Origin of the sequence: Octadecabacter sp. SW4 (assembly GCF_008065155.1) — a bacterium.
Lineage (GTDB): Bacteria > Pseudomonadota > Alphaproteobacteria > Rhodobacterales > Rhodobacteraceae > SW4.
The window spans coordinates 1587240-1642284 of record NZ_CP042819.1 but is presented as its reverse complement, the minus strand read 5'-3'; the positions used below and the strand labels follow the sequence as shown (position 1 = coordinate 1642284).

Here is a 55045-nt window from a genome sequence, read left to right as displayed (position 1 = left end):
GATTGCCACATCCGCCAAGGCGTGGCGCAACATCGCTTCGTGGCGGGGCGATCCGACATTATTGAGGATCACGCCAGCCACCGTGACGCCCGGATCATGCGCCACAAACCCGGCGACCAGGGGCGCAACTGATCCGGCCATGCGCGCGCAATCCACAACAAGCACCACGGGCAGGGCCAGGTGGCGCGCCAGATCCGCCGTTGCCCCGCGCCCCGCAGGTGGCGCACCGTCAAACAGGCCCATCGCGCCCTCGATGATCAGATCGCCACTGCCTTCGGCAAGCGCGCGCAGGCGGTCGGGCGTCATCGCCCATGCGTCAAGGTTCACACATTCCCGTCCCGTGGCGGCGGCGTGAAACCGCGGATCGATATAGTCGGGGCCGGATTTGGCAGAGCGGATATCTGCGCCCATGCGGGTGGCAGCCCGCAAAAACCCCAGCGTCACAGTGGTTTTGCCCGATCCCGAGGAGGGCGCCGCAAAGATCAATCCGCCCATCTAGGCGCTCTCGGCGGGGCGTCCACGACCCAAGGGGTCAAGGTTGCGCGGGGCTTGTCCGGCAGCCTGACCCTGCCAGTCAAGCACTTGCCGCATCAACACCGATCGGCCCACGCAGATGATCGCAGGCGGCTCGAGACCCGCCGCCGCGATGTCATCGACGATGGTGCCAAGGGTGGTTTCCAGCACTTGTTGCTGGGCGGTTGTGGCGGTGGTCACTACGGCGACCGGTTCTTCCAACGGGCGGCCAGCGGCCAGCAATTCCGCTGTGATCCGCGCGATATGCTTCATGCCCATATAGATCACGATGACCTGCGATCCGGCCGCAATCGCCTTCCAGTCCAATGACGATGTCACATCGCCTGACTGATCATGCCCTGTGACGAAGGTCACCGACTGGTTCACATCGCGGTGGGTGACGGGAATGCCCGCATAGGCCAGCCCGCCGATGCCTGCCGAAATGCCCGGGATAATGCGCACGGGGATATCGTGCTGCACAAGGGTCTGGGCCTCTTCGCCGCCGCGCCCGAACACGAAAGGATCACCCCCCTTGAGGCGCAGCACCTTTTTGCCCGCGCGCGCCAGATCGATCAGATGCAGCGATATATCGCGCTGTTTGGCCGATGGTTTGCCGCCGCGTTTGCCCGCATAGACATGGTCGGCCTGCGGTGCCCAGTCCAGAATGGCCTCTTGGACGAGCGCGTCGTAGATCACCACATCGGCCTGGCGCAGCGCGTTCAGCGCATGCAGTGTCAGCAACCCCGGATCGCCGGGCCCGGCACCGCACAGCCAGACCCAGCCGGGCTGCATTTGCGGCCAGTCATGGGCGGGAAGGGCGAGCGAGTCGGTCATCCGCTGTTTATGGCCCGTCACGCTGGGTTGCGAAAGGTGGCAAACGACACCGGATTGCGGATTGGCGGCATCGCAACGCGCGGTTAAGGTCGCAGAAATGACACGCAAGCCAACAGGGGAATTGCGCCGTGGCTGGACCACAGGCGCTTGTGCGACCGCCGCCACCAAGGCGGCGTTGATACGTCTGTGGGGCGGGCAGTTTCCCGAATCCGTGCAGATCACACTGCCCAAGGGCGAAACACCCGCCTTTGCGGTTGAACACATGGATGCAGGCGCGGATTGGGCCGAAGCAGGCATCATCAAGGACGCGGGCGACGATCCAGACGTCACGCATGGCGCGCTGATCATCGCACGGGTGACCCCGTCAGACGGTGGCGTGCGGTTTTTCGCGGGCGAAGGTGTCGGCACCGTGACCAAGGCGGGTCTGCCCATCGGTGTTGGTGAACCGGCGATCAACCCGGTGCCGCGCGCCATGATGGATGAAATTGTGGCAGAGATGGCGGGCCACTACGGCCAATCGCCCGACATCGCCATCACGATTTCCATCCCGAACGGGGCCGAGATTGCGCAGCGCACCTGGAACCCGCGTTTGGGGATCACAGGCGGGCTGTCGGTGTTGGGGACCACCGGCATCGTGCGGCCTTTTTCCTGCGCGGCCTGGATCGCGTCGATCCATCGGGGGGTCGATGTGGCGCGCGCCAATGGCACGACGCATGTGGCGGGTTGCACCGGCAATATGTCGGAAAAAACTGTGCAGGCGCTATACGGGCTGCCCGATCACGCGATGCTGGATATGGGCGATTTCGCGGGCGGAATGCTGAAATATCTGGCGCGCCATCCGGTTGAACGGGTCACCATCGGCGGCGGGATCGGCAAGATCACCAAACTGGCGCAGGGGGCGGTTGATCTGCATTCGGGGCGATCAACGGTTGATTTCGCGGCTTTGGCCGCCCTGATGGATGATCCGCGCCTTGCGCAGGCCAATACCGCGCTCGAGGCTTATGAAATTGCCGGGCCGCCATTGGCGCAGGCGGTGGCCGATCTTGCGTTGTCGCGGCTGCAAACGGAATATGTCGGGATGATGTTTGACGTGGTGATCATTGATCGCGCAGGCCAGATCATCGGGCGCGCGGGGCCATGAAGGTCCTGCTACTGGCTGGCACGCGTGAGGCCAAGAAAATCGCCTGGGGGCTTGTCGGGCAGGGGGTAAGCGCGATTGCCACGCTGGCGGGTGCGACGCGCGACCCCGAACCTTTGCCGCTGCCGACCCGCGTGGGTGGCTTTGGCGGGGCCGAAGGGTTCACCGCCTTTGTGCAAGAGGTGGGGATCACGGCCGTCATTGATGCCACCCATCCCTTTGCCTCACGGATCACCGACCGCACGGCGGCGATCTGCGCGGCGCGCGGGTTGCCATATTTGCAGGTGCTGCGTCCGGCGTGGCAGGCGGGCAAGGGTGATCATTGGACGGACATCCCGAACCCGCAGGCTGCGGCCGATATCATTCCGGCGACGGCCACGGTGTTTCTGGCGACGGGTCGCCAGACTTTGGCGCAATTTGCGGGCCTTGAGGGGCGGCGTGTGATCTGCCGCCAGATTGATCCGCCCACTGCGCCCTTTCCGTTCGAAGGCGGTGAATTCGTGATCAGCCGCCCGCCGTTTTCCGTGGCACGCGAGGAGGCGTTGTTTCTTGCGCTTGGCGTGGATTGGCTTGTGGTCAAGAACGCGGGCGGCGCGGCCAGCGCGACGAAACTGACCGCCGCGCGCAATCTGGGCATTCCCGTGGCGATGATCGCACGCCCGCCGATGCCGGATGCGCCGCGGGTTCAGACACCGGCTGAAGCTTTGGCATGGGTCGTGGCACTGTGACGGGTCGCATTATTCGCACGGATGCTTGCGTGGCCGAAGGGGCGGCCTGGCTTGCGGCGCGCGATCCGCGCTTCGCGCAGGCGCTGGCCCGCACCGGCCCGCTGCCCCTGCGCCTGCGACCCGAAGGATTCGCCGAGCTGCTGAGCGCGATCATGTCCCAGCAGGTCAGCGTGGCCTCGGCCCGGGCAATCTGGGCGCGGTTGGCGGCGGCGGGGCTGGATGATGCGGCGCGCGTTGCCGCAGCCCATGAAGACGATCTGCGCGCCTGCGGATTGTCGCGCCAAAAGATCAAATATGCCCATGCGCTTGCGGCGGCCGGCATTGATTTCGACGCCCTGCGCGGCCAGCCCGATGGCGCGGTCATCAAGACCTTGACCACCGTGCCGGGCATTGGCCCCTGGACGGCCGAGATTTACGCGATGTTTTCGCTGGGGCGCGCGGATGTCTTTGCCCACGGTGATCTGGCCCTGCAAGAGGGCGCGCGGATGCTGTTTGACCTGCCCGCACGCCCCGGCGAAAAGGAGATGCGGGCGATGGCGCTGGACTGGTCGCCCTGGCGATCGGTTGCGGCGCGTCTTTTGTGGGCTTACTACAAGCTGGAAAAGGACAGGGAAGGGATAACATGACACGCGCATTGACGGCCGGACGCCGCGAGCCTTTGTCGAGCGAGACCCGTTCGGCGGTGATCTTCTTGCACGGCTATGGTGCCAATGGGGCCGATCTTCTGGGTCTGGCCGATCCTTTGGGTGAACACCTGCCCGACACGCTGTTTCTGTCGCCCGATGCGCCCGAAGACTGCGCCGGATCGCCAATGGGGTTCCAGTGGTTTCCGATCCCGTGGATCGACGGATCAAGCGAGGAGGAATCAATGGAAGGCATGGCCCGCGCCGTGGCTGATCTTGACGCCTTTCTGGACGGGGTGATGGTGGATGAAGACCTGCTGCCCGAACAGGTCATGGTATTCGGCTTTTCCCAGGGGACGATGATGGCGCTGCATGTGCTGCCGCGCCGCGAAGACCCTGTCGCGGGGATATGCGCCTTTTCGGGGCGTCTGGTGCAGCCCGAAGTGTTGCAAGACGAGCTGCTGTGCCGCCCGCCGGTGTTGTTGGTGCATGGCGACAGCGATGATGTGGTGCCGCCCGAAAGCCTGCCGCAAGCCGCCGAGGCCCTGCAGGGCGCGGGGTGGAAGGAAGTCTATGCCCATGTGATGAAAGGCACCGGCCACGGCATTGCGATGGACGGGCTGGAAGTGGCGCTGGCGTTCATGCGGCAACGTCTGGGCTATGCCTGAGCCGGGGTTTGCGCCGCCCTTCGGGCGTCGCGATTCGAGTATTTTTGAACAGAAGAAGCCGGGGGTGGGTTTGTCCTTGCCAATGTGGCACATCTGGGGCTTGTCAGATCGTGTGCCCTATATATAGTCGGGGTATGTGCAGCGGGGGCGACCCTTGCCGTGAAGCGGGCAGAACGTGATGGATGGTGATTTTAGAACAGATTTTGTGCGGGCCTCGGGCAAGCTGAAACAGCATCCCGCTTTGGTGCTGAACGCCGATTACCGACCGCTTTCCTATTATCCGCTGTCGCTTTGGCCCTGGCAGGAAGCGGTCAAGGCGGCCTGGCTGGACCGGGTGGATATCGTCGCGCAGTATGACGAATATGTGCACAGCCCCTCGACGGTGATCAGGATTCCATCGGTTGTGGTGCTGAAAGACTATGTAAAACCTCAAAAGCGCGTGGCCTTCACGCGCTTTAATTTATTTCTGCGGGACGAATTCTGCTGCCAGTATTGCGGTGCGCGCGGTGATCTGACCTTTGACCACGTGATCCCGCGGGCGGCGGGCGGTGTCACCTCGTGGCAGAATGTCGTTGCCGCCTGCGCCAAGTGCAATCTGCGCAAGGGCAGCAAAAGCCTGCGCCAGTCGGGGATGTCACTGCGCAAGCCGCCGCGCCCACCCGGTGCCGAAGAACTGCGCAATACCGGGCGCAAGTTTCCGCCCAATCACCTGCATGACTCCTGGGTTGATTTTCTTTACTGGGATGCGGAGCTGGAGGCCTAGGGGCGGCCCGCGGACTGGCTTGCAAGCTGCAATTCTGATCAGATGCTGAACCGCGCGGGCGAGGGTTGGCGCGTCGCTTGGCCCGATGGCGTTGTTCGCGTAAACAGTTGAAACCGTCACAATAGGGGCTTGGGTGCACGGGCGCAGTTGACCTGCACGCGGCCCCTGCGTATTGGGGTGACGTTAGCGCTAACGAATTAGGAGCGGGCGAATGGTCTCACGCGTTATTCCGACGGATGATTTCGATCTGGTGATTTTTGGCGGAACCGGCGATCTGGCGCGCCGCAAGATCCTGCCCGGTCTGTTTCGCCGCTTTCTGGCCGGGCAAATGCCTGAAACCTCGCGGGTGATCGGTGCGGCGCGGTCGGATATGGACAGCGCAGGGTATCGCGACATGATCCGCGCGGCGATTGCCGAATTTGGCGGGCCCGAAAAGCGCCAGAAAAAGGCGATCGAGGCTTTCGTGGCCCAGCTTGAATATGTCACCGTCGATGCGATGGGCGATGGCGGCTGGAAGCCTTTGGCCAAGCTGATGCGCAAGGATGTCGTGCGCGCGTTCTATTTTTCGGTCGGGCCATCGCTGTTTGGCGCCCTGGCCGAGCGTCTCTATGGCCACAAGATTGCCGATGAAACCAGCCGGATTGTCGTGGAAAAACCCTTTGGCCGCGATCTGGGCAGTGCGCGCGAATTGAACGCGACACTGGCTGCGCATTTCAACGAGGATCAGATTTACCGGATTGATCATTATCTGGGCAAGGAAACCGTCCAGAACCTGATGGCCGTGCGCTTTGGCAATATGCTGTTCGAGCCGCTGTGGAACAATCACTACGTCGATCATATCCAGATCACCGTGGCGGAAACGGTCGGTGTGGGCGGGCGCGGCGGCTATTATGATAAATCCGGCGCGATGCGCGATATGGTGCAGAATCACCTGATGCAGCTGTTGTGCCTGATCGCGATGGAGGCGCCGCATCAGTTTGACGCGGACGCTGTGCGGGACGAAAAGCTCAAGGTGATCCGCGCCTTGCAGCCGCTTGATCCACACCATCTGGTGCGCGGCCAGTATGACGCGACCTCCAAGACCCCCAGCTACCGCGACGACGCGGAAAACCCGCGCAGCCACACCGAAAGCTTTATCGCCATGAAGGCGCATATCGCCAACTGGCGGTGGGCGGGTGTGCCGTTTTATCTGCGCACGGGCAAGCGGCTCAAGGCGCGCACATCGGAAATTGTCGTTGTGTTCAAAGATCTGGGGCATTCGATTTTCGAAGGTGATGAAAAACGCCACCGCAATATCCTGACGATCCAGTTGCAGCCCAACGAAGGGATGAACCTGCAAGTAACAATCAAGGAACCGGGGCCGGGGGGCATGCGCCTGATTGACGTGCCGCTGGATATGACCTTTGCCGATGCCCTGGGCCCGGACGCCGACGATGTGCCTGATGCCTATGAACGGCTGATCATGGATGTGATCCGTGGCAACCAGACCCTGTTCATGCGCGGTGACGAGGTCGAGGCGGCCTGGGCCTGGACAGATCCGATCATTGAGGGCTGGCAGGCGCGCAACGATGTGCCCAAGCATTACGACACAGGCTCGGCTGGCCCCGAGGACGCGATGATGCTGATGCATCGTGACGGGCGCAAATGGCGTGAAATCAGGTAAGGTGGGTCAAGACCCACATGACCGATCTGAAAGGAACCCCGATGGACCTGAAAGAATATGCCGACGCGGAAATGATGATGATGGATCTGGCCAACGTCATCGCCGGTGAATTGAAAGCGGCCTTGCTGCACGATGATCACGCGTCATTGGCCGTGCCCGGGGGACCACGCCGGGGCCGATCTTTGACAGTCTTTGCGCCACCAATCTGGACTGGGCGCGCGTGCGGGTGATGCTCACCGATGAACGCTGGGTGCCCGAAACGTCCGAGCGGTCCAACACGCGACTTTTGCGCCAGCGTCTTTTGGTGGATCGGGCCGCGGCGGCGACCTATGTGCCGCTTTACGCCGATGCGCCCAACCCTGAAGACCGGCTTGATGAATTGCAGGCCACTGTTGCGGATCACCTGCCGCTTTCGGTCTGTCTGTTGGGCATGGGGGCGGATATGCACACCGCCTCGATCTTCCCCGGGGCCGATCAGTTGGATAATGCCTTGCATGGCGATGACCTGCTGGTGGCGATGCGCGCACCCGGCGCGCCCGAACCGCGCATTACATTGTCGGCGCATGTGCTGAAGGGCGCGATGAAGCGCCATATCGTCATCATCGGCCGCGAAAAACGCGAAGCCCTTGAACGCGCACGCAATCTAACCCCGAAGAAGCACCCGTCGCGGCCGTCTTGCGTGGCGCAACGGTGCATTGGGCAGAAAGGTAACTGATATGTGGGACGCATTGCGCGCACACCATGCCGGGGTAAAAAACCGCCGCTTTGAAACACTGGTCGATCAGGCCCGCGCCGCCGATTTTTCCGTGCAGGCGGGCGATATGCTGCTGGATTACGCCAAGACCAACATCGATTCTGACGGGCGCAAGCTGCTGATTGATCTGCTGGATCGGGCGGGCGTTGCCGCCAAACGCGATGCGATGTTCAGCGGCGCGGCGATCAACGAAACCGAAGGGCGCGCGGTCTTGCACACCGCCCTGCGCAATCTCGATGGCGCGCCGGTCATGGTGGACGGTGTCGATGTCATGGACGGCGTGTTGCAGACCCTGTCGCGGATGGCACGTTTCGCCGCCGATGTGCGCGGGGGCGTGTTTCAGGGGCAGGGTGGCGCGATCACCGATGTGGTCAATATCGGCATCGGCGGGTCCGACCTTGGGCCAAAGATGGCGGCGATTGCACTGGCGCCCTATCATGACGGGCCGCGCTGCCATTTCGTCTCAAACGTTGATCCGGCCGATATCGCGCAGGTCTTGCGCGGTTGCGACCCGGCGACGACGCTGGTGATCGTAGCCTCGAAAACATTTACCACGATTGAAACCATGACCAACGCCCAGACCGCCAAGGCCTGGATGGGTGAAACGGTGTCCGATCCCGCCGCGCAATTTGCCGCGCTGTCCACATCGGGTGACAAAACGGCGGCCTTTGGCATTGATCCGTCGCGCGTGTTCGGGTTTGAAGACTGGGTCGGCGGGCGTTATTCCATGTGGGGCCCGATTGGCCTGTCGCTGATGATTGCCATCGGCGCCAAGGCTTTTCGCGCCTTTCTGCGCGGCGCGCAGGCGATGGACACCCATTTCCGCAGTGCCGAGTGGTCGCAGAACATGCCCGCATTGTTGGCAATGGTGGGCATCTGGCACAACCAGATCTGTGGTCATGCGACCCGCGCGGTGCTGCCCTATGACAACAATCTCGCGCGCCTGCCGGCCTATCTGCAACAGCTCGAGATGGAGAGCAACGGCAAGGGCGTCAGCATGGATGGCGCTGACCTGAGCGTCAATTCCGGCCCCGTGGTCTGGGGCGAACCGGGCACTAACGGGCAGCACGCCTTTTATCAGTTGATCCATCAGGGCACGCGCGTTGTCCCTTGCGAATTTCTGGTCGCCGCCCGTGGCCACGAAGACGACTTACATCACCAACACCAACTGCTTGTCGCCAATTGTCTGGCTCAATCCGAAGCCCTGATGAAGGGCCGCGATCTGGCTGAGGCGCGCAGCAAGGTTGCCGATAAATTCGAGGGCGCAGAGCTGGAGCGCCAGGCCCGCCACCGCGTGTTTCCGGGCAATCGCCCGTCGGTGACGATTGCCTATCCGCAGCTTGATCCCTTCACCTTGGGCCAGATCGTCGCGCTTTATGAACACCGCGTGTTTGTCGAAGGGGTGGTGCTCGGCATCAACTCCTATGACCAATGGGGCGTGGAACTGGGCAAAGAACTGGCCACCGCATTGCAGCCCGTTGTTGAAGGCGCGCAGGGGACCGATGACAAGGACGGATCAACGGCGGCGCTGGTCGGCTTCTTGCGCCAGAACGGGGTGTAACCGTTACCCCTGCACCGCGCCGTCTGTTGCAATGAAGTGCCGCCGCAGGGCGTCCGTCAGCGGACGTTTTGAATTATCGGCGTTCAGCACCACGACGACAGCGGTGCCGGTGGTGGTGAGGGTCCCATCCACGAATGTCGCATAGTCCATGCTGAAGCTGCTGTTGCGCATCGCCACCGTGCGCGCCACGTTGATATAGGCGGCCCCGCGCATCACCTCGGCGTGGTAATCCAGACCGACAGTCTTGACGACAAATTTCGAGTCCGGCCCCGCGAGGTCATAAAGCCCGTAAGATTCCAGATAGACCACCCGCAGGGTTTCATACCAGCGCAGATAGACCACGTTATTGACGTGGTTCAGCGCATCAAGTTCACCAAAACGCACGCGGTCCGCCATCCCAAAGCCCCACGGGGCGGGGATACCGGCGGCGCGCAACGCGGGCGCGTCAAGCGGGGTCAGAAACGGGGGCATCTTACTGTGCTGCGACGACGATGATTTCCACGCGGTAGCCGGGCGTGGCCAGCCTGGCCTCTCCGGCATAGCGTGCGGGGCAGTCGCCTTGCGGCACCCATGCATCCCACACGGCGTTCATTTCCGCGAAATCCGCCATATCCGCCAGCCAGATCTGCGCCGTGAGGATACGGGTCTTGTCGATGCCCGCTTCGGCCAGCAGGGTGTCGATCTGATCAAGGCACCCTTGGGTCTGCGCGGCCACGCTTTGCCCCTCGGCCGCCACCTGGCCGGCAAGGTGGACGATCCCGTTGTGGATGACGGCCTGACTCATCCGGGGGCCGGTGTGCAGGCGGGTAATCGGGGAGAGGGGAATATCGGACATATGGGCGTTCCTTGTTGGCCAACCGCGTTACGCGCGGGACATAAGTTCAAGTCCTCAGGTAGCGAAGCGGTAGGGCATGAATCAAGTCCTCAAATAGCGAAGCGGTAGGACATAAACCAGTGGAGCGGGTAACGGGAATCGAACCCGTAACTGAAGCTTGGGAAGCTTTCGTGATACCTTTTCACCATACCCGCGCGCCCCTGAGATAGCCGCGCCACCAAGGGGCGTCAATGGCTACCGTGCGTGCGATCATAGGCATTTGGTGCGGGCGGCTTATGGGCGGCGCGGGCGGCTTTGCCGGGGTCATGGATTTCGATCAGCAAGGGAAAACAGGGTGCCGTATCAGAGGTATGTTCCGCCGAACAATCGCCACCCGGACAGGCGGACAGGCCCAGCGTGAGGTCAATTTCCGCATAAAATTCAAGGTAGTCACCGGGGCGCACCGGGCTGGCCTTCATGAAATACTGCCCCGTGTCGCGGGTAAATCCGGTGCACATGAACACGTTGAGAACATCGTGGATATGGACCTCGGCGTCGTGCAGGGGCAGATCGCGGTGTGCGGCCAAAGCGCGCGTCAGGTTGGAATGGCAGCAATGGTGATAGGGCGCGCCCTTCAGCAACGCCCCCGTGTAGGGATCACAACGTGTGCCGATTACATCGTGGACCGATCCGCCAAACTCATCGAACCCATACCAGTCCAGTGTGTCGTCGGTGATCGTCGCCATCGGTCGCAGCGTCGGAAAAGACGACCACATCCGATCGCCCGTCGACAGATGGGTGCCATGCAGCGCGCGGGTCTTGCCGGAATAGAAGCGCTCACTCAGATCGGCAGTGTTCCAGAGGTTCAGATCACCGACCTGCGCGCCGCCGACCGATACGATCCGAAAGAAACAGCCCGCAGGCACGTCAATGCAGGCAGCGTCGCGGGGTGGCACGGTGATCTGCGCCGATTTGGTCGCGGTCTGGCGCAGCGCTGCCAGCGCGGGCAAGTCCGGCGCGGGGAGCGTGTCGGGCGGATAGCAGATGACGGGTTGCACGGCGCGGCGGGCGTCGGCGTCATCTGGCGGGGCAAAGTGAGGCACTTCGGGCTTCATCGGCGGGGCTTTCTTTGACCGTTTGGAACGGCGTGGGCGGCCAGTTTCGGCGGGCGAACCGCGATCGTCAAGCCGTCACGCGGTGGCGGACGCTAGAACAGCAGCGTCAGTCGCAGGCTCCCCCAAAGGATGTGCCAGAACAGGTAAAAGGCGATACGCAACCCGAACATGGCTGCAAAACCATAGCGCTGGAAAAGCCAAAGCTGCACAGCGCTGATCAGCGTCACATTGCCCAGCACCAGCAGGGCCTGCAACGTCGGCCCTGACAGATAGGCAACCTGAAACAACGGTTCCACCAATATGACGGGCGCGATGATCCACCAAACCGGAACCCAGCGCGGCACGATCAGCGCAAGAAGCGCAAGCGGGATAAGGTGAAACTGCACCTCGGCGACAACGGCGATCGCAGGATAGAAAAACAAAGCGTCCGGCAGCGGCAGGTTCAAGTCGCGCGGGAACCGCAGCGCCAGATCAATTGCGACGGGCGGCAGCGCCAGCAATGCGCCCAGCCCCGCAAGAACAAATAGCCCCCTTGGCGCTGTCCAGAGGTGGGACTGCGGCAGTCGTTCGCGGTAATCCAGCAACACAAGCGCGCCCAGCCCAAGACCCGCGCTGACAATGACCGACGGCAGCAGCGGCAAACGCCCCAGAACGGGAAGGGACGATCCAGTTCCGGACATCAGCAGCAGGGTTGCCGCCACAACGGCAATCGCCGCGATGGTCAGATACGCCCGATGGCGGCTGACAGGATGATCCAGTGGCCCCATGAAACCAAACTAGGCCATCAAACACAGCTTTGCATTGATGCAGTTCAAACGGACCGGCGCAGCGCGGGCAGCGTATCGGGCGGATAGCAGATGACGGGCGGCACGGCCCTGCACGCATCGGCGTCCCTGGGGCGGGGGTGTCGTGGGGTTTTCAGTTTCATGTCTGCCAATCCTCGCGATCCAGCCGATAGACTTTCCACGGCGCGGGCACTGGCCCCAGTGCCAGGTCCGCATCATAACCATGGCGCGCGCCCAGCTTCATCGTCGCTTTTTGCGAGCGGATGTTGGTTGGGTCGATATGGAACCAGACCGCATCGAAATCGGCAAAGGCATGGGCCAGCATCAGCGCCTTCATGGCGCGGTTGACGGTGCCACCCCAATAGCGACACTCCAGAAACGTGAACCCGATTGAAATCGTGCCCGGCCTGTCGGGGGCGGTGTAGTAGCGTGAACAGCCGATGATGTCGCCGGACCCATTGTCGATCACGACCAGCGTGGCGCGGCTGGCCAGCAGCATGTCGAAATAGGGGCGGAACACCTCGGGCTTGTGCCGATCATGGGCCGGGTGACCGGCCCATGTTTCGGGATTTGATGCGGCCCGATACAGCCCGTCATAGTCATCAGGTGCAAGCGGGCGCAGGGTCAGGGTTGCGCCCTTCAGGATGGGTTGCGCATCAAATCCCATCAGCGCCGCCTGCGCCGTCCGCCGCCCTCGCCGCCGCCGGTGTTGAAGGTCGCGGTGGGGAGGGTGACGATGGAATTGAGAATCGGGAAGGGTTCCACGGCATTGGGGATCGCCGATGCGTTGACAAAGTGTTCCTGAAAGCGCGGCTCGATTGCCGTTTCAACCTTGTGGATCTCGCGCACGGTCGCTTCGATTTCCGCGCGCGCGGCACGGTTCAGAAGGGCGATACGCGCGCCTGTGCCCGCAGCGTTGCCCGCGGATGTGACCTTGTCCAGCGGCGCGTCCGGGATCATGCCCAAAACCATCGCGTGTTTCGTGCTGATATGTGCGCCAAAGGCGCCCGCCAGCACGATCCGGTCCACCTTGTCGACACCGAATTTATCCATCAGCAGGCGCGCACCGGAATAGAGCGCGGCCTTGGCCATCTGGATTTCGCGGATATCGCGGTTGGTGACGGTAATGGTGGGGCCGCCATCGGCACTGCCATCGTGGATCAGGTAGGAATGCGTGCGCCCGTCCAGGAAAATCCGGTCGCTGCCGGTCTGTTCAGGCGATCCGATCAGGCCGGGCGCATCCAATAGCCCCGCCATGCGCATCTCGGCGACGATTTCGATGATGCCCGACCCACAAATGCCAGTGACACCGGTGGTGGCGATCGCCTCGCTGAAGCCGTCCTCGGTTGACCACAGATCGCTTCCGATCACTTTGAAGCGGGGGGCCTTGGTCACCGGATCAATCTCGCAGCGTTCAATCGCGCCGGGGGCGGCGCGCTGGCCCGAACTGATCTGCGCGCCCTCGAAGGCGGGGCCGGTCGGGGATGAACAGGCCAGCACCTTGTCGCGGTTACCCAGCAGGATTTCCGCGTTGGTGCCGACGTCGACGATCAGCACCAGATCGTCAGATTTGTCGGGGGCCTCGGACAGGGCCACCGCCGCCGCATCGGCCCCCACATGTCCCGCGATGCAGGGCAGCAGGTAGGCGCGGGCTGCGGGATGAATTTCAAGGTCCAGATCGCGCGCATTCAGGCGGATCGCGTCGGACGTCGCGAGGGCAAATGGCGCCTGACCCAATTCAAACGGGTCAATCCCAAGGAACAGGTGGTGCATCACCGGATTGCAAACAAACACCGCGTCCATGATCAGGGTCTTGTCGATCCTGCCCTCCTCGGCGATCTGATCAAACAACTGGTTCATGCCCGCGCGCACGGCCTCGGTCATTTCAGCGGCTCCGGTGGCGTTCATCATGGAATAGCTGACGCGGCTCATCAGGTCTTCGCCAAAGCGGATCTGCGGGTTCATGATACCCGACGAGGCGATGACCTCGCCCGAGCGCAGATCGCACAGATGCGCGGCGATGGTGGTCGATCCCAGGTCAACCGCCAACCCGTAAACCGTGCCCTCATAAAACCCTGGCCAAAGGTGCATGATCCGCGGCGGATCATCGGCGCGGCCCTGATGCAGGGCGACAGTGACCTTCCATTCACCCTTGCGCAGGATCGGCTGCATGACACCCAGAATATGCAGATCAGCCGTCACATCATCAATGTCCCACTGATCCTTGAGCGCCATCGCCAAGCGCTCCAGATCGCCGCTGGGGTCATGCATATCGGGTTCGTTCACGACCACGTAATAAAGGCTGACCGTCGGGTCGAGGATGATCTCGCGCGCCTCGGCCCGCTTGCGCACGACCTGTTTGTGGACCTGACTTTCCGGGGGCACATCAATCACCACATCACCCTGCACCGTGGCCTGACAGCCCAGACGCCGGCCCTTTTTCAGCCCGCGCTTTTCGTCATAGCGGGCCTCCACGGCGTTCCAGGGCGACAGGGCATCGTCGCGCACGGTGACACCGTGTTTGGAAAACTCGCCATAAGACGGGGTGATCTGGCATTTGCTGCAAATCCCGCGCCCGCCGCAGACGCTGTCAAGGTCAACGCCCAACTGGCGCGCCGCCGTGAGGATCGGGGTGCCCACGGGGAAATGCCCGCGCTTGCCCGAAGGTGTAAAGATAACAAGGGGATCGTTGGTCATGCCTGTTGGCCCTTTTGCAGGTGTCGTGGCCACGATAGTGCAACCTGCGGCAGGGGAAAGGGCGATCCCGTCATTTCGTCGCCTTATCGCGGCATTGCCCTTTCGTTCAGGGGGTATCCATGCGATAGGCACGTGCCAAAGCCATCCATAGGAGCACTGATATGGAGATTCGCGAGGCCCTTACCTTTGATGATGTATTGCTTGTGCCCGGCGCGTCTGCCGTTTTGCCCAGCACCGCCGATACCCGCACCCGCGTCACCCGCGCGATTGCGATGAATATCCCGCTGCTCAGTTCCGCGATGGACACCGTGACCGAGGCGCGCATGGCCATCGCAATGGCGCAGGCCGGCGGCATCGGCGTGGTGCACAAGAACCTGGGCGTCGAGGAACAGGCGCGCGAGGTGCGCCGCGTCAAACGGTTCGAGTCCGGGATTGTCTATAACCCCGTGACCCTGCGCCCCGATCAGACCTTGGCCGAGGCGCGCGCACTTGTTGACCGCTACAATTTCACGGGCTTTCCGGTGGTGGATGACAAGGGTCGCGTCATGGGGATTGTCACCAATCGCGACATGCGCTTTGCCACATCGGATGATCAGCCGGTCTCGACGATGATGACCAGCAGCGATCTGGCCGTGCTGCGCGAACCTGCCGACCGGGACGAGGCGATTTCCCTGATGAAGGCGAAACGTATCGAAAAACTGCTGGTGACCGATGAAAAGGGCGTCTTGACGGGGCTTTTGACCCTGAAAGACACCGAACAGGCGGTGTTGAACCCGACCGCCTGCAAGGACGAGTTGGGGCGCTTGCGTGTGGCGGCGGCCACCTCTGTGGGCGATTCAGGCTTTGAACGCACCGAAGCGCTGATTGATGCGGGCGTTGATATCGTCGTGATCGATACCGCGCATGGCCACTCCGAAGGGGTGTTGGCAGCCGTGTCGCGCGTCAAGGCGCTGTCGAACAATGTGCAGATCATCGCCGGAAACGTGGCCACCGGTGACGCGACCCGCGCGCTGATCGATGCAGGTGCGGATGCGGTCAAGGTCGGCATCGGCCCCGGGTCAATCTGCACCACGCGGATGGTTGCCGGTGTGGGCGTGCCGCAACTGACGGCGATCATGGATTGCGCGGCGGCCGCCGGTGACGTGCCTGTGATTGCCGATGGAGGCATCAAGTTTTCGGGCGATTTCGCCAAGGCGATCGCAGCGGGCGCGTCCTGCGCGATGGTTGGCTCGATGATTGCAGGCACCGATGAAAGCCCGGGGGAAATTATCTTGTATCAAGGACGTAGCTTCAAGTCTTATCGCGGGATGGGCAGCCTTGGGGCGATGGCGCGCGGCTCGGCTGATCGGTATTTCCAAAAGGATGCGGCCAGTGACAAACTGGTGCCCGAAGGGATCGAAGGACAAGTGCCCTATAAGGGATCGGCGGGGGCTGTCGTGCATCAACTGGTTGGCGGATTGCGCGCCGCGATGGGCTATACGGGCTGCGCCACGGTTGCCGCGATGCGCAAGGATTGCACCTTCGTCAAGATCACCGGCGCGGGTCTCAAGGAAAGCCATGTGCATGATGTGCAGATTACGCGCGAATCACCGAATTATCGGATTGGATAGGGTTTTCAGATTGTTGCGCGGCAAAGTTAAGGTCGCATCATGACGCCCGCTGCCCGTGTGTCAGCCGCGATTGAAATCCTCGATCGGATCATATCCGGTGATGCTGCCGAACGCGCCTTGACCACGTGGGCACGTGGCAGTCGTTTTGCCGGGTCCAAGGACCGCGCAGCGGTGCGCGATCACGTCTTTGGGGCGCTACGCTGTTGGCGGTCGTTTGCTTGGCTTGGGGGTGGCGCATCGGGACGCGCCCTGATGTTAGGTGCGTTGCGCGATGCAAACATCTCTCCCAAAACGATTTTTACCGGTGAAGGCCATGCACCTGCACGCCTTGGCCCCGACGATAGCGCGGGGCAATCGCTTGAGGCCGCACCTTTGGCGGTGCGCTGCGATATGCCCGATTGGCTGATGGATCAGATTGTCGCTGATCTTGGTGATCGGGCTGAAACTGTTTGCGCTGTGCTACGCCATCGCGCCGCGGTGCATCTGCGCGTCAACCTGTCACGCACGACGCGCGATGATGCAGCACGCATGTTGGCGGACGAGGGGATCACGACGCGACCCCTTTGTAACGTAAAGACCGGCTTGCAAGTCACTGAAAATGAACGGCGTGTTGTGCAATCAGCAGCCTATCTTGAGGGCATGGTCGAGCTTCAGGACAGCGCCTCGCAGCAGGCGATCGCGCGCTGTCACATCACGCCAGATATGCGAGTCCTTGATTTCTGCGCCGGGGGTGGTGGCAAGGCCCTCGCGTTGGCGGACCGGAGCGCCGAGGTCTTTGCCCATGATGTCGACCCAAATCGCATGCGCGACATCCCGCAGCGAGCGCAACGGGCGGGTGTTGATATTGCCCGGTTGGATACATCAACTTTGGCAGGTAATACGCCGTTTGATATGGTTTTTTGTGACAGCCCCTGTTCAGGAAGCGGCACATGGCGGCGCGCGCCCGATGCGAAATGGCGGCTGACGCCTGATCGCCTGAATGATCTGAACGCGATGCAGGATTCGGTGCTTGATCAGGCCGCTGATCTGGTCGCGCCACAGGGGCAGTTGATTTATGCGACCTGTTCGTTTCTGACCCGGGAAAATCGCGCCCGGGTCGACGCATTTTTGGCGCGGACATCGGGCTGGCACGTGGTCGACGAACTGCGGCTTTTGCCCGCATCAGATCAGGATGGTTTCTACCTTGCAGTGATCGCGCGCGGGTAATTCGCAACCAAGGGTTGCAAAGCGTGCGCTATTCCATAGTCTTGGCCTATCTTAAGCGACGCTTAACACTTCTGAGGTGTGATGAAGGCGACGCGATTCGAGGCGGGACCACGTGACGCAAACCGACATGACCCTGGCGGATGACCCAAAACCTGAACGCGGCGCTGATATGCAGCGCTGGCGTGTGACGGCGCTCGCGCTGATCGGCATCGCGGGCTTTGGCGCGGCGTTTCTGTCACCTGATCCGTTGATCGGGCTGGCCGCGCAGGTCGGTGGGGCGACGCTCACCGCGCTGGCGGGATTTCTCGCGCTCAAGGGCGCGCGGCTGAAATCACGTCACACCGTGATGCTGCAAACCGTTGCGGGTTTCGTCGAAAATGATACGACGCCCAGTTTCGTGACCGACAGCGACGGCGAAATCGGCTATCGTAATCCCGCGGCTCGCGAACGGTTCCATGACCATGCGGTTGATACGCTGGGCTTTGCCTTTGGCGATCTGTTTGCCAATCCCGGCGCGGTGCTGTTTCGTTTGCAAAGCAAGGCGCATGCCCTTGGCTCCGCGCGCGAGGATATCGTCACGCGGCGCGGACATGTGCGGCTGTCGGTGCATCAGATCGATGCCGCGGCCTATCTTTGGCGGCTCGAAGACCTGACCGACAAGGCGGGGGGCGGACGGGCGGCGGATTCGCTTAGCCTGCCCATGCTGACGGCGGGGCCTTCGGGCACAGTGTTGTTCATGAACGAGGCCTTTCGCCGACTCTTGGGCGGGCGCGCGAAATCGCTCGACAAGATATTCCCGCAATTGCCGCTGGTATCGGGGCAGGTGCACCGCGTCGATGCCGCCGAAGGCCCGGTCGAAAGCCTTGTGGCCGAGGTGAGCGGAAGCGGCGGACGCCGCGAAATCTATCTGTTGCCCAGCGGCGATAGGGGTGACAGCGCGCTGTCGGCGCCGATCATGCCCAACGCCTGGGACGCGATTGAAGAACTGCCTGTGCCGCTTCTCAAGGTCGCGGCAACTGGCGAGGTGATCGCGTCAAACCGCGAGGCGCGGTTGCTGCTGCAATCGCCGATCACGCCGCAAACACGCCTGTCGGACCTGCTTGAGGGGCTGGGACGGCCGATCATCGACTGGCTGCAAGAGGCCGCCGAGGGGCGCGGCAGCCTGGCGCCCCAGTTTCTGCGCGGCACCGGTGCCCATCAGGATACCTTTGTGCAAGTGTCGCTGAACCCGGCCGGTGACAGCGACGCGACCCATCTGATTGCTGTGCTCAATGACGTGACCGAGCTCAAGACGTTGGAAAAACAATTTGTCCAAAGTCAGAAAATGCAGGCGATCGGCCAGTTGGCGGGCGGTGTGGCGCATGATTTCAACAACCTGCTGACGGCGATTTCGGGCCACTGCGATCTGTTGCTGCTGCGCCACGATCAGGGCGATCAGGACTATAGCGACCTGGTGCAGATCCATCAAAATGCGAACCGCGCGGCGTCACTTGTGGGACAGTTGCTGGCGTTTTCGCGCAAGCAGAACCTGCGCCCCGAAATTCTGGATCTGCGCGATACGCTGTCGGAAATGACCCATCTTTTGAATCGTCTTGTGGGTGAAAAGGTGCGTTTGACGCTGGATCACGATCCCAGCCTTCTGCCGATCCGCGCGGACAAGCGCCAGCTTGAACAGGTTTTGATGAACCTTGTGGTGAATGCCCGCGATGCGCTGCCACAGGGCGGCGAAATTCGTGTTGAGACCGAAAATGCCGTCCTGGCCATGCCGCTTACGCGCGATCGCGCGACGGTGCCACCGGGCAGTTATGTTGTGGTGCGGGTGATTGATGCGGGCACCGGAATTGCGCCCGAAACCCTGCCAAAGATCTTTGAACCCTTTTATACGACCAAACGCACGGGCGAGGGCACGGGGCTGGGCCTTTCCACCGCTTATGGGATCGTCAAGCAGACTGGCGGGTTCATCTTTGCCGATAGCGAGGTGGGCGTTGGCACGACGTTCAGCCTGTATTTCCCAAGTCACGAAAAGCCGCTTGAAGTGCCGGTCCAGACCCCGGTGATCGAAGCGCAGGCGCCCCAGACGCGGGCCGAAGGAGTGGTGCTCTTGGTCGAGGATGAAGCGCCGGTGCGTGCCTTTGCCAGCCGCGCCTTGCGGCTGCGCGGCTATACGGTGCTTGAGGCGGATTGCGCCGAAATGGCGCTGCATATGCTGGATGATCCGGACCTTCAGGTCGATATTTTTGTGACCGATGTAATCATGCCCGGCAAGGATGGCCCCACATGGGTGCGCGAGGCGCTGACCACGCGGCCCGATACCAAAGTCGTTTTTGTGTCTGGCTACGCCGAGGATGCCTTTGGCGAAAATCAGGCGCAAATTCCCAATTCGGTCTTTTTGCCCAAGCCGTTTTCACTCAACGACCTGACGACGACGGTGTCACAACAGCTCCACTGACTGAAAGGGCGGCAAGTGGCGGGTGCCATCGGCCCCTTGGAGTCGTGAATTCAGCCCGGTGAAGTTATGACATCTGCCCCGCGAAGGTGCGGCGTCAGCCCCGCGCGGTTGTGAGATTTGCCGCGCATGGCTGCGGCCTCAGGCCCCTGCGGTTGTGCCACAAGCAGTCCGCCGTTGTGCCATCAACCCCGCGCGAGAGAGACCACGACAACCCGCAGGGCGGCGTCATACGTTTTCCTGCAACGACACCAGATGGCAGGCCGACCCGGTCAGTGCGGCGTAATCATCCTCGATCACATGCACGCCGAAATTCCCCATGAAACCGGCAAAACGCCCCTTGTCGCGAAAGGCCTCGGCAAAGCCGAAATCCTGCAAATAGGGCGCAAAGGCACGCGCCACACCGCCCACCAGAAACACGCCCCCAAAGGGCAGCTGAATCAGCGCAAGGTTGCCCGCGACCGTGCCAAGGATGCGGGTGAACACCTGCGCAGCCTCAACCGCGCGGGGGTCATCACCGCTGGCGCAACTTTGCATGATGTCTTGGGCCCTGGCCTCGCGCGGGTCACCCGCCTCAAAGCCCAGAAAGGCATAAACCCGTTCAAGCCCGCGCCCCGACAGCACGTCTTCGATCGCCGGAAACCCGTGCGCTGTCGCGACATATTCGCAAAGCGCCAGTTCGCGCGGCGTGCGGATCGGCAGATTGGCATGGCCGCATTCGGACGGGGGCACAAGGCGGGCACCGTTGCCTTCAAAGACGGGTGCCGCGTTAAAACCGGTGCCCACACCGATCACCATTTTCGCGGCCGTCGCTTCGGCATCGGGGCCTTGGATGATTGTGCGGATATTGGCCGGATCCAGATGCCCCAAGGCGTGCCCCTGCGCCTGCAAGTCGTTCAGGATCGCGACCGTTTCCGCTTTGCTGGCGCGGGCCAGCGTGTCCTGGTCGATTGCCCAGTCCAGATTTGTCATGGTGGCGCGCCCGTCACGCACCGGCCCCGCCACGGCAACGCAGGCCGCTTTTGCATCAACGTCGCCTTCATCGCGCACGTATTGCCGCAAGACGGTTTCCAGACCGGCAAAGTCGCTGTTGCGATACCGGCGGATCGTGTCGGGCAAGACCTGGCGCCCGTCTGCAAGGGCCACGCGCGTGTTTGTGCCGCCAATATCGGCGACAAGGGCGTAAGCGTTGGCGGGGTGAGGCATGGATTCCAATCCTGTTCGGCGCGGCGATGGGCGCCTGATACGGGGGATTTGCTGCCCACTCAAGGCTCACCCCCTGAAAACAGCACAAATTAAGCCCGCAAACCCGACCAAGCCTTTTGCGCGCGCCCGCATTGGCCTATGTGTAACAAAACAACCAGCGAGACCCCGATGGCCAAGAAGCCGACAAAAAATTCCAGTGGCCGTGGCCAGCGTGACCTGACCGTCAAGGTCAAGACCGCGCGCGGACGCAAGCTGAGCTCAACCTTGTGGTTGCAGCGCCAGTTGAATGACCCCTACGTCAAACGCGCCCAGGCAGACGGCTATCGCGGGCGTGCGGCCTACAAGATACTGGAACTGGACGACAAATTCAGGTTCCTGGTGCCGGGCGCACGGGTTGTTGACCTTGGTGCGGCCCCCGGTGGCTGGTGTCAGGTAGCCGTGCCGCGGGTGAATGCGCTGGGGGAACGATCCGGCAAGGCGATTGGCACGATCCTTGGCGTGGACCTTCAAGAGATGGAGCCGATTGCCGGCTGCGAGCTGCACCGCCTCGATTTCATGGAGGACGACGCCGACATCAAGGTCAAGGAATGGCTGGGCGGGCAGGCGGATGTGGTCATGTCCGACATGGCCGCCAGTGCCTCGGGGCACAAGCAGACCGATCACAACCGGATCATGGCGCTGTGCGAAGCGGCCGCGTATTTCGCCTTTGACGTGCTGACCGAGGGCGGCACCTTTGTTGCCAAGGTTCTCGCAGGCGGGGCCGAGGGCGATCTGCAAAAGCTTCTCAAGCAGAAATTTACCAAGGTGGTGCATGTCAAACCCCCGGCCTCGCGGTCCGACAGTTCGGAAAAATTCGTGATTGCAACAGGTTTTCGCGGCTAGACGGCTTGCCCGACTGGAATATGGTTTCTATGGTCAAGGCATTGCAATTTAGGGGTTAACGTATGAGCACGCACAGCTGGTATTACGTGGTGGACGGCGCGCGCGCCGGTCCGGTCGAAGAAAGCGAAATCACGCGGCTGATCGATGCCGGAACCGTCACAGCCCAGACCCTTGTCTGGCGCGAGGGGCTGGATGGATGGGTTGCCGCCTCCGAACATTTCGCCATGTCCGGCGCCATGTCCACCCCGGGGGCACCGCCGCCCATGCCGACACCCGCCGCGCCCCAAGCCGCAATTCCGCGCAGCCATCCGGGGGTGCAACAGGCGCTATACGACGGCGCACCCGCCCGCGGCTTTGGCGAGGCAATCAACGTGTGCCTGAATAAATACGTCGATTTCAAAGGCCGCGCGAGCCGGTCCGAGTTTTGGTATTTTATTCTGTTCACTTTCATTCTGGGCATCGCGACCAGCCTGCTTGATGTGATGCTGTTCCCGAATAATGCGATGTCGCCGCTCAATTCGCTGGTATCGCTGGCCGTGTTCTTGCCCGGCCTTGCCGTGGCCATGCGCCGCTTGCATGACACCAACCGCAGCGGCTGGTGGATCGGCGGGTTTTACCTTGGCCTGATCGCCTATGTGGTGTTTATCGGCGTGGCGACCGGCGTATCGCCCTACAGTGAACCGTCAGGTGGCATGTTGGGGCTGATGGGGGCTGGCGGCCTTGCAGCACTGGGTTTTGCGATCGCGCTGCTGGTGTTTTACTGCCAGCGCGGCGATCCGGGGCCGAACCACTACGGCTAGGCCAGTGTGATGCGCGTGCCCCAATCGGCGCAGGCACTGACCAGCCGTTCCGAAGGGACCGCATCGGTGACAAGGTCATCGGCCTGCATCAGCGAGCCGATCCGCATCGGCGCCTTGCGGCTGAATTTTGACGCATCCGCCACGACGATGGATTGACGCGCCTGTGCCAGAATGGCGCGGCTGACGTGGACTTCCTGCGCGTCGAAATCAAGCAGATCACCTTCGCCGTCGATCGCCGAGGCGCCGATTATCGCATAGTCCACCTTGAACCGTTCGATCGCCAGTGTCGCCAGATCGCCAACCAGCCCACCGTCGGCGCGGCGCAGCTGCCCGCCCGCGACGACCACATCGCAGCGCGGATTCTGCGCCAGAATATTGGCCACGTTCAGATTATTGGTGACGACCATCAGGTCGCTGTGATGGCGCAGGGCATGGGCAACGGATTCGGTTGTGGTGCCGATATTGAGGAATAGCGAGGCGCGATGCGGGATCAGCCGGGCGGTAACAGCGGCGATGCGCGCCTTGGCCTCGCGGTGCAACGCGCGCCGGTCACCGTAACCGATATTGCCAACCCCCGAGGCCAATACCGCACCGCCATGCACGCGTTCCACCGCGCCCAAAGCGGCCAGCGCGCGCAGATCGCGCCGGATCGTCTGCACTGTCACATCCAGCTGGCTGGCAAGGGCGGTGGCGCTGACCTTGCCCTGGGTGCGGGCCTGCGCCAGAATCGCAGCGTGGCGGGCGATGTTCGTTTCATCCATAAACCGAACATGACATAGCGCAGACAGCCCAGCAATATGGTGATTTGGCGCTTTCGCTTTGGGTTCGTTATTGTGGTGACGAACCTGCGCCCGGGTTGTTCTTGCCCGCCGTGGCCATAACAGCCATCACCATGCCAACACGGGGGGGATGCCATATGAAAAGCCAGGCGGACTATGATCTTTTTGTGATTGGCGGCGGCATCAACGGTGTTGGCATCGCCCGCGACGCGGCGGGGCGCGGCCTGCGCGTGGGGCTGGCGGAAATGAACGATCTGGCCAGCGCGACCTCAAGCGCCTCGACCAAGCTGTTTCACGGTGGTTTGCGCTATCTGGAATATTTTGAATTCGGGCTGGTGCGCAAAGCGTTGATTGAACGCGAAGTCCTGCTGCGCGCCATGCCTCATATCAGTTGGCCGATGCGGTTTGTGTTGCCGTTTCATCGGGACATGCGCTTTGAAGGGGATACGCCCACATCGAAACTGTTGTCGCTGTTCCTGCCCTGGATGAAGGGGCGGCGCCCCGCATGGCTGATCCGGCTGGGGCTGTTCCTCTATGACAATCTGGGCGGGCGCGAAATTTTGCCGGGCACCCGCACGCTTGATCTGACGGTTGACCCTGCGGGTGCACCGATCAAGGGCAAGTTCCGCCGCGCCTGGGAATATTCCGACTGCTGGATCGAGGATTCGCGCCTTGTTGTGCTCAATGCCCGCGACGCCGAAGATCGCGGCGCAACCATCATGACCCGCACCAAGGTGATCAGCGCAACACGCGTTGACGGGCTGTGGCAGGTGACGCTGGAAGGGGGCAAGACCCTGAGCGCGCGCGCGCTGGTCAATGCCGCCGGTCCTTGGGTCGAGGATGTCGTGCGCGGCGTTGCCGGCCTCAATTCATCCGAGGGCGTGCGCCTTGTGCGGGGCAGTCATATCGTCACCAGGCGCCTGTTTGATCACGACAAGAGCTACTTTTTTCAGGGCGAGGATGGGCGGATCATCTTTGCCATTCCTTATGAAACAGACTTTACCCTGATTGGCACAACTGACAAGGAACACAGTGACTTGGGCGTCGAACCTTATGCAACGGATGAAGAACAGGATTACCTGTGCGCCTTTGCGTCCCAGTATTTCAAGCGCCCCGTGACCCGTGCCGATGTGGTCTGGACCTATTCCGGCGTGCGCCCGCTTTATGATGACGGCGCGAAATCGGCGACGGCGGCCACGCGCGACTATGTGCTGTCGCTGGATGACAATGGCGCGCCCTTGCTCAATGTCTTTGGCGGCAAGATCACGACCTATCGCAAACTGGCAGAGAACGCGCTGAAGAAACTGGTGCCGCTGATTGGTGGCACGGGTGTGTGGACGGCGACCGTGCCCTTGCCGGGCGGCGATTTCAAGGTGGCGGATAAACCTGCGCTGAACACGCGTTTGCAGGCTGATTACGGATTTTTGACGCTGGACTGGGCCAAACGCCTGATCCGCGCCTATGGCACGGATGCCTGGAAGGTTCTGGGCGAGGCGCGGACGCCTGACGATCTGGGCGCTGATTTCGGCGCGACCCTCACGGGGGCCGAGGTGCGCTGGCTGATCAGCCGTGAATATGCGCGCACCGCCCAGGATGTGATCTGGCGGCGCAGCAAACTTGGCCTTAGGCTGGACGCCGGACAGGTGGCCAAACTTGAACAATTCATGGCCCACGAGCAGAAAAAGGAGGGCGCGAAATGACCCATATTCTGGCGATTGATCAGGGCACCACATCCAGTCGCGCGATCATCTTTGACGCGGATATGGCCATTGCGGCGACCGCCCAAAAGGAGTTCACCCAGCATTTCCCGCACAGCGGCTGGGTTGAACATGACATTGATGAAATCTGGTCAACAGTGGTCACGACCTGCCGCGAAGCGATGGAAAAGGCCGGGCTCAGCGCAGGCGATATCGCCGCGATCGGCATTACCAACCAGCGCGAAACCACGCTGGTCTGGGATCGCAAGACAGGCGAACCGGTGCACAACGCCATCGTCTGGCAGGACCGGCGCACGGCTGATTTCTGTGCGCAACTGCGCGCCGAAGGCTTTGAAGCCGAGATCACGCAGCGCACGGGGCTGCTGGCCGATCCGTATTTTTCCGCCACCAAGGTGCATTATATCCTCAACACGGTTGCGGGCGCGCAGGCCCGCGCTGAGGCGGGCGAGTTGCTGTTCGGCACCGTCGATTGCTATCTCATCTGGAAGCTGACGGGTGGCAGGGTCCACGCCACAGATGCCACCAATGCGGCGCGCACGATGTTATATAACATTCGTGACGGGGCATGGGATGACACGATTTGCCAACGCCTTGATATTCCGCGCGCCATGCTGCCCGAGGTGCGCGACTGTGCGGCCGATTTCGGGGAAACCCGCGCGGACCTGTTCGGCGCGCCGATCCCGATTTTGGGCGTTGCGGGCGATCAGCAAGCCGCGACCATCGGGCAGGCTTGTTTTGATGCGGGCATGTTGAAATCGACCTATGGCACGGGATGTTTTGCCTTGCTCAATACCGGCGATACGCTGGTGGAAAGCCGCAACCGGATGCTGGGCACGATTGCCTATCAGCTTGACGGCAAACCGACCTATGCGCTTGAGGGGTCGATTTTCATCGCCGGGGCCGTGGTGCAATGGCTGCGTGACGGGCTGGGGGTGATTGGCGCGGCAGACGAGACGCAGGCGCTGGCGGAAAAGGCCGATCCGTCGCAGGAGTTGTATCTGGTGCCTGCCTTTACCGGCCTTGGTGCGCCCCATTGGGACGCCAAGGCGCGCGGCGCAATCTATGGGCTGACGCGCAATTCGGGACCGGCTGAATTTGCCCGCGCGGCGCTCGAAAGTGTCGGGTTTCAGACCCGCGATCTGCTCGAGGCGATGCAGGCGGATTGGGCGCAGGCCGAGGAGGCGAGCGTGCTGCGCGTGGACGGCGGGATGAGCGCGTCGGACTGGTCCATGCAGTTCCTGTCCGACATCATCGGCGCGCCGGTTGACCGGCCACAGGTGCTGGAAACCACCGCTTTGGGGGCGGCGTGGCTGGCAGGGATGCGCGCGGGCGTCTACCCCGATCAGGCGGGGTTCGCCGCCTCATGGGCGCTGCAACAGCGGTTTGAACCACAGATGGACAGCGCCACGCGCGAACGCCGTTATGCGGGCTGGAAGGATGCAGTTGACCGCACGCTTAGTCGGTAAGCGGCCTGTTAGATTGCCAGCGTGCACACATCGCGCCCGTGGGGCAGGGTTGTCAGCACGGTGCCAGCCGCCGTCTTTCGCAGATCATAACCATAGCCCTTGAGGCGATGCTGCCATTCGCGGTCAGACACGCAGGACTTGCGTTCGGACATCACGAAATCGCGGACCTGTGCGATGATCATCGGGTTGTTTGCCGTGAAGTGCATTGTTCATTCTCCATTACCAATAACGCTTCCTGAGGATGACTGTGCACAGATTTCATGTTCGCATTTCAGCGCGATTGGGGCAAACAAGGGGTGATTTCGGACGCGATTGTGGCGCGGGGGTTTGGGGCCGGCTTGCGAAAACAACGAACGCCATGGCCGCAGCCATGCCCAAGGCACGGGCCTTTCTGAGCAGGCGACCGCGTGGCCGAAAAACCTGCCGAATGACACATAACAATGCCGGAATCTTGGGAACCAATGGCGGAGAGACAGGGATTCGAACCCTGGGAACCCTTTAGAGGCTCAACGGTTTTCGAAACCGTCCCGTTCGACCACTCCGGCACCTCTCCGCGCGGGGTCAACGGGGGCGGGCTTACTGTGACCGATTGCGGCGCGCAAGCAAAAAGGCGCGAAATGGCGCGAACTTCTGACATTTGCGTGCGTCCCCTTGGAAAGCGCGGCCGCGCGCCATATCACTAGGGCAACCCCAACCAAAAGGTTCGCCATGTTCACCCGATTGATGACCGCCGCCGCCCTGACTGCATTCGCCTTTCCCGTCATTGCCCAGCAACACACCCCCGAGGCGCAGCTGTTTGATGCGCTTGGCATGGATGACATGCTGGAGGTCATGCGCGAGGAGGGCATCGCCTATGGCATGCAGATCGATCAGGAGATGCTGGGCGGATCGGGCGGCCGCGACTGGCGCGCCACGGTCGAGCTGATCTACGATTCCGAGCGTATGAAAACCGAAGTCAGTGCGGAACTGGCCGCCGAGATGGCGGGCATGGATATTGCACCGATGCTGGACTTTTTCACATCCGATCTGGGACAGGAGATTATCACCCTCGAGGTCAGTGCGCGCCGCGCCCTGCTTGACGAGGTCGTCGAGGCTGCCAGCAAGGACGCCGCCGCCATCGCCAGCGCGCAGGAAACGCCGCGCTTCTTGCAGGTGCAGCGTTTTGCCGACGTGAATGATCTGATCGAAACCAATGTGGTCGGCGGCATGAACTCCAACTTTGCCTTTTACATGGGGCTGATGGAGGGCGGCGCGCTGAACGGTGACATCAGCGAAGAGCAGATCCTGACCGATGTCTGGTCACAAGAGGCCGACATTCGCCAGAATACGCAAGACTGGGTCTATTCGTATTCGCTACTGGCCTATCAACCGCTAAGTGACAACGATCTGGACGCCTATATCGCCTTTAGCGAAAGCGCGGCGGGGCAGGATCTGAATCGCGCGCTGTTTGCCGCCTTTGACGGGATGTTCGAAGATATCAGCTTTGCCCTCGGGCGGGCCTCGGCGACCTATATGATCAGCCAGGAACTGTAGGGCAGGGGTATGCGGCGCAGTCAAACCTGACGACGCCGCTGATCGCGCGCCTTGCACACCCCGTTGCGCCGCGCCGCGATTATCCGGGTGCCTGGATCGTGGCGAGGAAAAACACCAGCTCGAGGATCCGGGCCTGCGCCGTGGGCAGGCCACTCGTGCCCATTCCGAATTCGCCCTCTTGTGCAATGATGTCGGCGTTGAACCGATTGCCCCAGATCGGCATCTCGGTGGTGCCGTGGCCTGCGGCCTGACCAGCGTCGGCGATGGTGTCATAGATCTGTTCAAACGGGAACCGCCCGCCATTGCGTTCGGCAAGCCCCGTCAGGTCGGAGGGTGCCGATTTCAACAGATCAAGGATCGGGCCGTTTCCCGTCCCGTCCGCGCCGTGACAAACCGCACAGTTGGCCATGAACGAGTCACGGCCAATGTCTTGGGCAAGTGACGCGCCGGGCAGGGCCAGAGCCATTGCCGCTGCTGCAAAAAGTGATTTTGTGGTGCTGATCATCGCTATTCTCCAATTCTGGTCGATTGACTGATGGACACAGCGTGATTTTAGCGGGACTCGCGCGGGCAAAAATTGATTTTTGTCAACCGCCGCCCGCCGCACTGTGAGATGCACGCCCGGCGGGGTATCGCCCTCGTCATGCAAAACAGCCGCCCCGAAGGCGGCTGTGATACGCTGAATATGCAGTTTCGATTAGTCGAGCGGTGCCATCCAGCTTGCGGCCTGAAAGCCGCCAAGCGGTGTGGTCAGGGCTGTCTGGGCGGCACGCGGGCCAAAGTTCCAGCGGGCACCAAGGTAGATGTTGGATTCCGTTCCGGTGTCATCGTCATTGACGTCATAAACGTCCAGATAGGCGTAGCGCGCGACCAGATCCATGTTGTCGGTGATGGCATAGGCTGCGTCCACTGTGACCAGAGAGAACTCTCCGGGCTGGTCACCGCAATCGACAAAGCAATCATCCGCCTCACCGAACTCATAGCTCAGGCCAGCGATAATACGATCATTGAACTGATGCCTGGCGCCGACACGCGCGGCGTAGCCGACGTATTCGTTGTCACCAGGATCACCGATTGCGTCCATTGCGCCAACCTGGGCATAAAGCATCGCGCCAACAGGTAGTGTGTAGCTGGCTTCGAGGCCAGCCAGCGACCCCGTCATCGGATCCTCAGAGTCGTAACCGTCAAAATAGCCAACGGCCGCAAAGGCACCGACATAGGTCGCGCCAAATTCACGTCCGAAATGCAGACCGATAACGCCGCTGTGCAGCGGGCCGCTTTCATAGACATCATCAAGCCCTTCGTCATCTGTCATTTCGAACCGGCCATCAAACGACAGACGGTAATCGCCAAAGTTGCGCTGACTTTGTCCGGCAATGTAGGCGCCGACAAACGGGCTGCCGACAATGGCTGTATCGGTGCTGGTGCGGTCTGATGAAAACAACCCGCCTTCGATATTGCCGACCCAGTCTTGCGCCGCCACGGGGGCTGCCAAAAGAATGGCCATCATGGCGACTGTGTTTCTGAAATTCCGTTTCATGCTGTTCCCCTTCAAGGCGCGAAAACCAACGTGGTTTCGCTATGCCCGCATTTTAATGACTGCGCGGGGAGCACGGCTTAACTTCGCGCAAGTTGGGGGGGCGAAATGTAGTTTACCTTAGGATACCTTTGCCGCAGGTCTGGTGGTCTGACGATTGGTGCGCCGTGCAGCATCAGACCGCACGAAGGCGACCAGACCTGTATGCGTGGCACTTTATGGCTGCCAAACACGCCCTGCCTTTAAAGACTGGCAAATCCGATAGCAAACTCGCCAGCCCCTGGGGCCGTCTGCCGATGCACGGCAGCCGCGGTTTGATTCCCTGCGGACCCTTGGCAGGACGGGGGGTGCAGAAGGGCTGTCTGGTGAGCGGGACGAATTGAACTTTCGCTGCGTCTGCGATGAATGTCCGCTATCACATTTTATCTGAAAAATCCGCTTCATCTCTCAGTGAGTGTGTGAGCTATTTCTCAATGTTTGGACGGATTTCGGCGTAAATTACGCTACTCTTTGCTCCTGCTGATCGGGTTGGGTTTTGTCTTTTCTCAGCCAATAGACTGGAGTTCCCCCGGTTTCGTGGACGCTTGCGATTGTAGAACTCGATCCCGATGCCGATATCCGGTTTGTTGGCCATCTCATAGTATTCTGCATAATCTGAGGTTGAGCGACAAAACTGCAGGTCGGATAGGCCAATTCGAAGCCGTCCCAACCGAACAGCAATTAATGGTGAAAAGAGTTCAAAGTCTGCCTTTGGCAGTTCTGGATCTACGGATGAAATATTCAACCACAATTAAATTTGGCACCCAACAAAGCCAGGCGACAATTGGGTAGGCGACGTCCAAAGAAATGCCTGAAACAAGCTGAGCGGGCAATATTATCCTCAACGTCACTCCTGCAAACGTCAAAGCGATTGAGCGGATCATCCATTCCTGGTGAAGGCCGATCTGACCAAGTCTTACGACTTGCAGCGCCCGGAATGTCGCGATCAGCCAAATCACTGCCAGCAACACAAACCCTGACTGAGCGATTGGGCCGCCCTTGGCGTTGAAGCCGATTAAGACGCCGGTAACCCCTGCTAACAAAACCGCGGCGCAATATATTCTACCCATCAACCGATGTCGGCGAATTGATTTCGCGCGAAACCTCTTTGACAGTTGAAACGGTGCGACGAAGAGCGCAATCGGCGCAGTGATGATGTGCAAGTAAAACGCATTTTTGAATGTCAGCAGTTGATGGGTCTCGTTCGCATAAACCACTTCCATCCCAAGCACGATAAATCGATAGGAAACGAGGGCGACAACAATGGACAAGAACCAGAACATGCCCTGTTGAATTTTCATATAATCTAGCATTCGATTATCCTTTTTTTAACGTGTCAAGCAGCCACTTAACCGAAGGGGCGCATGTCGAAGGGGACGTGCCCCGAGACGACTTCGAGATGTGCGCGTGTGACGTTGATCCTCAACAGATGGACTGACGCGCCAAGCAATCCTGAGCCAACCGCGATTATTCCGATGTGCTTTGCGGGGATTCTATTCATCATTTTGTAAACTCCTTGAACTGTGCGACACATGCCCTCAGCCCAAGCCACCCGCATTATCATCTGATAAGGACCGCAAAGATGGATTTACGGACGTTTCTGACTCAATCACCTGATATGTCAGATATTGCTTGCGCGGATGATTTTGCGTCCTATTGGAAACGAAAGCGCGTGAACAAAGGCGCGCATCTTTCCCGGCAAGAACAACCCGAAACAGATGAATTTATTCTTTTGGAAGGGCGCTTGGCAAGCAGCATTTGTGACCAAGACGGCAAGGAAGTTTGCGTCGGGTTTTACGTGGGTCCCTGTGTTGTCACGCCAAATATCGCCCGAACGCGGGACGGTGTGTCGCTCGTGTCAGTTATGGCAACCACTGATGCCCTTCTTGTTAGGATCGACAGTGATCTGCTTTCAAGTGTGATGATTTCATCTGAACCCGTCCGAAATTGGGCCAATGCTGTTCTGCGGGATGCGTTAAGCCGGAAGGTGGATCGAGAGTGGTGCCTCGCGGCTCTTGGAGGGGCCGAGCGGCTCAACTGGTTTCGCCAAGCATTCCCTGGCTATGAAGACATCTTTACCCATGCGTTGATAGCGTCCTTTTTGGGAGTCACGCCTGTCACATTGAGCCGTTTACGCGCCAGTGACAAACACAGATAGGAAGCGGACATCTATGCCTGTTGCAGCATCCGGTAAAGTGGACTCAAAGCCGACATTGCTGTTCTTTATGTCTCCGCCAAAGAATCGCCCGCCGCGTCAGGTGCTGACCACCATGATCGCGACGATCAACGCTTCGATGTTGGTCTCGTAAAGCGGTAGGTCCGATTGCAGTTGCAGCGTATGCGCCGGCCGGATCGAACGGGGCACGCGGGCAATGTCAAAGGCCTGTGTCAGTGTGGCCCCGCCGCCTGCGCGGATGTCGGCGATCAGGGCAGGGTGGTTGGTTTTCACGAATACCTCGACCCGTCCGCGCCGTTCATTGTAGATGCTGTTTTCGATGGCCGTGCCGATCCCTTGAGTGGGCCAGGTCAGTGGATTGCCAAGGTGATTTGGCCCTTCGGCGCAGGCCGATGTCAGGAGCAGGCTAAGAACGGCGAATTTACGCATATTGGCGCACCTCAATGGGTTGACTTGTGGCACAGATACGCAGATAAGCCGCCATCCGCACAAGTGACTTGTGGGGAGATAGCGAAAAACCGCCCGCTGGGCGCGCAGTCCACAGGTGGCCGGATTGGCCGAAAATGCCCCGCATATCGTATCGGGCGGGGAACCTCAGTGACGCGGAAGATGAAGGAAAGACATATGTTTGCGGTTCTCAAAACCGGCGGCAAGCAGTACAAAGTTGCCTCGGGCGACGTTCTGCGTGTTGAAAAAATCGCCGCTGCGGCTGGCGAAAAAGTGCAATTCAACGACATTCTGATGGTTGGCACGACAGTTGGCGCGCCTTTGGTCAAAGACGCGGGTGTTCAGGCCGAAGTGATCGACCAGATCAAGGGTGAAAAGACGATCAATTTCGTCAAGCGCCGCCGCAAGCACGGCAGCCAGCGCACCAAGGGCCACCGTCAGCAACTGACGATCCTGCGCGTGACCGACATCCTTGAAAAAGGTGCGGACAAATCGGGCGTCAAGGCGGCCATCGGCGGGGCCGGCTTTGAGGCCGTGATCGCCAAGTCGAACAAAAAATCCGTCAAAGCTGCCAAGCCTGCCGCTGAGAAAGCCGCAGCGCCCAAAACAGCCGCGAAAAAAGCAGCCCCCAAGGCCGAAGCCAAGGCCGAAACCAAAAAGGCAGCGCCGAAAAAAGCCGCCGCCAAAAAGACCGAGGCCGATGATCTGACACAGATCAGCGGTGTGGGTCCGGTGATCGTCAAAAAGCTGCATGCCGAAGGCGTGACAACTTTCGCCCAGATCGCGGCATGGACGCCTGAACAGGTTGCTGATATGGACGAGAAGCTGAACTTCAAAGGTCGCATCGACCGCGACGAGTGGCTGAAGCAAGCCGCTGACCTCGCGAAATAAGGAGAGACACCAATGGCACATAAAAAAGCAGGCGGTTCATCCCGTAACGGTCGCGACTCCGCAGGGCGTCGCCTTGGCGTGAAAAAATACGGCGGTGAAGCTGTCATTCCCGGCAATATCATCGTGCGTCAGCGCGGCACGGTCAAATGGCCGGGCGAAGGTGTTGGCATGGGCCGTGACCACACGATCTTTGCAACTGTCGAAGGCAACGTGACCTTCCACAAGGGTCTCAAGGGCCGCACGTTTGTATCGGTTCTCCCCGTGGCGGAGGCCGCCGAGTAAGCCGAACCTCACAAGCTGAGAAAATCAGGGGGATCGGTGCAAACCGGTCCCCCTTGTCGTATCCCCCGTATAGTTGAGGAGGGCGCGTTGCCCGTCGCAATTGCCAGTTTCACGCTTTTTGCGGCCAGTCAGGTCGCAACACCCGGTCCGGCCAATATGGTCTTGCTGGCCACGGGCGCGCGGTTTGGCCTGCGCCGGGCGTGGCCCTTCGTGGCAGGCGTGGCCCTTGGCAAGCAGTTGATCATCTGGCCGATCGGATTTGGGCTGATGACATTGCAGGACAGGGTGCCGCTGCTGTTTGCAGTACTGAAATGGATCAGCGTGGCCTATATCCTTTATCTGGCCTGGCGTGTGGCGGGGATGCGGCTGGGTCATGGCAAGGCCGATGACACGCCCCCCGGCTTTGTCGCCGGATTGGTTGTGCATCCCCTCAACCCCAAGGCATGGGCGCTGATCACGACCGGGTTCACAACCTTTGTCACGCCCGGCACCCCGACCTTGCAAGCGACCGCCACAATCGCCATCTGTCTGTTAACGTTGCAATTCATCTTGCATCCGCTTTGGACATTCGCCGGTGAGCGGATCGCCGTGACCCTCGCCGGGACCACCGGCGAGCGTTACCTGATGTGGAGCCTGGCCGCTTTGACGGTCCTATCCGTCCTGTTTGCGCTTTTCGGAGGAGGGAAGCCTTTATGATCATCGACAAAATCCCCCCCAGCCGACACTAACGTCCGATCGCTTTGTGTTGCGCCCCGTGCGGCGCAGCGACGAAGGTTTGCTGAACCTTTATTACGCCGACCCGCGCGTGGCACGGATGTATCGTAACGTGCCTCATCCGCTGCCCGAAGGGGCCGTGACGGCCTATATTGATGACGCGACCTCGCCCGAGCGGGTGCGCGATGTCTGGGCGATCGATGGGTCTGCCCAAGGCCATGCCGAGGTGATGGGGTTGATCACCCTTGAACGGATGGATCGTAATCAATCGGAAATCAGCTATTGGGTGGCGCCTGCGTTCTGGAACACCGGCATCGCATCCGAGGCGGTGCGCGTCCTGCTGGACGCAAACCCGCAAAACGCCCGCCAGATCTATGCCGAGGTGTTTCAGGACAACCCCGGATCGGCCCGCGTGCTGACCAATTGCGGTTTTGACTATCTCGGTGACGCCGAAGCCTTTAGCGTGGCGCGCGAGGCCTCGGTGCCCACATGGACCTATGTGCTGAAAATGGACAAATGAAAGCACCCACGTTGATCACCCCGCGTCTGACCCTGCGTGCCCTGCGCAAGTCAGACGCCCCCGAGATTGCGCGCAAGATCGCGCCTTGGGGGGTGATCAAATGGCTGTCCGCGCCGCCCCATCCCTACCGTCTGGCTGATGCGCGGTGGTTTATTGCCAATCAGGGCACGGGCGTGCATTGGGCAATCACCACGAACGATGCCTTTCTGGGCGTGATCGGCATGCCCGATCTGGGCTATTGGCTGGCGCAGGCGCATCAGGGGCGCGGCTATATGACTGAAGCGGCGCGCGCCGTCATCAAGTGGCATTTCGCGCAAAGCGAAGACCCCATCGTATCGGGGCATATGATCGGCAATCACGCTTCGCGCGCGGTTTTGTCAAAGCTGGGGTTTGTGGACACGCATGTTGCGGTGCAGTTCGCCGAACCGCTGGGCGAGGAGGTGCAGGTACAGCGCATGGCGCTGACGGCGGATCGCTGGGCGGCATCATAACCATGCTCCATCCCTTGAGAGCAGGCGCGCAATAGCGTATCGCCTGCAGCGACCCTAAACGAAAGCCCCGCGCATGAAATTCCTCGACCTGTGCAAAGTCTATATCCGGTCCGGCGGTGGCGGTGGCGGTTGCGTGTCGTTCCGGCGCGAGAAATTCATCGAATACGGCGGGCCTGATGGTGGCGACGGCGGGCGCGGCGGCGATGTGATCGCCGAAGCAGTTGACGGGCTGAATACCTTGATCGACTTTCGCTACCAGCAGCACTTTTTCGCCAAGAATGGCGTGCCCGGCATGGGCAGCCAGCGCACCGGTGCGGACGGCGATGATATCATCCTCAAGGTGCCGGTGGGCACGGAAATTCTGGATGAAGATCAGGAAACGGTGATTGCCGACCTCACCGAAGTCGGCCAGCGGGTGATTTTGGCCAAGGGCGGTAACGGTGGCTTTGGCAACCTGCATTTCAAATCCTCGACCAATCAGGCGCCACGCCGTGCCAACCCCGGATTGCCGGGGATTGAGCGCACGATCTGGCTGCGTCTGAAACTGATCGCCGATGCGGGGCTGTTGGGATTGCCGAACGCCGGCAAATCGACATTTCTTGCCGCCACATCCAACGCGCGCCCGAAAATTGCCGACTATCCGTTCACGACCCTTGTGCCCAACCTTGGCGTGGTCGGGGTGGACGGTGTTGAATTTGTCGTTGCCGACATTCCCGGCCTGATCGAAGGCGCCAGCGAAGGGCGCGGCCTTGGCGATCTGTTTCTTGGACACGTCGAGCGCTGCGCGGTGCTGTTGCACCTGATTGATGGCACATCGGGCGATCCCGTCGGTGATTACACCACCATCATTGCCGAGCTCGAGGCCTATGGCGGCGCACTGGCCGACAAGCCGCGTGTCACGGTGCTCAACAAAGTTGATGCGCTGGATGACGAGGAACGCAGCTTTATCCGCGATGAAATCAAGGCGGCAACGGGCGTTGATTGCCTGCTGATGTCCGGGGTGAGCGGCGAAGGCACCACCGACGTGCTGCGCGCCCTGCGTGACAAGATCGACAAGGACCGCCTGCGCGCCAAGATCGAGGCCGATGGCCCAAAAGAGGACGAAGCATGGCGTCCCTAAGCCACGCAAAACGGCTGGTCGTCAAGATCGGCTCGGCTCTGCTGGTGGAGCGCGCCAGCGGCACATTGCGCACCGATTGGTTGCGGTCACTGGCCGCCGATGTTGCCGATTTGCGCGGGCGCGGTGTGGATGTGGTGCTGGTATCGTCGGGATCCATCGCGCTGGGGCGCGGTGTGTTGGGCCTGCCACCCAGTGCCTTGGCGCTGGAACAATCACAGGCTGCGGCGGCTGTCGGCCAGATCAGGCTGGCGCGCGCCTACGAGGATGCGCTTGCGCCCCACGGTATCATCACCGCGCAAGTGCTTGTCACGCTTGAAGATTCCGTGGACCGGCGGCGTTATCTCAACAGCCGCGCGACGATGGAAACGCTGTTGTCCCTTGGGGTGACACCGATCGTCAACGAAAACGATACCATTGCCACCGATGAAATTCGCTATGGTGACAATGACCGTTTGGCGGCGCAGGTCGCCGTGACAATTGGGGCGGATATGCTGGTGCTCTTGTCGGATGTGGACGGGTTCTATTCCGACAATCCACAGGTGAACAGCGGCGCGCAACGCTATGATATCATTGACAGGATCACGCCCGAAATCGAGGCGCAAGCCGGTGATGCCGGATCGGGCCTGTCCAAGGGCGGGATGAAGACCAAGCTGATGGCGGCACGGGTGGCAACGGACGCAGGCTGCGCGATGGTCATCACATTAGGATCACCATTGAACCCACTGAAAATGTTGGAAAGTGGCGCGAATGCGACTTGGTTCACCGCCCAAACGGATCCGCAGGCGGCGCGCAAACGCTGGATCGGCGCAATGAAATCACGTGGCACGGTCACGGTCGATGCGGGCGCACAGGGCGCGCTGGCCAAGGGCAAAAGCCTGTTGCCAGCAGGTGTTACGGCCGTCACCGGCACGTTCGGGCGCGGCGATCCCGTTGAAATACTGGGGGCCGACGGTGCGCATCTGGGCCTTGGCCTTGCCCGCTACACGGGCGATGAGGCACGTTTGATCATGGGGCGGCGCACCGCTGACATTGAAACCCTCTTGGGATACACGGGACGCGCGGTGCTGATTCACCGCGATGACATGGTGATCTAAATGACTGATATTGCGACACTTATGGCCGACATCGGCGCGCGGGCCAAGGCGGCAGCCGCCGAGCTGGCCTTTGCCAGCGCCGAGCGCAAGCACGCCGCCCTGATCGGTGCTGCCGAACATGTCTGGACAGATCGCGCAGCGATCATCGCCGCCAATGCCAGGGATATGGAGTTTGGGCGTGAAAAGGGCCTGAGCGGCGCCATGCTTGATCGGTTGATGCTGGACGAGGATCGGATTCGCGGGATCGTCGATGCCCTGCGCGCGGTCGCCGAACAGCCCGATCCGGTGGGCGAAACCCTTGCCGAATGGGACATGGCCAGCGGGCTGCATATCAAGCGTGTGCGCACGCCGCTGGGTGTGATCGGCGTGATCTATGAAAGCCGTCCGAATGTGACGGCGGATGCGGGTGCGCTCTGCCTGAAGGCCGGAAATGCGGTGATCCTGCGCGGTGGCTCGGAAAGCCTGCATTCCAGCGGTGCGATCCACGCGGCGATGGTCAAGGGGCTGGTTGATGCGGGCCTGCCTGCGGACGCAATTCAACTGGTGCCAACGCGGGATCGCGCTGCCGTCAGCGCCATGCTGACCATGACCGATACGATCGACGTGATCGTGCCGCGGGGCGGCAAGGGCCTTGTGGGGTTGGTGCAACGCGAGGCGCGGGTGCCGGTATTCGCCCATCTTGAGGGGATCGTGCATATCTACATCGACAAATCCGCCGATGCTGATATGGCCCGCGCGGTCGTGATGAACGCCAAAACGCGGCGCACCGGCATTTGCGGCGCAGCGGAATGTCTGCTGGTGCATCGCGATGCGCTGGCGCTGGGGCAGCAGATTGTCGATGATCTGATGGCCGTCGGAGTCGATGTCCATGCGCAGGGGCTGAAGGGATCGGTTCCAGCCACCGATGATGACTGGGGCATGGAGTATCTTGACATGAAGATCGCCGCGAAAGTCGTTGATAATATTGACGAAGCGATTGCGCATATCCGCACCTTCGGGTCAAATCATACCGATTGCATCATGTCCGAGGACGCAGGCGCGGTGGCGCGTTTCTTTGAGCGTCTCGATAGCGCGATTCTGATGCATAACGCGTCGACCCAATTCGCCGATGGCGGCGAGTTCGGGATGGGCGGCGAGATTGGTATCGCCACCGGCAAGATGCATGCGCGCGGCCCCGTGGGCGCGGCGCAGTTGACCAGTTTCAAGTATCTTGTGAGCGGGGATGGCGCCGTTCGGTCCTAGAAGCGTGTGGAAATTTTGCCCGTGTCAAACGCCAGCGAAAGGCTGCGCTTCAACTCGTCCAGAACTTCGGGCAGCAGCGCAAATTGCACCAGCGCCGAGGACAGCGGCACGCGCGCGCGCGCATTGGTCAGGCTGTCCCAAAGATCGACGTCGATATTCATGCGGTCGCTTTCACCGGTGACCACCCATGTATCATCTTGTAAATCAACGACAATATGCCCGCCAAGCGCCATCGCCGATTCAAGGCACTGGATCAGCAGAAAGGCGGCGCGCACGGCGCGGCGCGGCAAATCACCCGCAGCCCGCCATTCATAGGCCAGCCGGCCACCACGTGACGCCGCCGACAAGGTCGCAAGGATTTCACTGCGCGAAATGACCTGATCGGCGCTGGCCGCCCCAAAGGCGATGCGGAAAAACCGCAGCCGCGCGTTGGCGTTTTCCACGCTTTCGTTGATCAGCTGCAATTCTGGCCCTTCGGGCGCGCCGGACATGCCCAGCAGTTCAACACCGTTGCCAATCGCGCCCAAAGGGCTGACAAGGTCATGACAGATGCGCGATGATACCAGCGCGGAAATATCGGCGCGTGTCCTCATGCGGGCACCGGAAAGGGCGTGATGGAGGGGATCAATGCGATACTGGAACCGGGGATGTTGGTGCGCCACCCCACCCAGCCCGATTGGGGCGTGGGGCAGGTGCAATCCAACATCGGCAGCCGCATCACGGTCAATTTCCGCGAGGCGGGCAAGGTTGTCATTGATGGCACGCGCGTGAGCCTGTCCATAGTATCCCCCGGGGGTGGTGATTCAACTTAGGGTAGCAAGGAAGCGCGCCCTGTCAATCAAGTTGGTCTCAAACTGGCCCGTGATGGTTGCCAAAGCGTTAACGCGCGCCTAGAAAATCACCTCCCAACGGCAAGAATGCGATGACAAAACCCCACAAGCCTGTTTTTCAAGCGCGTCTGGCCCGCGACGACACGGATCTGATGGCAGCCCTGCGTCTGCGCTATGACGTGTTCGTGCGCGAATTGGGCGGCGACGGGCCGTTGGTGGATCATGACGCGCAGGTTGAACGCGACAAGTTCGATCCGTTTTATGACCACCTTGTGCTGGTCGATGAAACACGCCGCCCCGGTGACCATGTGGTTGGTGCATATCGTTTGATGCAAGCGGACGGTGCCGCCCGCGCCGGGCAGTTCTACTGCGAGGACGAATATGATCTGACGGCATTGCGCGCGCTGGATCGCAAGCTGCTGGAACTGGGGCGGTCCTGCCTGCATCCCGATTATCGCGGCGGCACGGCGATGTTCGAACTCTGGGGCGCGCTGGCCCGCTACGTCGCCGCCTACGAGGTCGAAATTCTGTTCGGTGTCGCGAGCTTTCACGGCACGGATATCGCCGCATTGGCCCAAGCCCTGTCGTTGCTGCATCACCGCCATCTGGCACCAAAGAACCTGCGTGTGACATCGCGGGTGTTTCAACCGATGGATCTGATGCCCGAAGACCAGATCGACCGCCCCGCGGCCATGCGTGACACGCCCGCGCTGATCAAGGCCTACCTGCGGCTGGGCGGCTGCGTGGGCGAGGGGGCTTACGTGGATTATGCCTTTAACACCACCGATGTCTGTCTGGTGATGGATACCGCGCAGATGAATACCCGCCACCAGGGCATTTACACACAAGGCACGGCATGAGCACCTGGGACAGTGATACCCATCCGCCCCATCCGGCTATGGGTGCAGGCGCGTGGTTGCGCGTGGTGGGGCGCGGGTTGCCGTTGGCAGTGTTGGTGTTTGGCTGCCTTGCGGTCTTGTTGCTGGTGCGGCTGATCGAGCGCCCCCTTTATGGCGCGCGCCGCCCCGTGACGCCCTATATCACGCAGTTTGTCTGCCGCAGCGCCTTTGTCTTGCTGGGGATGGGCTATCGGGTCGAGGGCGAGGTCATGTCCGGCCCCGGCGCGGTGGTCGCCAATCATTCGTCCTGGCTGGATATATTCGCACTGAATGCGCGCAAACGCATCTATTTCGTGTCCAAGGCCGAGGTGGCGAAATGGCCCGGGATTGGCTGGCTGGCACGCGCCACGGGCACGGTTTTCATCCAGCGCGACAGGCGCACGGCGTCCGCGCAGGTGGCTGTGTTTCAGGACCGTCTGGCGCTGGGTCACAAGCTGTTGTTTTTCCCCGAGGGCACATCGACGGACGGGCAGCGGGTCTTGCCCTTCAAGCCGACACTGTTTGCCGCGTTCTTTGCCCCGGGGCTGCGCGAGACCCTGTCGATCCAGCCCGTTTCGGTGGTCTATCGCGGACCCACAGGGGCGGATGCGCGGTTTTACGGCTGGTGGGGCGATATGGACTTCGGCCCGCATCTGCTGTCAACGCTGGCCGCGCGCAGGCAGGGCAGTGTCACGGTGACCTATCACGCGCCCGTGCGGGTCGCGGATTTTGGCGATCGCAAGGCGCTGGCAAGCACGCTTGAAAGTCGGGTGCGCGAGGGGCTGATCAGGTCATTGCAGCCCTGAAGGCGCGCAGGGCTTGGGCGGGATCGTCTTGGTGCCAGATTTCGTCACCGATGCCAAAGAAATCGGTGTGCGGCGCCAGGGTGCGGATCAGATCGGTGTCAAGCGCGCCTTCGGCGACCACCGGCACTTCGATCATCTGTGACCACCATTCAAAAAGCTCGGGCTGCGCGCGCGTGCCATCCCCAAGGGGCGACTCCCCGACGGGGCCGAAGCTGACGTAATCCGCGCCAAGTTCGCCCGCCGTCATCCCGTCATGGCGCGAGGCGGCGCAGTAGGCCCCGACGATCGCATCGGCGCCCAGATCCTTGCGCACCTGACGCACGGAACGGGCGTGATCAATCAGATGCACCCCGTCAAGGCCCAGCCGTTCGACCATCAGGATATGGCTTTCGATCACCAGCGCAATGTCGCGGGCGTGCGTGACGGCGCGCAGGGCATCGGCGGCCTTTGCGATGCGGTCTTCGTCGCGAGTGGCCAGCGACAGGCGCACGCAGGCCACATCGGTGCTGTCAAGACAGGCTGCCAGCCGGTCGGGAAAGCTGGAGAGCTCGAATTCGGCCGGTGTGATCAGATAGATCTGTGGCAGTTCGGGGGTTTCGTCGGACATATGCGTGTTTCCGCTAGTGAGAGTCGCGCCGTTCTAGCGACATTCCCCGCGCTTGGCTACTTGGGAGGCAACGACCCAGCATGGGCAAGCGCGAGCGCCATCAAAGCGGCGCGGCGGGCGTCATCGCCGATCAGGTCTTCGCTGGCATCAACCATCCCGCCCATCGGCCGTCCGGTAAAGGAAAGCGGCGCGCAGCCCTCGATGTTGAGGGCATCGGGTTCTGCGGGTTTACCGACGCGGAACATTCCGCCACCTTTGTGGACACCGCAAACCATATGGCCATTGAGCAGAAAACACAGACCGCCAAACATCTTCTTTTCGCTGATGCCGGGCGTGTGTGCCAGATCGTCGCGCATCAGTGCCGCAAGCCCGTCGTCGTAAGCCATCCTCGTCTCCTTGCGTTGTCGGATGTGCAAGCGTAACACGGGCCACGCCCCCGAAGGACAAAAAATGCCGACCGAAACCGCCCAACCCACATTCGTGCTGATCCGCCCGCAAATGGGCGAAAACATCGGCGCGGCAGCCCGTGCCATGTGGAATTTCGGGCTTGACCGGATGCGCATCGTTGCCCCGCGTGACGGCTGGCCCAACCCCAATGCCACAGCGATGGCCAGTGGCGCGGGCCGGTTGCTGGACGCGGCGGTGATCAGCGCCGACACGCCCGCCGCATTGGCCGATTGCACCTATGTTTATGCCACCACCGCGCGCCCGCGCGGGCTGACCAAACCGGTGCTGTCGCCCGAGGCGGCAATGGCGGAGGCGGCGGCGAAAATCGCCGCTGGCGGCAAGGTTGCGGTGATGTTCGGCCCCGAACGCGCGGGCATGGAAAACGAGGATATCGCGCGGGCCAATGCGATTATCTCGGTGCCGGTGAACCCCGATTTTCCCAGTCTCAATCTGGCGCAATGTGTTCTGCTGGTGGGATACGAATGGCGCCGCGCAAGTGCCGAGGTGGTCGCGACCCGCGTCGATATGGCGCGCGATGGCGCATGGGCCGAACAGGTCGAAATTGAAAAGCTCGCCGATCACTACGAGGACACGCTGGAACGCGCCGGTTTCTTTTGGCCCGAGGCCAAGGCCGAGAGCATGAAAATGAACCTGCGCAACCTCTGGAGCCGGATGCCGCTAAGCCGCGCCGATGTGCAGATGCTGCACGGGGTGATGCGGCAAATGGTGCGCTGGAAGGACCGCGATTAGCGCGTGTCGCTGGCCTGCGCGCCCTCGCGGGAGGTTTTTGATCAGAAGAAATGGGGCTGTGCGCTTGCCTTGGCTATAGGTGCGCAATAGCTTTCCGGAAAGAGGCAAGGAGAACCGCATGGCGCAGAACCCACGCAGCATTTTTGAAGAGGTCGCGAGCAGCGAAAAGGTCGCGCCTGTGGCCAAAGGCAGCATTGATCGGCGCGGGCAGGGCGCGCGCGGCGCGATCCGGCGCTGGCTGATGGTATTGTTCGCGATGGTCGTGATTGTCATTGCCGTGGGCGGGCTGACGCGGCTGACGGATTCTGGTCTGTCGATCACCGAATGGAAGCCCCTGTCGGGGTCGGTTCCACCTCTGAATGCCGCCGATTGGGAGGCCGAATTTGCCGCCTACAAGTTAATTCCCGAATACGTTGAACAGAATGCCGGCATGTCGCTGGCCGAATTCAAGGTGATCTATTGGTGGGAATGGGGCCATCGCCAGTTGGCCCGCTCCATCGGGCTTGTCTGGGCGATCGGGTTCTTGTGGTTCTTGCTGCGCAGACAAATTCCCACGGGCTGGACGGGGCGGCTCGTTTTCGTTGGCGCATTGGGCGGTTTGCAGGGCGCTGTGGGCTGGTGGATGGTGTCCAGCGGGTTGCGTCCGGGCATGCTGGATGTGGCATCGTATCGGCTGGCGATCCATCTGGGGCTGGCCTTTGTCATTTTGGGGTTCATCGCCTGGTATGTGCTGTTGCTGGGGCGGCGCGAGGCCGATCTGATGCAGGCCCGCCGCGCGGGCGAGGCGCGGTTGTTTTCGATCACCACGGGGCTGATGCATTTTGCCTTTTTGCAAATCCTGCTGGGCGCGCTGGTGGCAGGCATTGATGCGGGGCGCAATTTTCCCACCTGGCCCTTGATGGGCGACGGGTTCTTCCCGCCTGACCCCTTTGCCGGCACCACCGTCCTGCGCGCCTTTTTCGAAGATGCAGGGCTGGTGCAATTCATCCACCGGATGGCGGGCTATCTGCTGTTTGCCTTTGGGATCGTGGTCTGGCTGCGGGGCCGAAAATCGGCCAATGGCGCCACCCGTTTTGCGTATAACGCCGTGCTGGCGATGTTGTCGCTGCAAATGGTGCTGGGCATTGTGACCGTGCTTTATGGCGCACCGGTGCAAATTGCCATCGTGCATCAATTCGGGGCCGTGGTTCTGTGGGTGCTGATTATCCGTAGCCGTTATCTGGCGCGCTACCCATTGCCGCAATCCGTGAGGGGATAGCCATGACTGCCTATAAGGATTTGATGGCCTTCCAGCGCGAAACCGAAGCGCTGGGGCAGATCGCCGGTCGTCTCGGTTGGGATCAGGAAACCATGATGCCACGCGCGGCGGCCGCGCAACGATCCGAGGAAATGGCCGCAATCGAGGGCGTGCTGCATGCGCGCCGCACCAACCCGCGTGTCGGAGATTGGCTGGCTGCCGCCGAGACCAGCGGCGAAGTCGAGGTGGCCAACCTGCGCCACATCCGCCGCCAGTTCGAGCGCGCCAGCAAGGTGCCAGCCCGCCTGGCTGCCGAGATCGCCCGCGTCACCAGTGCCGCCCAGGGTGTCTGGGCCGAGGCCCGTGCGGCAGATGATTTTGCCGCCTTTGCCCCGACCCTGCGCGAGGTTCTGGCCCTCAAGCGCGAAGAAGGTGCCGCGCTGGCCGCGGATGGCGATGTCTATGACGCGATGCTGGATGATTACGAACCCGGCGCCACGGCGGCGAACCTGTCAGCGATGTTCGATGCCCTGCGCCCGCGTCTGGTGGACCTGCGCGCGGCTATTCTCGACAAGCCTGCGCCGCAGGGCCTGACCGGTGACTTTGACGAGGGTGCGCAGATGAAACTGTCGCGCATGATCGCCAAGGTCTTTGGCTATGACATGGCCAAGGGGCGCGTGGACAAGGCCGTGCATCCGTTTTCCAGCGGTTCGGGCACCGATGTGCGTATCACCACGCGCACCGCCGCCAGCGATCCGTTCAACTGCATCTATTCCACCATTCACGAGGTCGGCCACGGGGCGTATGAACAGAATATCGACGCCGATTATCTGTTGACCCCTTTGGGGGCAGGTGCGTCGATGGGCGTGCACGAAAGCCAGTCGCGCATTTATGAAAACCAGCTGGGGCGCAGCCGCGCCTTTACCGGATGGCTTTACGGGCAGATGCGCGATGCCTTTGGCGATTTCGGGATCGCCGATGCAGATACGTTTTACGCGGCCGTGAACCGCGTCACCAACGGCTTTATCCGCACCGAAGCCGACGAGGTGCAATATAATCTGCACGTCCTGCTGCGTTCCGATCTGGAGCGCGCCCTTGTGGGGCGTGATCTTGAGGTTGATGACCTCGAGAGCGCGTGGAATGACCGTTTCGCCGCTGATTTCGGCTTTGCGGTGGACAAGCCCAGCAATGGCGTGTTGCAGGATGTCCATTGGTCGGTCGGGCTGTTTGGCTATTTCCCGACATATACCTTGGGCAATGTTTATGCGGGCTGCCTGCACGAGGCGCTGCGCGCCGCCGTTCCCGATCTGGACGCGCAACTGGCGCAGGGCGACACCGCGCGCGCGACAGGCTGGCTGCGCCAGAACGTGCAACGCCACGGCGGGTTATACGAGCCCCGCACGGTGATCGAGATGGCCAGCGGGGCGACCCCGAGCGAGGCACCGCTGCTGTCCTATCTGGAAGGCAAATTCGGCGCGATCTATGGATTGTGACAGCGCCCGTTGATCTGGCGCGCAGCGTGGCCGTTTGGGGGACGCGCTTTTGCTGGTCGGGGGATTGCGGGGTAACGTGGGTTTTAACCCACGTTACCCACCCAAACCCTAGAAGAACGGATTATAGGTAAAGGCGCGCGGGTTCTGCCCACCGCCAATCGCCATCGTGACGCCAAGGGTGATCTGATTGCCCTCGAACACCGATCCGCCGCCAAAATCATTCACCGTGTTGCCGTAATTGGCATAACCGGTCAGACGGTCGGTGATGTCATAGCCCAGCCCAAGGGCCGCCAGCTCGAAATAGCCAAAACCACCGTCATATGTGACCCGCTGGTAGCTGCCGGTGCCTTGCAAACGACCGGTCAGATCGAACGCCGTCGAGATTTCAGCCAGCGAGGCCGGTTCGATGTCGGACTCAAACCGCCCGACACGGGCCTCGACACGGTAGCGGTCGGCCACATAGGTGCCTTCGAGGGCGTAGATATAATCGCCCTCGTTGTAGCTGTCGGCGCCGATCATCAGGCCGATGCGAGTGCTGTCTGTGGGATCAACGAAGGCGTGAATCGTCGCCGCACGGGTGTCACCCACCGACAGCCAGGCCTGCGAAACATCAACCTCGTGCGAATAGGCCAGCCCGACCTGCACACCTGCGCGCGGCGTGATCAAATAGCTGGCGTCCGCCGTGAGCACGGCAAAAGTCGTGTCGATATTGCCGCCTTCGTCATATTTATAAAGCTGAAAGCCGAGGTCGGCGCTTTCAAACCCCTGCGCCTGCGTTGTGCCCGCAAGTGCGCAAAGGACCATAGCCCCCCAAAAGGTGGTTTTCATATCAATATCCTTTCCCATCCGTGATTCACTTTAGGAGAGGCGATGCGGCAAGCCAAGTGGATTGCGTGATCGGTAAGGTGGGTTGAAACCCACGTTACCTGTCAGACCAGTCGGGCGTGCGTTTTTCGAGGAAGGCACTGATGCCCTCGTCGGTGTCGCGCTCCAGCATATTGGTGGTCATGACCTCGCCCGCATAGGCGTAGGCCTGCGCGGTCTCCATCTGGGCCTGCGCATAAAAGGCCTGCTTGCCGATGGCCACGGCGCTGGCCAGCTTGCCTGCCACCGTTTCGGCCAGCTCCTGTGTGGCGCTTGCCAGTTGATCAGCGGGCACGGCACGGTTGATCAAGCCAAGGCGCAGCGCGTCGTCAGTGTCGATGAACCGCCCCGTGGTCAGCATTTCAAAGGCGGCCTTGCGCGGGATGTTACGGGTCAGGGCGACCATCGGCGTTGAACAGAACAGCCCGATATTGACGCCATTGACGCCAAAGCGCGTGCCATGTGCCGCCACGGCCATGTCACAGGTCGCAACCAGCTGGCAGCCCGCGGCGGTGGCGATGCCGTGGGGCATGGCAATGACAGGTTGCGGGATTGACTGAATGCGCAACATCAGGGCTGCGCAGCGCCTGAAAAGATCGGCGAAATAGGCGGCCCCGCCATCGGCACCTGCGCGCCCGGCTTGCATTTCCTTCAGGTCGTGACCAGCGCAAAAACCCTTGCCTTCGCCCGACAGGATCACTGCGCGCACCGTGCGATCCTTGGCGATATCATCCAGCGCGCCGTGCAGCGCGGCCAGCATCGCATCACTCAGCGCGTTCAGCCGCGCGGGCGCGGTCATGCGCAGATGCGCCACTGCGTTTTGATCATCGCGCGTGAAAAGCATGGCGTGCCTCCTTGTTCTTTGGGTTGTTTCACGGCAACTCTAGGCGGGCAACAGGGCCGAGGGAAGACATGGGATTACAAATGGACAAAGCGGCGCTTAACGCCTTTCTGGTGCATCAGTTCCCGCAGGTTGCCGCCCAGTATGCGATTGAAGACGTCGGCGAGATGTGTCTGACCCTGCGCCTGATCGCCGCAGAACAGCACCTGCGCCCGGGCGGCACCGTGTCCGGCCCTGCGATGTTTGGTCTTGCCGATGTCGCCACATATCTGGCGATTCTGGCGATGATCGGCCCTACGGCTTTGACCGTCACGACCAATGCCAATATCGATTTCATGCGCAAACCGGCGGCGGGCGTCGATCTGATCTGCAAGGCGCGGGTGCTCAAGCTGGGTCGTGTGCTGGCCGTGGGCGATGGGCTGATCTATGGCGTGGGGCAGGCGGACCCTGTGGCGCGCGCCGCTTTGACCTATTCGATTCCACCCCAATCGGTGCCATTGGCCTGACACCGCGCACAAATTACCCGCTATTCTGTGGGGGAGGGATGGCGGCCAGGACAATCGGGCCTAAGCTATGGGGTAAAATAATACCGCATTTTTAAGATACTGTTTTGCAATGATTTTTAGCGATACGTGGCCCTTGACTGCGCGCGCAAACCCTGTAGAACACCCCAATCCTAATTTCCCAGCTTTTTAAGGGCACTCCGATGAAAACCTATTCTGCTACCCCGGCAGACATCGACAAGAAATGGATCCTGATCGACGCCGAAGGCGTTGTTCTGGGCCGTCTTGCCGTTGTGATTGCGACCCGCTTGCGCGGCAAGCACAAGCCGTCTTTCACCCCGCACATGGATATGGGCGACAATGTCATTGTCATCAACGCCGACAAGGTGCAGTTGACCGGCAACAAGCGCGATAAGCCGAACTACTGGCACACCGGCCACCCCGGCGGCATCAAGTCGAAGACAACCGGCGAAATCCTCGAGGGTGCCCACCCCGAGCGTGTCGTGATGCAGGCCGTCAAGCGCATGTTGCCCGGCAACCGCCTGTCGCGTCAGCAAATGACCCATCTGCGCGTCTTTGCAGGGACCGAACATGGCATGGACGCCCAAAAGCCCGAAGTTCTGGATGTCAAATCCATGAACAAAAAGAACACGAGGACTGCATAATGGCCGATCAAGTGAACTCCCTCGAAGAGCTGGGCGCTGTGGCCGAAGGCGTCGAAGCGGCACCCGTCGTTGAAACCATCACCCGCGAGCCTGTCCGCGACGATCTGGGCCGTGCCTATGCCACCGGCAAGCGCAAGGATGCGATCGCCCGCGTCTGGATCAAGCCCGGTTCGGGCAAGGTCACCGTCAATGGCCGCGAAATGAAAGTCTATTTTGCACGCCCCGTGTTGCAGATGATCCTGCGCCAGCCGTTTTCGGTTGCCGGTGTCGCTGACCAGTTCGACGTCAATGCCACCGTCAAGGGCGGCGGCTTGTCCGGTCAGGCCGGTGCGGTCAAGCACGGGATCTCGAAAGCGTTGCAGCTTTATGATCCGTCCCTGCGCGGCGCGCTGAAAGCCGCCGGTTTCCTGACCCGCGACAGTCGCGTTGTGGAACGCAAGAAATACGGCAAGGCCAAGGCCCGCAAGAGCTTCCAGTTCTCCAAGCGTTAAGTTTGGCGATATGGTTTTGGAAAGGGCGCCCCAGCGGGGCGCCCTTTTTGTGTTTGGTATTGCTGGAGAGTTATGGCATCCCACAAATGGTAATGAATCCATCAGTATTCTTCGATCAACACAATTTTTGTAAGGTATTCACCGTATGGCAGGCGACTTTCGATGGATTGGTTATGTTGTAGTTGTAGCGATAGCTTTGCTCTCGCTTTTCTTTGCATTTTCGAAAGGTGAAAAATGGTGGCAAAAGAACCCTTCAAAACTTGGTTTCAAGTGGGGTTACTTTTACATTGTTAATACTACTATTGGAATTGGATTGATTGCGTTTGTAATTGCGCTTCTTGGGTTCGCCGACGGTGATTTGAGAACCATAATTACTGGAGTCACGGCGCTTGGGATTCTGTCTATTATACATCGTCAAGCAATCCAAAGACGACGGTGGGCTTTGATCCTTACGACAATCTTGTCGCTAAATTTACTCTGGATGATTATCAATATTTTCTATCTCCGCAATCGTTGGCCTGAATTTCGCGCCGAAAGCGCAGAACGAAACCCGAGAATGTCGCGGCAAAGTGGCATAGGTGTGAATCAGGTTAAACGATATGCTGGCACAATCCCGCAAACTTGGCGGATCGCCATCTTTGCTGCACTAAGTTGGGTTTTGGCTGTTGGCGTTTTCGTCGTGTTGTTTTCGCCTTACGGAAGTTACATGCGCGATGATGATATGATGCATATGATATACGTAATGTTTCTCCCAAGTGGGGTTGGGATGGGGCTCTATTGGGCCTACGAGCGGTTTGTTCGTTAGTCTCTTTCAACATGCTGGCAAGTCCCACGCACTAGATTATGCCACGCGCCCGAACCGAGGGGTGGAAGCAAAGCGCCCGCCCCGTGGGGGCGGTTCGGGCGCTGCCAAATCTTTGATTTGGCAAAGTGTTTATTCGAACGGTTTGATCGGCCCCAATCCACGCAGATAAACGCCGTCCTCGCTTTCAAGCAGATATTGAGGCGGGACGGGCTTTCGGTGCCGAGGCTGCACCGGTAAAGAGTTTCATTGCGCCGTGGGACATCGCCCGGAGGCGCGCTGAAAGCCGCCGGTTTCCTGACCCGCGACAGTCGCGTTGTGGAACGCAAGAAATACGGCAAGGCCAAGGCTCGGAAGAGCTTCCAGTTCTCCAAGCGCTAGTCTTGCATCAACGATGCGTTTATTGTTTCAGGGACCGCCAGTCTTGGCGGTCCCTTTTTCGTATCGCAACAAAAAACGCACGCCCGAAGGCGTGCGCATTTGCGGGTCAGTGACCGCGCGGTTTTAGCTGTCGGTTGCTGGCATCATGTTGATTGCGGCTTCCATGCCGGCCTCGCGGTGGCCGGGAACGTTGCAGGCAATCAGGATATCTTCGGCGTCGCCGCTGAAGGTCCAGACCAGTTCGGCGGATTCACCGGGGGCCAGCAAACGGGCGTTGGCATCGGCGTGCATCATCCCGGCTTCCAGCATCTTGTCGTGGTAAAGTTCGCGGGTGGACATCATGCCGCCGCGCAGCATCGTTGTCATTTCACGCAGGTGGGCGTCCTGCATCGCATCGGTGCCGATGTTGAATTCGTGAACGGCACGGCCTGTGTTAACCATGACAAACTTGATGGTTTCGCCCTGCTTGATATCATAAGAGCCGGGGGTGAAATACATTTCGCCCATATCGACCTCGATCACCCGGTCGATGGTTGAGACATCGCCCGACTGGCCGATATTGGCGTCCGCATCGTGGCCGACATCGGCCAGTGATACAGTTGCAAATGTAGCTGCGCCAAAACTCGCCAGGGCGATCTTTGCAACGCTTGATTGGAACATAGACATCGTGTGGTCCTTCTTTGAGTGTGTGCCAGCCGATATCTCCGACCTCATGCCCCCCACGCATTTGTTGGCGGGGCAATCGGGATGTGGATCATCGGTCAGCGGTTTCGAATTTCTCCTGCGCACCGGACTTTGGCGTCCGGCCTCTGTGGCATGGGTTGACACTATCGCGCAGCGCAGCACTTGACTTTGATCTCGATCAAAGGTCGGGCGTAATGCAAAAAACTTGCCTTGAGGCGCCGCAGGCGTGGTGGCCGCGCTTTGGGTGCTAGTCGTCGGGTTTGATCAACCCCAGCCCGCGCAGATAGATGCCGATACCGCTTTCCAGCAGGTCTTCGGGCGGGAAGGGGGATTTGGTGCCCGGGCTGCCACGGGCGAACAGTTCGACCACCCCGTGCGACATCGCCCAGATATGGGCGGAAAACATCTGCGGGGGCGGGCGCTTGTTTGCGGGGATGTGTTGGCTCAGATCCTCGGCGGCCTTTTCCAGCACCCCCAGTGCACGGGTCGCGGCGGCGTTCAGGGCAGGGGTGCGCTGGATCGAAATGCCGCTTTCAAACATCGCCACGTAATGCCCGGGAAAGCGGCGCGCGAAGGCCAGATAGGCGCGCCCTGTGGACTCGAAGGCGGCCAGTGCCGATGGCTGGCCCTTGTCATAGGCGTGGTCTAGCAGATCGGCGAAAATCTCGTAACCCTGACGTGCGGCTTCGGCGATCAGGTCTTCGCGGCCCTCAAAATGGCGATAGACGGCGGCCGGGGTCACACCCGCCTCGCGCGCGGCCTCCGAGAGGGTGAAACCGGTCGGGCCCTTGGTTTCGATCAGCCGCAGGGCGGCCGTGATCAAGGCCTCGCGCAGATTGCCGTGATGATAGCCGCGCTTGCTCACTTGGCGGACCAGAGTTCGGGGCCACCGGCGACCTTTGCATCGACCCGCCCCAAGGCATCCGCGTCTTTGCGGGCATAGTCGATCTGGGTCAGCACGGCGCGGATGGCGTTGACGCGGGCGCGGCGTTTGTCGTCACTGCGCACCACGATCCAGGGTGTCGTATCGGTGTGGGTGCGGGCCAGCGTTTCGGCGATCGCGTCCGTATAGGCAGCCCAGCGTTTCAGCCCCTCGACGTCGATCCAGCTGAGTTTCCATTGTTTGAGCGGGTCTTTTTCGCGGTCCAGAAAGCGTTGCAACTGTGCCGCGCGATCGACGTTCAGCCAGATCTTGAAGACCATGATGCCTTCGTCTACCAGCATCTGTTCAAATGGCACCACCTGGGTGAACCAATGGGCGCGCTGCTGCGGGGTGCAAAAGTCAAACACATGCTCGACCACGCCCCGGTTATACCACGAACGGTCAAAGAACACGATTTCACCCGCGGTCGGCAGGTGCTCGATATAGCGTTGGAAATACCACTGGCCGGCTTCTGCCTCGGTCGGTTTGGACAGCGCCACAACGCGGGCACCGCGCGGGTTCAGGTTTTCGCGAAACCGTTTGATCGTGCCGCCTTTGCCCGCTGCATCGCGCCCTTCAAAGACAATGGCGATCCGCGCACCACTTTCGCGCGCCCAGGCCTGCATCTTGACCAGTTCGATTTGCAGGGCAGCCAGCGCCTCCTCGTATTCGCTGCGCTTCCAGCGCTTGTGATAGGGGTAATCGGTGGACAGTATCTCGCCCTTCTTGGCGCCCTTGATTTCAGAGCGCACGGCGTCGGGGGCGGTGTTGTTGAAAAACGCGCTGATTGCGCCGTCAAATGGCAGGTCCATAGGATACTCCGGTATTTTGGGCAGTATGGGCGGGACGGGCGGCTAGCGCAATCGGGACGCCGCGGCGGCGCGGTTGATCGCGGCAATCACCTCATCCGGGGCCACGTGATGTGGCATGTGGCCGATCCCATCCAGCACGGTCAGGTTGGCCTGCGGAATTTGCCGCGACAGCGGGATTGAATGGATATCAAGCGGCACGATGGTGTCGGCGTTGCCGTGGATGATTTCGACGGGAATCGTGATTTCGCCATAGCGTTTTGACATTTCAACCACATGCGGGCGCAGGCTGTTGACCTGCCGCCCGTTGGCGCGAAACGGGGCGCGCCGCGTGGTCAGGGTTGCGCCAACGTAATGGGCATAGCCATCGGGTGCGTCTTGTGGCTCAAAGATGCTGGCGATATTGTCCTCGATCCGCTGCTGGCTGGCGAATGCGGTGATCAGCGGCGGCAGCAATGCACCGCCGACAGCCGTGCCGTTGATCCGGTAAAGCGCGCCCAGCTTGCCCGGCCAGGGGTTCGAGGGGGCGGCGACGTTGATCACCGCCGCGATATTATCGGGACGTTCCAGCGCCCAGGCCAGCGCGACCGTGCCGCCAAAGGAATGGCCCAGCACGATGGGCCTCTCGGCGCCAAGTTGTTGGGCGGCGGCCTGAAGCATGATCGCCTGCTCAGCCGGGCTTTCGGCGGCCCGGTTGAACGGGCCACCAAATTCATCGCTCGCCCGGTCGCTATAGCCCAGCCCGGGGCGGTCAAACACGATCACGCGGTAGTCTTCCTTGACCAGATCGACAAAGGCAAAGGTAAAATCGCGCGTATTGCCGCTGGCGCCGTGGATCAGCACCAGATCGGGGCCGCTGCCTTCCATGACGTAGTGCACGCGCTGGCCGTTCACGATAACGAAATCACCCTCGGGCGGGTAGTCCACCTCGGCCTGTGTCTCGCGCTGGTCGGCGCGTTTGTCCACAAAGGTGCCGCCTGCGGTCAGCAGGGCAAGCGCGGCGAGTGAGAGTTTAATGGCCAATTTCATTCAAATCATACGGTGTGGACTGATACACTTGGGTCAGCCAGTTACCATATAGAAGGTGTGCGTGACTTCTCCAGCGATTTTGCGGCGGTTTCGTCGGGTCATCGTTCGGATAGTAGTTTTGCGGCACGTTGATCGGCGTGCCTGTCGCCACGTCGCGATCATATTCTTCCTTGAGGGTGCCGCTGTCATATTCGAAGTGGTTGAAGATATAGAGCGCACGATGCGCGGGGTCTTCGACCAAGCACGGGCCCGCATCGGGGCTGGTGATCAGGGTGCGCAGGCCGGTCGCGGCGTCGATTTCATCCTGGCGCATCTCCGTCCAGCGGCTGACGGGAATCACGCAATCATCTGAAAAACCGCGTAAATATGGTGATGACGCATCCGTCACATAATGGCGGAAACAGCCGAATGCCTTGTGATCCAGCATGTGTTTTTTGATGCCATGAAAGTGGTTGATCATCGCCATGCCGCCCCAGCAAACGCCAAAGGTGGAATGAACGTGGGTCTGGGTCCAGGCGAAGATCTCGCGCAGTTCGTCCCAATAGGTGACCTGATCAAAGGGCAGGTGTTCGATTGGCGCGCCGGTGATGATCAGCCCGTCGAAACGTTCGTTTTTCACCTCGCCGAAGGGGCGATAGAATTCTTCCATATGTTCGGCAGCGGTGGTTTTGGCCTCGTGATCGCTCATCTTGATGAGGGTCAGCTCGATTTGCAGCGCGGTTGCACCGATCAGGCGGGCAAACTGGGTTTCGGTCTGGATTTTCTTGGGCATCAGGTTCAGCAGGGCGATCCGCAGGGGGCGGATATCCTGACGGGCGGCCTGATCTTCGGACATGACGTTGACGCCCTCGCGGGTGAGGACATCAAAGGCGGGCAGGTCGGCGGGAATCTTGATGGGCATTGTCTTGCTTTCGGCGAAGGTGGGACAGGCGCTAGGCCGGCAGGGAGCGGGCGATCAGGGCGTCAAAATCCGCCGGGCTGCGCAGATCTGCGATCGCTTCAGCCGTGACGGTGACACCCCAGCGCGACATTCGCTCGTAAAGTGGCTGGCGGTGCGCCAGCGCGCTGGCATAGGTCCAGCGGATGAAGTCATCAGGATTAACATCACCTTCTGACAGATTGTTTTCATTCAGATATCTGTCCCAGCAATC

The 55045-nt window shown here is 61.0% G+C and carries 59 protein-coding genes, 2 tRNA genes and 3 pseudogenes (2 of these 64 only partly in view); 36 read left to right on the top strand and 28 right to left on the bottom strand.

Annotated elements, in window-relative coordinates; genetic code table 11:
- On the bottom strand, positions 1-495 hold the 5' end (the start) of the coding sequence (locus FTO60_RS08130) for a cobyrinate a,c-diamide synthase (RefSeq protein WP_148055488.1). Its footprint begins 777 nt before the window's first position; only the first 495 of its 1272 coding nucleotides appear in the window; it begins with the start codon at positions 493-495; the stop codon falls past the left edge of the window.
- Entirely contained in the window at positions 496-1347 is an 852-nt protein-coding gene (gene cobA / locus FTO60_RS08125) for a uroporphyrinogen-III C-methyltransferase (protein WP_148055487.1), read from the bottom strand.
- A 97-nt stretch (positions 1348-1444) separates the two neighbouring features.
- Between cobA and FTO60_RS08120 the strand changes: the two genes are divergently transcribed.
- From FTO60_RS08120 to pgi, 8 genes and pseudogenes are all read left to right on the top strand, one after another.
- Positions 1445-2488, top strand: a complete 1044-nt coding sequence (locus tag FTO60_RS08120) for a cobalt-precorrin-5B (C(1))-methyltransferase (protein WP_148055486.1) — start codon at positions 1445-1447, stop codon at positions 2486-2488.
- Positions 2485-3213: a cobalt-precorrin-6A reductase gene (locus FTO60_RS08115; RefSeq protein WP_148055485.1), complete on the top strand. Its 729-nt coding sequence runs from the start codon at positions 2485-2487 to the stop codon at positions 3211-3213. Before FTO60_RS08120 ends, FTO60_RS08115 begins: the two co-directional genes overlap by 4 nt.
- On the top strand, positions 3195-3839 hold the full coding sequence (locus FTO60_RS08110) for a DNA-3-methyladenine glycosylase (RefSeq protein ID WP_148055484.1): 645 nt from the start codon (positions 3195-3197) through the stop codon (positions 3837-3839). The genes FTO60_RS08115 and FTO60_RS08110 overlap by 19 nt, the downstream gene beginning before the upstream one ends.
- Positions 3836-4504, top strand: coding sequence for an alpha/beta hydrolase (locus FTO60_RS08105; protein WP_148055483.1), 669 nt, complete (start codon positions 3836-3838; stop codon positions 4502-4504). Before FTO60_RS08110 ends, FTO60_RS08105 begins: the two co-directional genes overlap by 4 nt.
- Before the next feature lie 178 nt (positions 4505-4682).
- Positions 4683-5267 carry an HNH endonuclease gene (locus tag FTO60_RS08100; RefSeq protein ID WP_148055482.1) on the top strand — a complete coding sequence of 195 codons (585 nt, stop codon included), beginning with the start codon at positions 4683-4685 and terminating at the stop codon, positions 5265-5267.
- Between the two features lie 211 nt (positions 5268-5478).
- Positions 5479-6930 carry a glucose-6-phosphate dehydrogenase gene (zwf, locus tag FTO60_RS08095; RefSeq protein ID WP_148055481.1) on the top strand — a complete coding sequence of 484 codons (1452 nt, stop codon included), beginning with the start codon at positions 5479-5481 and terminating at the stop codon, positions 6928-6930.
- 41 nt (positions 6931-6971) lie between these two features.
- Positions 6972-7641: pseudogene (gene pgl / locus FTO60_RS08090) on the top strand (6-phosphogluconolactonase).
- A 5-nt stretch (positions 7642-7646) separates the two neighbouring features.
- The gene (gene pgi, locus FTO60_RS08085) at positions 7647-9245 is read left to right on the top strand and encodes a glucose-6-phosphate isomerase (protein ID WP_148055480.1); all 1599 of its coding nucleotides are present in this window, start codon (positions 7647-7649) and stop codon (positions 9243-9245) included.
- A gap of 3 nt (positions 9246-9248) precedes the next feature.
- On the opposite strand, the gene FTO60_RS08080 is transcribed toward pgi, so the two are convergent.
- From FTO60_RS08080 to FTO60_RS08050, 7 genes are all read right to left on the bottom strand, one after another.
- Positions 9249-9716 carry an acyl-CoA thioesterase gene (locus tag FTO60_RS08080; RefSeq protein ID WP_148055479.1) on the bottom strand — a complete coding sequence of 156 codons (468 nt, stop codon included), beginning with the start codon at positions 9714-9716 and terminating at the stop codon, positions 9249-9251.
- Position 9717: 1 nt separating this feature from the next.
- Positions 9718-10080 carry a RidA family protein gene (locus FTO60_RS08075; protein ID WP_148055478.1) on the bottom strand — a complete coding sequence of 121 codons (363 nt, stop codon included), beginning with the start codon at positions 10078-10080 and terminating at the stop codon, positions 9718-9720.
- A 120-nt stretch (positions 10081-10200) separates the two neighbouring features.
- Positions 10201-10274, bottom strand: a tRNA-Gly gene (locus FTO60_RS08070).
- Positions 10275-10307: 33 nt separating this feature from the next.
- Positions 10308-11174 carry a DUF1989 domain-containing protein gene (locus tag FTO60_RS08065; RefSeq protein WP_148055477.1) on the bottom strand — a complete coding sequence of 289 codons (867 nt, stop codon included), beginning with the start codon at positions 11172-11174 and terminating at the stop codon, positions 10308-10310.
- Positions 11175-11266: 92 nt separating this feature from the next.
- Positions 11267-11941, bottom strand: coding sequence for a hypothetical protein (locus tag FTO60_RS08060; protein ID WP_148055476.1), 675 nt, complete (start codon positions 11939-11941; stop codon positions 11267-11269).
- Positions 11942-12098: 157 nt separating this feature from the next.
- Positions 12099-12626, bottom strand: a complete 528-nt coding sequence (locus FTO60_RS08055) for a GNAT family N-acetyltransferase (RefSeq protein WP_148055475.1) — start codon at positions 12624-12626, stop codon at positions 12099-12101.
- Positions 12626-14656 (bottom strand): ASKHA domain-containing protein, encoded by a 2031-nt coding sequence (locus tag FTO60_RS08050; RefSeq protein ID WP_148055474.1) that lies wholly within the window; start codon positions 14654-14656, stop codon positions 12626-12628. The genes FTO60_RS08055 and FTO60_RS08050 overlap by 1 nt, the downstream gene beginning before the upstream one ends.
- Before the next feature lie 161 nt (positions 14657-14817).
- On the opposite strand from FTO60_RS08050, the gene guaB reads away from it, so the two are divergent.
- The 3 genes from guaB to FTO60_RS08035 all read left to right on the top strand — a co-directional run bounded on the left by guaB (position 14818) and on the right by FTO60_RS08035 (position 19921).
- Positions 14818-16266: an IMP dehydrogenase gene (guaB, locus tag FTO60_RS08045; protein ID WP_148055473.1), complete on the top strand. Its 1449-nt coding sequence runs from the start codon at positions 14818-14820 to the stop codon at positions 16264-16266.
- A 39-nt stretch (positions 16267-16305) separates the two neighbouring features.
- Entirely contained in the window at positions 16306-17472 is a 1167-nt protein-coding gene (locus FTO60_RS08040; protein ID WP_148055472.1) for an RsmB/NOP family class I SAM-dependent RNA methyltransferase, read from the top strand.
- A gap of 169 nt (positions 17473-17641) precedes the next feature.
- Positions 17642-19921, top strand: a complete 2280-nt coding sequence (locus FTO60_RS08035) for an ATP-binding protein (RefSeq protein WP_254696940.1) — start codon at positions 17642-17644, stop codon at positions 19919-19921.
- Between the two features lie 225 nt (positions 19922-20146).
- Here FTO60_RS08035 and FTO60_RS08030 read toward each other — a convergent pair whose 3' ends face one another.
- Positions 20147-21124 carry a glucokinase gene (locus FTO60_RS08030; protein ID WP_148055471.1) on the bottom strand — a complete coding sequence of 326 codons (978 nt, stop codon included), beginning with the start codon at positions 21122-21124 and terminating at the stop codon, positions 20147-20149.
- A 168-nt stretch (positions 21125-21292) separates the two neighbouring features.
- On the opposite strand from FTO60_RS08030, the gene FTO60_RS08025 reads away from it, so the two are divergent.
- Together FTO60_RS08025 and FTO60_RS08020 are read left to right on the top strand one after the other, a co-directional pair.
- The gene (locus FTO60_RS08025; RefSeq protein ID WP_148057096.1) at positions 21293-22006 is read left to right on the top strand and encodes an RlmE family RNA methyltransferase; all 714 of its coding nucleotides are present in this window, start codon (positions 21293-21295) and stop codon (positions 22004-22006) included.
- 62 nt (positions 22007-22068) lie between these two features.
- Entirely contained in the window at positions 22069-22806 is a 738-nt protein-coding gene (locus FTO60_RS08020) for a DUF805 domain-containing protein (protein ID WP_148055470.1), read from the top strand.
- On the opposite strand, the gene FTO60_RS08015 is transcribed toward FTO60_RS08020, so the two are convergent.
- Entirely contained in the window at positions 22803-23567 is a 765-nt protein-coding gene (locus FTO60_RS08015; RefSeq protein WP_148055469.1) for a DeoR/GlpR family DNA-binding transcription regulator, read from the bottom strand. The genes FTO60_RS08020 and FTO60_RS08015 overlap by 4 nt on opposite strands.
- Positions 23568-23722: 155 nt before the next feature.
- On the opposite strand from FTO60_RS08015, the gene glpD reads away from it, so the two are divergent.
- Together glpD and glpK are read left to right on the top strand one after the other, a co-directional pair.
- On the top strand, positions 23723-25285 hold the full coding sequence (gene glpD, locus FTO60_RS08010) for a glycerol-3-phosphate dehydrogenase (RefSeq protein ID WP_148055468.1): 1563 nt from the start codon (positions 23723-23725) through the stop codon (positions 25283-25285).
- Complete coding sequence (gene glpK, locus FTO60_RS08005) at positions 25282-26769, top strand: glycerol kinase GlpK (RefSeq protein WP_148055467.1); 1488 nt, start codon at positions 25282-25284, stop codon at positions 26767-26769. Before glpD ends, glpK begins: the two co-directional genes overlap by 4 nt.
- 8 nt (positions 26770-26777) lie before the next feature.
- On the opposite strand, the gene FTO60_RS08000 is transcribed toward glpK, so the two are convergent.
- Both FTO60_RS08000 and FTO60_RS07995 read right to left on the bottom strand, forming a co-directional pair.
- The gene (locus FTO60_RS08000) at positions 26778-26975 is read right to left on the bottom strand and encodes a hypothetical protein (protein WP_148055466.1); all 198 of its coding nucleotides are present in this window, start codon (positions 26973-26975) and stop codon (positions 26778-26780) included.
- Positions 26976-27231: 256 nt separating this feature from the next.
- Positions 27232-27322 (bottom strand) — tRNA-Ser (locus FTO60_RS07995).
- Positions 27323-27477: 155 nt separating this feature from the next.
- Here FTO60_RS07995 and FTO60_RS07990 point away from each other — a divergent pair.
- Positions 27478-28302: a DUF2059 domain-containing protein gene (locus tag FTO60_RS07990; RefSeq protein WP_148055465.1), complete on the top strand. Its 825-nt coding sequence runs from the start codon at positions 27478-27480 to the stop codon at positions 28300-28302.
- Positions 28303-28381: 79 nt separating this feature from the next.
- On the opposite strand, the gene FTO60_RS07985 is transcribed toward FTO60_RS07990, so the two are convergent.
- The 3 genes from FTO60_RS07985 to FTO60_RS07975 form a co-directional block, all read right to left on the bottom strand.
- Entirely contained in the window at positions 28382-28807 is a 426-nt protein-coding gene (locus tag FTO60_RS07985) for a cytochrome c (RefSeq protein WP_148055464.1), read from the bottom strand.
- A 192-nt stretch (positions 28808-28999) separates the two neighbouring features.
- Positions 29000-29842, bottom strand: coding sequence for a hypothetical protein (locus FTO60_RS07980; RefSeq protein ID WP_148055463.1), 843 nt, complete (start codon positions 29840-29842; stop codon positions 29000-29002).
- A gap of 734 nt (positions 29843-30576) precedes the next feature.
- Positions 30577-31191: a DUF2306 domain-containing protein gene (locus FTO60_RS07975; protein ID WP_148055462.1), complete on the bottom strand. Its 615-nt coding sequence runs from the start codon at positions 31189-31191 to the stop codon at positions 30577-30579.
- Positions 31192-31460: 269 nt separating this feature from the next.
- Between FTO60_RS07975 and FTO60_RS07970 the strand changes: the two genes are divergently transcribed.
- Positions 31461-32036 (top strand): Crp/Fnr family transcriptional regulator, encoded by a 576-nt coding sequence (locus FTO60_RS07970; protein ID WP_148055461.1) that lies wholly within the window; start codon positions 31461-31463, stop codon positions 32034-32036.
- Positions 32037-32132: 96 nt separating this feature from the next.
- On the opposite strand, the gene FTO60_RS07965 is transcribed toward FTO60_RS07970, so the two are convergent.
- Positions 32133-32483, bottom strand: coding sequence for a hypothetical protein (locus FTO60_RS07965; RefSeq protein ID WP_148055460.1), 351 nt, complete (start codon positions 32481-32483; stop codon positions 32133-32135).
- A 195-nt stretch (positions 32484-32678) separates the two neighbouring features.
- Between FTO60_RS07965 and FTO60_RS07960 the strand changes: the two genes are divergently transcribed.
- The 8 genes from FTO60_RS07960 to FTO60_RS07925 all read left to right on the top strand — a co-directional run bounded on the left by FTO60_RS07960 (position 32679) and on the right by FTO60_RS07925 (position 38855).
- Positions 32679-33392: a 50S ribosomal protein L21 gene (locus FTO60_RS07960; protein WP_148055459.1), complete on the top strand. Its 714-nt coding sequence runs from the start codon at positions 32679-32681 to the stop codon at positions 33390-33392.
- Positions 33393-33404: 12 nt separating this feature from the next.
- On the top strand, positions 33405-33674 hold the full coding sequence (gene rpmA / locus FTO60_RS07955; protein WP_148055458.1) for a 50S ribosomal protein L27: 270 nt from the start codon (positions 33405-33407) through the stop codon (positions 33672-33674).
- 87 nt (positions 33675-33761) lie between these two features.
- Positions 33762-34370 (top strand): LysE family translocator, encoded by a 609-nt coding sequence (locus FTO60_RS07950; protein ID WP_148055457.1) that lies wholly within the window; start codon positions 33762-33764, stop codon positions 34368-34370.
- Between the two features lie 46 nt (positions 34371-34416).
- Positions 34417-34908 (top strand): GNAT family N-acetyltransferase, encoded by a 492-nt coding sequence (locus FTO60_RS07945; RefSeq protein WP_254696928.1) that lies wholly within the window; start codon positions 34417-34419, stop codon positions 34906-34908.
- Positions 34905-35399: a GNAT family N-acetyltransferase gene (locus FTO60_RS07940; protein WP_172623844.1), complete on the top strand. Its 495-nt coding sequence runs from the start codon at positions 34905-34907 to the stop codon at positions 35397-35399. The genes FTO60_RS07945 and FTO60_RS07940 overlap by 4 nt, the downstream gene beginning before the upstream one ends.
- Positions 35400-35472: 73 nt before the next feature.
- Complete coding sequence (gene obgE / locus FTO60_RS07935; RefSeq protein WP_148055454.1) at positions 35473-36519, top strand: GTPase ObgE; 1047 nt, start codon at positions 35473-35475, stop codon at positions 36517-36519.
- A complete protein-coding gene (proB, locus tag FTO60_RS07930; protein WP_148055453.1) occupies positions 36507-37613 on the top strand; it encodes a glutamate 5-kinase in 1107 nt (368 codons plus the stop codon). The genes obgE and proB overlap by 13 nt, the downstream gene beginning before the upstream one ends.
- On the top strand, positions 37614-38855 hold the full coding sequence (locus FTO60_RS07925; RefSeq protein ID WP_148055452.1) for a glutamate-5-semialdehyde dehydrogenase: 1242 nt from the start codon (positions 37614-37616) through the stop codon (positions 38853-38855).
- Here the strand turns inward: FTO60_RS07925 and FTO60_RS07920 are convergent.
- Positions 38852-39448, bottom strand: coding sequence for a histidine phosphotransferase family protein (locus tag FTO60_RS07920; RefSeq protein ID WP_148055451.1), 597 nt, complete (start codon positions 39446-39448; stop codon positions 38852-38854). The two genes, FTO60_RS07925 and FTO60_RS07920, sit on opposite strands and share 4 nt — an antisense overlap.
- Before the next feature lie 21 nt (positions 39449-39469).
- On the opposite strand from FTO60_RS07920, the gene FTO60_RS07915 reads away from it, so the two are divergent.
- The 3 genes from FTO60_RS07915 (at position 39470) to FTO60_RS07905 (ending at position 41369) form a co-directional block, all read left to right on the top strand.
- Positions 39470-39667, top strand: a complete 198-nt coding sequence (locus FTO60_RS07915; protein ID WP_148055450.1) for a DUF3553 domain-containing protein — start codon at positions 39470-39472, stop codon at positions 39665-39667.
- Positions 39668-39777: 110 nt separating this feature from the next.
- Positions 39778-40545 (top strand): GNAT family N-acetyltransferase, encoded by a 768-nt coding sequence (locus FTO60_RS07910; RefSeq protein WP_148055449.1) that lies wholly within the window; start codon positions 39778-39780, stop codon positions 40543-40545.
- Positions 40542-41369, top strand: a complete 828-nt coding sequence (locus tag FTO60_RS07905) for a 1-acyl-sn-glycerol-3-phosphate acyltransferase (protein WP_148055448.1) — start codon at positions 40542-40544, stop codon at positions 41367-41369. The genes FTO60_RS07910 and FTO60_RS07905 overlap by 4 nt, the downstream gene beginning before the upstream one ends.
- Here FTO60_RS07905 and FTO60_RS07900 read toward each other — a convergent pair.
- Together FTO60_RS07900 and FTO60_RS07895 are read right to left on the bottom strand one after the other, a co-directional pair.
- Entirely contained in the window at positions 41350-41976 is a 627-nt protein-coding gene (locus FTO60_RS07900; protein WP_148055447.1) for a thiamine phosphate synthase, read from the bottom strand. The genes FTO60_RS07905 and FTO60_RS07900 overlap by 20 nt on opposite strands.
- A gap of 56 nt (positions 41977-42032) precedes the next feature.
- Entirely contained in the window at positions 42033-42362 is a 330-nt protein-coding gene (locus tag FTO60_RS07895; protein WP_148055446.1) for a TfoX/Sxy family protein, read from the bottom strand.
- 64 nt (positions 42363-42426) lie between these two features.
- Between FTO60_RS07895 and FTO60_RS07890 the strand changes: the two genes are divergently transcribed.
- From FTO60_RS07890 to FTO60_RS07880, 3 genes are all read left to right on the top strand, one after another.
- Entirely contained in the window at positions 42427-43173 is a 747-nt protein-coding gene (locus FTO60_RS07890; RefSeq protein WP_148055445.1) for an RNA methyltransferase, read from the top strand.
- 118 nt (positions 43174-43291) lie between these two features.
- Positions 43292-44431 carry a heme A synthase gene (gene ctaA / locus FTO60_RS07885; RefSeq protein WP_148055444.1) on the top strand — a complete coding sequence of 380 codons (1140 nt, stop codon included), beginning with the start codon at positions 43292-43294 and terminating at the stop codon, positions 44429-44431.
- Positions 44432-44433: 2 nt separating this feature from the next.
- The gene (locus FTO60_RS07880) at positions 44434-45903 is read left to right on the top strand and encodes a carboxypeptidase M32 (RefSeq protein ID WP_148055443.1); all 1470 of its coding nucleotides are present in this window, start codon (positions 44434-44436) and stop codon (positions 45901-45903) included.
- Positions 45904-46011: 108 nt separating this feature from the next.
- Here FTO60_RS07880 and FTO60_RS07875 read toward each other — a convergent pair whose 3' ends face one another.
- Entirely contained in the window at positions 46012-46731 is a 720-nt protein-coding gene (locus FTO60_RS07875; protein ID WP_148055442.1) for a hypothetical protein, read from the bottom strand.
- Between the two features lie 94 nt (positions 46732-46825).
- Positions 46826-47617 (bottom strand): annotated as a pseudogene (locus tag FTO60_RS07870) (enoyl-CoA hydratase); the annotation flags it as partial.
- Positions 47618-47679: 62 nt separating this feature from the next.
- Here FTO60_RS07870 and FTO60_RS07865 point away from each other — a divergent pair.
- The 5 genes and pseudogenes from FTO60_RS07865 to rpsI (FTO60_RS07845) form a co-directional block, all read left to right on the top strand.
- The gene (locus FTO60_RS07865) at positions 47680-48114 is read left to right on the top strand and encodes a PaaI family thioesterase (RefSeq protein WP_148055440.1); all 435 of its coding nucleotides are present in this window, start codon (positions 47680-47682) and stop codon (positions 48112-48114) included.
- A 200-nt stretch (positions 48115-48314) separates the two neighbouring features.
- Positions 48315-48776 carry a 50S ribosomal protein L13 gene (rplM, locus tag FTO60_RS07860; protein ID WP_148055439.1) on the top strand — a complete coding sequence of 154 codons (462 nt, stop codon included), beginning with the start codon at positions 48315-48317 and terminating at the stop codon, positions 48774-48776.
- Positions 48776-49267: a 30S ribosomal protein S9 gene (rpsI, locus tag FTO60_RS07855; RefSeq protein WP_148055438.1), complete on the top strand. Its 492-nt coding sequence runs from the start codon at positions 48776-48778 to the stop codon at positions 49265-49267. The genes rplM and rpsI (FTO60_RS07855) overlap by 1 nt, the downstream gene beginning before the upstream one ends.
- 145 nt (positions 49268-49412) lie before the next feature.
- Positions 49413-50072, top strand: coding sequence for a hypothetical protein (locus tag FTO60_RS07850; protein WP_148055437.1), 660 nt, complete (start codon positions 49413-49415; stop codon positions 50070-50072).
- 270 nt (positions 50073-50342) lie between these two features.
- A pseudogene (gene rpsI, locus FTO60_RS07845) lies at positions 50343-50450 on the top strand (30S ribosomal protein S9); the annotation flags it as partial.
- 123 nt (positions 50451-50573) lie between these two features.
- On the opposite strand, the gene FTO60_RS07840 reads toward rpsI (FTO60_RS07845), so the two are convergent.
- The 6 genes from FTO60_RS07840 to FTO60_RS07815 all read right to left on the bottom strand — a co-directional run.
- Positions 50574-51116: a plastocyanin/azurin family copper-binding protein gene (locus tag FTO60_RS07840; protein WP_254696927.1), complete on the bottom strand. Its 543-nt coding sequence runs from the start codon at positions 51114-51116 to the stop codon at positions 50574-50576.
- 265 nt (positions 51117-51381) lie between these two features.
- Positions 51382-51999 (bottom strand): TetR/AcrR family transcriptional regulator, encoded by a 618-nt coding sequence (locus tag FTO60_RS07835; RefSeq protein ID WP_148055436.1) that lies wholly within the window; start codon positions 51997-51999, stop codon positions 51382-51384.
- Positions 51996-52868: a polyphosphate kinase 2 gene (ppk2, locus tag FTO60_RS07830; protein ID WP_148055435.1), complete on the bottom strand. Its 873-nt coding sequence runs from the start codon at positions 52866-52868 to the stop codon at positions 51996-51998. The genes FTO60_RS07835 and ppk2 overlap by 4 nt, the downstream gene beginning before the upstream one ends.
- Before the next feature lie 42 nt (positions 52869-52910).
- Positions 52911-53894, bottom strand: a complete 984-nt coding sequence (locus FTO60_RS07825; RefSeq protein WP_148055434.1) for an alpha/beta fold hydrolase — start codon at positions 53892-53894, stop codon at positions 52911-52913.
- Entirely contained in the window at positions 53878-54795 is a 918-nt protein-coding gene (metA, locus tag FTO60_RS07820; RefSeq protein ID WP_148055433.1) for a homoserine O-succinyltransferase, read from the bottom strand. Before metA ends, FTO60_RS07825 begins: the two co-directional genes overlap by 17 nt.
- Before the next feature lie 31 nt (positions 54796-54826).
- Positions 54827-55045, bottom strand: the 3' portion of a protein-coding gene (locus tag FTO60_RS07815; RefSeq protein ID WP_148055432.1) for an ATPase. It continues 633 nt past the right edge of the window; only the last 219 of its 852 coding nucleotides appear in the window; the start codon falls outside the window, past its right edge; the stop codon is at positions 54827-54829.

Excerpts from the sequence above, each read along its gene's own strand:
- FTO60_RS08040 (WP_148055472.1), top strand. The coding sequence starts at position 16,306 with ATGACGCCCGCTGCCCGTGTGTCAGCCGCGATTGAAATCCTCGATCGG.
- FTO60_RS08000 (WP_148055466.1), bottom strand. The coding sequence starts at position 26,975 with ATGCACTTCACGGCAAACAACCCGATGATCATCGCACAGGTCCGCGAT.
- glpK (WP_148055467.1), top strand. The coding sequence starts at position 25,282 with ATGACCCATATTCTGGCGATTGATCAGGGCACCACATCCAGTCGCGCG.
- FTO60_RS07825 (WP_148055434.1), bottom strand. The coding sequence starts at position 53,894 with ATGAAATTGGCCATTAAACTCTCACTCGCCGCGCTTGCCCTGCTGACC.
- FTO60_RS07960 (WP_148055459.1), top strand. The coding sequence starts at position 32,679 with ATGTTTGCGGTTCTCAAAACCGGCGGCAAGCAGTACAAAGTTGCCTCG.
- ctaA (WP_148055444.1), top strand. The coding sequence starts at position 43,292 with ATGGCGCAGAACCCACGCAGCATTTTTGAAGAGGTCGCGAGCAGCGAA.
- FTO60_RS07890 (WP_148055445.1), top strand. The coding sequence starts at position 42,427 with ATGCCGACCGAAACCGCCCAACCCACATTCGTGCTGATCCGCCCGCAA.
- FTO60_RS07985 (WP_148055464.1), bottom strand. The coding sequence starts at position 28,807 with ATGATCAGCACCACAAAATCACTTTTTGCAGCAGCGGCAATGGCTCTG.
- FTO60_RS08020 (WP_148055470.1), top strand. The coding sequence starts at position 22,069 with ATGAGCACGCACAGCTGGTATTACGTGGTGGACGGCGCGCGCGCCGGT.
- rplM (WP_148055439.1), top strand. The coding sequence starts at position 48,315 with ATGAAAACCTATTCTGCTACCCCGGCAGACATCGACAAGAAATGGATC.
- FTO60_RS08115 (WP_148055485.1), top strand. The coding sequence starts at position 2,485 with ATGAAGGTCCTGCTACTGGCTGGCACGCGTGAGGCCAAGAAAATCGCC.
- FTO60_RS07940 (WP_172623844.1), top strand. The coding sequence starts at position 34,905 with ATGAAAGCACCCACGTTGATCACCCCGCGTCTGACCCTGCGTGCCCTG.
- FTO60_RS08110 (WP_148055484.1), top strand. The coding sequence starts at position 3,195 with ATGGGTCGTGGCACTGTGACGGGTCGCATTATTCGCACGGATGCTTGC.
- rpmA (WP_148055458.1), top strand. The coding sequence starts at position 33,405 with ATGGCACATAAAAAAGCAGGCGGTTCATCCCGTAACGGTCGCGACTCC.
- FTO60_RS07965 (WP_148055460.1), bottom strand. The coding sequence starts at position 32,483 with ATGCGTAAATTCGCCGTTCTTAGCCTGCTCCTGACATCGGCCTGCGCC.
- glpD (WP_148055468.1), top strand. The coding sequence starts at position 23,723 with ATGAAAAGCCAGGCGGACTATGATCTTTTTGTGATTGGCGGCGGCATC.
- FTO60_RS08035 (WP_254696940.1), top strand. The coding sequence starts at position 17,642 with ATGCAGCGCTGGCGTGTGACGGCGCTCGCGCTGATCGGCATCGCGGGC.
- FTO60_RS07875 (WP_148055442.1), bottom strand. The coding sequence starts at position 46,731 with ATGAAAACCACCTTTTGGGGGGCTATGGTCCTTTGCGCACTTGCGGGC.
- FTO60_RS08105 (WP_148055483.1), top strand. The coding sequence starts at position 3,836 with ATGACACGCGCATTGACGGCCGGACGCCGCGAGCCTTTGTCGAGCGAG.
- cobA (WP_148055487.1), bottom strand. The coding sequence starts at position 1,347 with ATGACCGACTCGCTCGCCCTTCCCGCCCATGACTGGCCGCAAATGCAG.
- FTO60_RS07895 (WP_148055446.1), bottom strand. The coding sequence starts at position 42,362 with ATGGCTTACGACGACGGGCTTGCGGCACTGATGCGCGACGATCTGGCA.
- ppk2 (WP_148055435.1), bottom strand. The coding sequence starts at position 52,868 with ATGGACCTGCCATTTGACGGCGCAATCAGCGCGTTTTTCAACAACACC.
- FTO60_RS07850 (WP_148055437.1), top strand. The coding sequence starts at position 49,413 with ATGGCAGGCGACTTTCGATGGATTGGTTATGTTGTAGTTGTAGCGATA.
- FTO60_RS07920 (WP_148055451.1), bottom strand. The coding sequence starts at position 39,448 with ATGAGGACACGCGCCGATATTTCCGCGCTGGTATCATCGCGCATCTGT.
- FTO60_RS07880 (WP_148055443.1), top strand. The coding sequence starts at position 44,434 with ATGACTGCCTATAAGGATTTGATGGCCTTCCAGCGCGAAACCGAAGCG.
- FTO60_RS07970 (WP_148055461.1), top strand. The coding sequence starts at position 31,461 with ATGGATTTACGGACGTTTCTGACTCAATCACCTGATATGTCAGATATT.
- FTO60_RS08075 (WP_148055478.1), bottom strand. The coding sequence starts at position 10,080 with ATGTCCGATATTCCCCTCTCCCCGATTACCCGCCTGCACACCGGCCCC.
- zwf (WP_148055481.1), top strand. The coding sequence starts at position 5,479 with ATGGTCTCACGCGTTATTCCGACGGATGATTTCGATCTGGTGATTTTT.
- FTO60_RS08030 (WP_148055471.1), bottom strand. The coding sequence starts at position 21,124 with ATGCCTCACCCCGCCAACGCTTACGCCCTTGTCGCCGATATTGGCGGC.
- FTO60_RS08055 (WP_148055475.1), bottom strand. The coding sequence starts at position 12,626 with ATGGGATTTGATGCGCAACCCATCCTGAAGGGCGCAACCCTGACCCTG.
- FTO60_RS07975 (WP_148055462.1), bottom strand. The coding sequence starts at position 31,191 with ATGCTAGATTATATGAAAATTCAACAGGGCATGTTCTGGTTCTTGTCC.
- FTO60_RS08065 (WP_148055477.1), bottom strand. The coding sequence starts at position 11,174 with ATGAAGCCCGAAGTGCCTCACTTTGCCCCGCCAGATGACGCCGACGCC.
- FTO60_RS07840 (WP_254696927.1), bottom strand. The coding sequence starts at position 51,116 with ATGTCTATGTTCCAATCAAGCGTTGCAAAGATCGCCCTGGCGAGTTTT.
- FTO60_RS07905 (WP_148055448.1), top strand. The coding sequence starts at position 40,542 with ATGAGCACCTGGGACAGTGATACCCATCCGCCCCATCCGGCTATGGGT.
- FTO60_RS08025 (WP_148057096.1), top strand. The coding sequence starts at position 21,293 with ATGGCCAAGAAGCCGACAAAAAATTCCAGTGGCCGTGGCCAGCGTGAC.
- rpsI (WP_148055438.1), top strand. The coding sequence starts at position 48,776 with ATGGCCGATCAAGTGAACTCCCTCGAAGAGCTGGGCGCTGTGGCCGAA.
- FTO60_RS08060 (WP_148055476.1), bottom strand. The coding sequence starts at position 11,941 with ATGGGGCCACTGGATCATCCTGTCAGCCGCCATCGGGCGTATCTGACC.
- FTO60_RS08100 (WP_148055482.1), top strand. The coding sequence starts at position 4,683 with ATGGATGGTGATTTTAGAACAGATTTTGTGCGGGCCTCGGGCAAGCTG.
- FTO60_RS07865 (WP_148055440.1), top strand. The coding sequence starts at position 47,680 with ATGGGATTACAAATGGACAAAGCGGCGCTTAACGCCTTTCTGGTGCAT.
- FTO60_RS08080 (WP_148055479.1), bottom strand. The coding sequence starts at position 9,716 with ATGCCCCCGTTTCTGACCCCGCTTGACGCGCCCGCGTTGCGCGCCGCC.
- FTO60_RS07990 (WP_148055465.1), top strand. The coding sequence starts at position 27,478 with ATGTTCACCCGATTGATGACCGCCGCCGCCCTGACTGCATTCGCCTTT.
- FTO60_RS07910 (WP_148055449.1), top strand. The coding sequence starts at position 39,778 with ATGACAAAACCCCACAAGCCTGTTTTTCAAGCGCGTCTGGCCCGCGAC.
- FTO60_RS08015 (WP_148055469.1), bottom strand. The coding sequence starts at position 23,567 with ATGGATGAAACGAACATCGCCCGCCACGCTGCGATTCTGGCGCAGGCC.
- pgi (WP_148055480.1), top strand. The coding sequence starts at position 7,647 with ATGTGGGACGCATTGCGCGCACACCATGCCGGGGTAAAAAACCGCCGC.
- FTO60_RS08120 (WP_148055486.1), top strand. The coding sequence starts at position 1,445 with ATGACACGCAAGCCAACAGGGGAATTGCGCCGTGGCTGGACCACAGGC.
- FTO60_RS07925 (WP_148055452.1), top strand. The coding sequence starts at position 37,614 with ATGACTGATATTGCGACACTTATGGCCGACATCGGCGCGCGGGCCAAG.
- proB (WP_148055453.1), top strand. The coding sequence starts at position 36,507 with ATGGCGTCCCTAAGCCACGCAAAACGGCTGGTCGTCAAGATCGGCTCG.
- FTO60_RS07900 (WP_148055447.1), bottom strand. The coding sequence starts at position 41,976 with ATGTCCGACGAAACCCCCGAACTGCCACAGATCTATCTGATCACACCG.
- guaB (WP_148055473.1), top strand. The coding sequence starts at position 14,818 with ATGGAGATTCGCGAGGCCCTTACCTTTGATGATGTATTGCTTGTGCCC.
- FTO60_RS07980 (WP_148055463.1), bottom strand. The coding sequence starts at position 29,842 with ATGAAACGGAATTTCAGAAACACAGTCGCCATGATGGCCATTCTTTTG.
- FTO60_RS08050 (WP_148055474.1), bottom strand. The coding sequence starts at position 14,656 with ATGACCAACGATCCCCTTGTTATCTTTACACCTTCGGGCAAGCGCGGG.
- metA (WP_148055433.1), bottom strand. The coding sequence starts at position 54,795 with ATGCCCATCAAGATTCCCGCCGACCTGCCCGCCTTTGATGTCCTCACC.
- FTO60_RS07915 (WP_148055450.1), top strand. The coding sequence starts at position 39,470 with ATGGAGGGGATCAATGCGATACTGGAACCGGGGATGTTGGTGCGCCAC.
- obgE (WP_148055454.1), top strand. The coding sequence starts at position 35,473 with ATGAAATTCCTCGACCTGTGCAAAGTCTATATCCGGTCCGGCGGTGGC.